The 57671-nt window shown below is 62.5% G+C and carries 49 protein-coding genes and 1 pseudogene; 31 read left to right on the forward strand and 19 right to left on the reverse strand.

Annotated features, from left to right (window positions below; translation table 11 throughout):
- Nucleotides 1–181: 181 nt before the first annotated feature.
- Nucleotides 182–1381, reverse strand: coding sequence for a cytochrome-c peroxidase (locus NKI58_RS19340; protein WP_352786961.1), 1200 nt, complete (start codon nt 1379–1381; stop codon nt 182–184).
- A gap of 7 nt (nt 1382–1388) precedes the next feature.
- Nucleotides 1389–1835, reverse strand: a complete 447-nt coding sequence (locus tag NKI58_RS19345; RefSeq protein WP_352786992.1) for a FixH family protein — start codon at nt 1833–1835, stop codon at nt 1389–1391.
- Nucleotides 1836–1993: 158 nt separating this feature from the next.
- Here NKI58_RS19345 and NKI58_RS19350 point away from each other — a divergent pair, with 158 nt between their 5' ends.
- Complete coding sequence (locus NKI58_RS19350; RefSeq protein WP_352786962.1) at nt 1994–2923, forward strand: sugar kinase; 930 nt, start codon at nt 1994–1996, stop codon at nt 2921–2923.
- Here the strand turns inward: NKI58_RS19350 and NKI58_RS19355 are convergent.
- From NKI58_RS19355 to NKI58_RS19365, 3 genes and pseudogenes are all read right to left on the reverse strand, one after another.
- Nucleotides 2916–3917 (reverse strand): NADP-dependent oxidoreductase, encoded by a 1002-nt coding sequence (locus NKI58_RS19355; protein WP_352824979.1) that lies wholly within the window; start codon nt 3915–3917, stop codon nt 2916–2918. The two genes, NKI58_RS19350 and NKI58_RS19355, sit on opposite strands and share 8 nt — an antisense overlap.
- 90 nt (nt 3918–4007) lie before the next feature.
- Nucleotides 4008–4124, reverse strand: a pseudogene (locus NKI58_RS19360) (alpha/beta fold hydrolase); the annotation flags it as partial.
- A gap of 17 nt (nt 4125–4141) precedes the next feature.
- Nucleotides 4142–4957: an oxidoreductase gene (locus tag NKI58_RS19365; RefSeq protein ID WP_352587764.1), complete on the reverse strand. Its 816-nt coding sequence runs from the start codon at nt 4955–4957 to the stop codon at nt 4142–4144.
- A gap of 107 nt (nt 4958–5064) precedes the next feature.
- On the opposite strand from NKI58_RS19365, the gene NKI58_RS19370 reads away from it, so the two are divergent.
- Nucleotides 5065–5649 (forward strand): TetR/AcrR family transcriptional regulator, encoded by a 585-nt coding sequence (locus NKI58_RS19370; protein ID WP_352587761.1) that lies wholly within the window; start codon nt 5065–5067, stop codon nt 5647–5649.
- 12 nt (nt 5650–5661) lie between these two features.
- On the opposite strand, the gene NKI58_RS19375 is transcribed toward NKI58_RS19370, so the two are convergent.
- Complete coding sequence (locus tag NKI58_RS19375; RefSeq protein WP_352587758.1) at nt 5662–6711, reverse strand: LacI family DNA-binding transcriptional regulator; 1050 nt, start codon at nt 6709–6711, stop codon at nt 5662–5664.
- A 146-nt stretch (nt 6712–6857) separates the two neighbouring features.
- Here NKI58_RS19375 and NKI58_RS19380 point away from each other — a divergent pair, with 146 nt between their 5' ends.
- The 5 genes from NKI58_RS19380 (at nt 6858) to NKI58_RS19400 (ending at nt 11666) form a co-directional block, all read left to right on the forward strand.
- Nucleotides 6858–7898 carry an ABC transporter substrate-binding protein gene (locus NKI58_RS19380; protein WP_023676450.1) on the forward strand — a complete coding sequence of 347 codons (1041 nt, stop codon included), beginning with the start codon at nt 6858–6860 and terminating at the stop codon, nt 7896–7898.
- Nucleotides 7899–8025: 127 nt separating this feature from the next.
- On the forward strand, nt 8026–9063 hold the full coding sequence (locus NKI58_RS19385; RefSeq protein ID WP_352568997.1) for an ABC transporter ATP-binding protein: 1038 nt from the start codon (nt 8026–8028) through the stop codon (nt 9061–9063).
- Nucleotides 9060–9947: an ABC transporter permease gene (locus NKI58_RS19390; protein ID WP_352644745.1), complete on the forward strand. Its 888-nt coding sequence runs from the start codon at nt 9060–9062 to the stop codon at nt 9945–9947. The genes NKI58_RS19385 and NKI58_RS19390 overlap by 4 nt, the downstream gene beginning before the upstream one ends.
- Complete coding sequence (locus NKI58_RS19395) at nt 9940–10731, forward strand: ABC transporter permease (protein WP_352624600.1); 792 nt, start codon at nt 9940–9942, stop codon at nt 10729–10731. The genes NKI58_RS19390 and NKI58_RS19395 overlap by 8 nt, the downstream gene beginning before the upstream one ends.
- 14 nt (nt 10732–10745) lie before the next feature.
- Entirely contained in the window at nt 10746–11666 is a 921-nt protein-coding gene (locus tag NKI58_RS19400; RefSeq protein WP_023676454.1) for a phosphorylase family protein, read from the forward strand.
- Between the two features lie 493 nt (nt 11667–12159).
- On the opposite strand, the gene NKI58_RS19405 is transcribed toward NKI58_RS19400, so the two are convergent.
- The 5 genes from NKI58_RS19405 to NKI58_RS19425 all read right to left on the reverse strand — a co-directional run bounded on the left by NKI58_RS19405 (nt 12160) and on the right by NKI58_RS19425 (nt 18722).
- Nucleotides 12160–12642, reverse strand: a complete 483-nt coding sequence (locus tag NKI58_RS19405; protein ID WP_352454573.1) for a GNAT family N-acetyltransferase — start codon at nt 12640–12642, stop codon at nt 12160–12162.
- Between the two features lie 187 nt (nt 12643–12829).
- On the reverse strand, nt 12830–14566 hold the full coding sequence (locus NKI58_RS19410) for an adenylate/guanylate cyclase domain-containing protein (protein ID WP_352786964.1): 1737 nt from the start codon (nt 14564–14566) through the stop codon (nt 12830–12832).
- A 449-nt stretch (nt 14567–15015) separates the two neighbouring features.
- A complete protein-coding gene (locus NKI58_RS19415) occupies nt 15016–16041 on the reverse strand; it encodes an aldose epimerase family protein (protein WP_352470329.1) in 1026 nt (341 codons plus the stop codon).
- Between the two features lie 82 nt (nt 16042–16123).
- Complete coding sequence (locus tag NKI58_RS19420; protein WP_352644749.1) at nt 16124–17581, reverse strand: NAD-dependent succinate-semialdehyde dehydrogenase; 1458 nt, start codon at nt 17579–17581, stop codon at nt 16124–16126.
- A 190-nt stretch (nt 17582–17771) separates the two neighbouring features.
- Nucleotides 17772–18722, reverse strand: coding sequence for an AEC family transporter (locus tag NKI58_RS19425; protein WP_352624606.1), 951 nt, complete (start codon nt 18720–18722; stop codon nt 17772–17774).
- 149 nt (nt 18723–18871) lie between these two features.
- Here NKI58_RS19425 and NKI58_RS19430 point away from each other — a divergent pair, with 149 nt between their 5' ends.
- From NKI58_RS19430 to NKI58_RS19465, 8 genes are all read left to right on the forward strand, one after another.
- Complete coding sequence (locus NKI58_RS19430; RefSeq protein WP_352853603.1) at nt 18872–20794, forward strand: caspase family protein; 1923 nt, start codon at nt 18872–18874, stop codon at nt 20792–20794.
- 51 nt (nt 20795–20845) lie between these two features.
- On the forward strand, nt 20846–21883 hold the full coding sequence (locus tag NKI58_RS19435; RefSeq protein WP_352786966.1) for a tetratricopeptide repeat protein: 1038 nt from the start codon (nt 20846–20848) through the stop codon (nt 21881–21883).
- Nucleotides 21884–21989: 106 nt separating this feature from the next.
- Nucleotides 21990–22538 (forward strand): histidine phosphatase family protein, encoded by a 549-nt coding sequence (locus NKI58_RS19440; RefSeq protein WP_352454578.1) that lies wholly within the window; start codon nt 21990–21992, stop codon nt 22536–22538.
- Between the two features lie 213 nt (nt 22539–22751).
- A complete protein-coding gene (locus NKI58_RS19445; RefSeq protein WP_023676462.1) occupies nt 22752–23036 on the forward strand; it encodes an acyl carrier protein in 285 nt (94 codons plus the stop codon).
- 39 nt (nt 23037–23075) lie between these two features.
- Entirely contained in the window at nt 23076–24263 is a 1188-nt protein-coding gene (locus tag NKI58_RS19450; protein WP_352568922.1) for a beta-ketoacyl-ACP synthase, read from the forward strand.
- Between the two features lie 75 nt (nt 24264–24338).
- Nucleotides 24339–25628 carry a beta-ketoacyl-ACP synthase gene (locus NKI58_RS19455; protein WP_352635593.1) on the forward strand — a complete coding sequence of 430 codons (1290 nt, stop codon included), beginning with the start codon at nt 24339–24341 and terminating at the stop codon, nt 25626–25628.
- A gap of 36 nt (nt 25629–25664) precedes the next feature.
- A complete protein-coding gene (locus NKI58_RS19460) occupies nt 25665–26693 on the forward strand; it encodes a zinc-binding dehydrogenase (RefSeq protein WP_352635595.1) in 1029 nt (342 codons plus the stop codon).
- A gap of 1 nt (nt 26694) precedes the next feature.
- The gene (locus tag NKI58_RS19465; protein ID WP_352587722.1) at nt 26695–27687 is read left to right on the forward strand and encodes a lipid A biosynthesis lauroyl acyltransferase; all 993 of its coding nucleotides are present in this window, start codon (nt 26695–26697) and stop codon (nt 27685–27687) included.
- A gap of 143 nt (nt 27688–27830) precedes the next feature.
- On the opposite strand, the gene NKI58_RS19470 is transcribed toward NKI58_RS19465, so the two are convergent.
- Nucleotides 27831–28259 carry a L,D-transpeptidase gene (locus NKI58_RS19470; protein ID WP_254818202.1) on the reverse strand — a complete coding sequence of 143 codons (429 nt, stop codon included), beginning with the start codon at nt 28257–28259 and terminating at the stop codon, nt 27831–27833.
- A gap of 222 nt (nt 28260–28481) precedes the next feature.
- Here NKI58_RS19470 and NKI58_RS19475 point away from each other — a divergent pair, with 222 nt between their 5' ends.
- The 7 genes from NKI58_RS19475 (at nt 28482) to NKI58_RS19505 (ending at nt 37085) form a co-directional block, all read left to right on the forward strand.
- Nucleotides 28482–29771 (forward strand): acetylornithine deacetylase/succinyl-diaminopimelate desuccinylase family protein, encoded by a 1290-nt coding sequence (locus tag NKI58_RS19475; protein WP_352587720.1) that lies wholly within the window; start codon nt 28482–28484, stop codon nt 29769–29771.
- Nucleotides 29772–29901: 130 nt separating this feature from the next.
- Nucleotides 29902–31380, forward strand: a complete 1479-nt coding sequence (locus NKI58_RS19480) for an ABC transporter substrate-binding protein (RefSeq protein ID WP_352786967.1) — start codon at nt 29902–29904, stop codon at nt 31378–31380.
- Between the two features lie 255 nt (nt 31381–31635).
- Nucleotides 31636–32583: an ABC transporter permease gene (locus NKI58_RS19485; protein WP_352786968.1), complete on the forward strand. Its 948-nt coding sequence runs from the start codon at nt 31636–31638 to the stop codon at nt 32581–32583.
- Entirely contained in the window at nt 32580–33449 is an 870-nt protein-coding gene (locus tag NKI58_RS19490) for an ABC transporter permease (RefSeq protein ID WP_352786969.1), read from the forward strand. The genes NKI58_RS19485 and NKI58_RS19490 overlap by 4 nt, the downstream gene beginning before the upstream one ends.
- On the forward strand, nt 33446–35068 hold the full coding sequence (locus NKI58_RS19495) for an ABC transporter ATP-binding protein (RefSeq protein WP_352786970.1): 1623 nt from the start codon (nt 33446–33448) through the stop codon (nt 35066–35068). Before NKI58_RS19490 ends, NKI58_RS19495 begins: the two co-directional genes overlap by 4 nt.
- Before the next feature lie 635 nt (nt 35069–35703).
- Nucleotides 35704–35973: a CPBP family intramembrane glutamic endopeptidase gene (locus tag NKI58_RS19500; protein ID WP_352786993.1), complete on the forward strand. Its 270-nt coding sequence runs from the start codon at nt 35704–35706 to the stop codon at nt 35971–35973.
- A gap of 803 nt (nt 35974–36776) precedes the next feature.
- Nucleotides 36777–37085 (forward strand): immunity 53 family protein, encoded by a 309-nt coding sequence (locus NKI58_RS19505; RefSeq protein ID WP_352587702.1) that lies wholly within the window; start codon nt 36777–36779, stop codon nt 37083–37085.
- A 177-nt stretch (nt 37086–37262) separates the two neighbouring features.
- Here the strand turns inward: NKI58_RS19505 and NKI58_RS19510 are convergent, their stop codons facing one another.
- Complete coding sequence (locus tag NKI58_RS19510) at nt 37263–37694, reverse strand: TerB family tellurite resistance protein (protein WP_023676479.1); 432 nt, start codon at nt 37692–37694, stop codon at nt 37263–37265.
- A gap of 154 nt (nt 37695–37848) precedes the next feature.
- Here NKI58_RS19510 and NKI58_RS19515 point away from each other — a divergent pair, with 154 nt between their 5' ends.
- From NKI58_RS19515 to NKI58_RS19525, 3 genes are all read left to right on the forward strand, one after another.
- Nucleotides 37849–38019 carry a hypothetical protein gene (locus NKI58_RS19515; RefSeq protein ID WP_352451984.1) on the forward strand — a complete coding sequence of 57 codons (171 nt, stop codon included), beginning with the start codon at nt 37849–37851 and terminating at the stop codon, nt 38017–38019.
- Nucleotides 38020–38131: 112 nt separating this feature from the next.
- Nucleotides 38132–38962 carry a helix-turn-helix domain-containing protein gene (locus NKI58_RS19520; protein WP_352786971.1) on the forward strand — a complete coding sequence of 277 codons (831 nt, stop codon included), beginning with the start codon at nt 38132–38134 and terminating at the stop codon, nt 38960–38962.
- 72 nt (nt 38963–39034) lie between these two features.
- The gene (locus NKI58_RS19525) at nt 39035–39454 is read left to right on the forward strand and encodes a VOC family protein (RefSeq protein ID WP_352624616.1); all 420 of its coding nucleotides are present in this window, start codon (nt 39035–39037) and stop codon (nt 39452–39454) included.
- Between the two features lie 52 nt (nt 39455–39506).
- Here the strand turns inward: NKI58_RS19525 and NKI58_RS19530 are convergent, their stop codons facing one another.
- Together NKI58_RS19530 and NKI58_RS19535 are read right to left on the reverse strand one after the other, a co-directional pair.
- Nucleotides 39507–40976: a cobyric acid synthase gene (locus tag NKI58_RS19530; RefSeq protein ID WP_352786972.1), complete on the reverse strand. Its 1470-nt coding sequence runs from the start codon at nt 40974–40976 to the stop codon at nt 39507–39509.
- Between the two features lies 1 nt (nt 40977).
- Nucleotides 40978–41592, reverse strand: coding sequence for a dimethylsulfonioproprionate lyase family protein (locus tag NKI58_RS19535; protein ID WP_352786973.1), 615 nt, complete (start codon nt 41590–41592; stop codon nt 40978–40980).
- A gap of 152 nt (nt 41593–41744) precedes the next feature.
- Here NKI58_RS19535 and NKI58_RS19540 point away from each other — a divergent pair, with 152 nt between their 5' ends.
- Both NKI58_RS19540 and mmsB read left to right on the forward strand, forming a co-directional pair.
- Nucleotides 41745–42911 carry an isobutyryl-CoA dehydrogenase gene (locus tag NKI58_RS19540; RefSeq protein ID WP_352786974.1) on the forward strand — a complete coding sequence of 389 codons (1167 nt, stop codon included), beginning with the start codon at nt 41745–41747 and terminating at the stop codon, nt 42909–42911.
- Nucleotides 42912–43051: 140 nt separating this feature from the next.
- Nucleotides 43052–43936 (forward strand): 3-hydroxyisobutyrate dehydrogenase, encoded by an 885-nt coding sequence (gene mmsB, locus NKI58_RS19545; RefSeq protein WP_352786975.1) that lies wholly within the window; start codon nt 43052–43054, stop codon nt 43934–43936.
- 325 nt (nt 43937–44261) lie between these two features.
- Here the strand turns inward: mmsB and NKI58_RS19550 are convergent, their stop codons facing one another.
- From NKI58_RS19550 to NKI58_RS19560, 3 genes are all read right to left on the reverse strand, one after another.
- A complete protein-coding gene (locus NKI58_RS19550) occupies nt 44262–45641 on the reverse strand; it encodes an aspartate aminotransferase family protein (RefSeq protein WP_352452083.1) in 1380 nt (459 codons plus the stop codon).
- Nucleotides 45642–45881: 240 nt separating this feature from the next.
- Nucleotides 45882–47951 (reverse strand): prolyl oligopeptidase family serine peptidase, encoded by a 2070-nt coding sequence (locus NKI58_RS19555; RefSeq protein WP_352786976.1) that lies wholly within the window; start codon nt 47949–47951, stop codon nt 45882–45884.
- 95 nt (nt 47952–48046) lie between these two features.
- Complete coding sequence (locus NKI58_RS19560; RefSeq protein WP_352853605.1) at nt 48047–49207, reverse strand: MFS transporter; 1161 nt, start codon at nt 49205–49207, stop codon at nt 48047–48049.
- Nucleotides 49208–49416: 209 nt separating this feature from the next.
- On the opposite strand from NKI58_RS19560, the gene NKI58_RS19565 reads away from it, so the two are divergent.
- From NKI58_RS19565 to NKI58_RS19580, 4 genes are all read left to right on the forward strand, one after another.
- Nucleotides 49417–50994, forward strand: coding sequence for a trimethylamine methyltransferase family protein (locus tag NKI58_RS19565; RefSeq protein WP_023676493.1), 1578 nt, complete (start codon nt 49417–49419; stop codon nt 50992–50994).
- Nucleotides 50995–51126: 132 nt separating this feature from the next.
- The gene (locus NKI58_RS19570) at nt 51127–53712 is read left to right on the forward strand and encodes a GcvT family protein (protein ID WP_352786977.1); all 2586 of its coding nucleotides are present in this window, start codon (nt 51127–51129) and stop codon (nt 53710–53712) included.
- Between the two features lie 88 nt (nt 53713–53800).
- Nucleotides 53801–55378, forward strand: a complete 1578-nt coding sequence (locus tag NKI58_RS19575; RefSeq protein ID WP_352568939.1) for an ArnT family glycosyltransferase — start codon at nt 53801–53803, stop codon at nt 55376–55378.
- Nucleotides 55379–55403: 25 nt separating this feature from the next.
- The gene (locus NKI58_RS19580; protein ID WP_352568998.1) at nt 55404–56717 is read left to right on the forward strand and encodes a M24 family metallopeptidase; all 1314 of its coding nucleotides are present in this window, start codon (nt 55404–55406) and stop codon (nt 56715–56717) included.
- A gap of 109 nt (nt 56718–56826) precedes the next feature.
- Here the strand turns inward: NKI58_RS19580 and NKI58_RS19585 are convergent, their stop codons facing one another.
- Nucleotides 56827–57627: a phosphate/phosphite/phosphonate ABC transporter substrate-binding protein gene (locus NKI58_RS19585; RefSeq protein ID WP_352454603.1), complete on the reverse strand. Its 801-nt coding sequence runs from the start codon at nt 57625–57627 to the stop codon at nt 56827–56829.
- Nucleotides 57628–57671 lie beyond the last annotated feature (44 nt).

Genomic DNA, 57671 nt, shown 5'->3' on the forward strand with positions numbered 1-57671 from the left:
ATCCCCAGGGCCTGCCGGCCATCTCCCCCCTCCAGGGGGGAGATCGGTTGTCACTGCCGCTTTCGCCAATCTCTAAACGTCGCAGGAGTGAACGGCGCGCCGAAGCTGCCAATCTCCCCACTAGAGGGGGAGATGTCCGGCAGGACAGAGGGGGGCGCGAAGGATCGCTACCCCGCCAACCTCACTCCGCCAGCGTCTTCAAAAACGCCACCAGCGCCGCGCGATCGCGATCCGAAAGCTGCAGCGGGTGGACCTCCGACACACCCTCGACAGTTGCCGGCGCCTTCGAATAATGCGCCACCACCTCGTCCAGCGAGGAAAACTGCCCGGCATGCATGTAGGGCGGACGGGTGGCGCCACCGCGCAGCGACGGCGTCTTGTAGGCGCGGACGAGTTCCGGCCCGGTCTTGACCATGAAGCGCAACTCGCGGCAGGCGCTGGCATCGCCGTCGCGAAAGGCGCCGAAACAGTTGAACGGATCGGCCTCGACCTGCGCCACCGCCTCGACGCGGCCGCGATCCGGCGGCAGGCCCGCGACCGGCGGCACGCCGGTGTTGTGGAAGCTGCCGTCGGTAAAACGCGGGCCGTTGTGGCAGGTCACGCAATTGGCCTTGCCGATGAACAATTTCAGGCCGAGGATTTCCTCCGACGAAAAGGCGGCGTCGCCTTTCGGCTCGGCGCCCGCAGCCAGGTCGAGGGCAAAGCGGTCGAAGCGTGTCTGCGGCGGCGCGATCGAGCGCTCGAAGGCGGCGATCGCCTTGCCGATATTGGCAAAGACGCGATTGACCTCCTCGGCTTGCGCCCCCGGCATGGCGTTCCAGGCCGCCCTCTCGGCATCGGTGCCGAGCGGGCTGGCATTGGCCGGCACGCCCGAAAGGTCCGGCAGCGGCCCGAAGATGCGCTCGTAGCGCTCGCCGAAGCGGGCCTTGATGTAATGCGTGAAGGCGGCGCGGTTGCCGGCCTGCTCCAGCGGATTTTCGAGCGGTGTCAGCGCTTGCGCCCACAGGCTGTCGCGCCGCCCGTCCCAGAAGAACCAGGGATCATGCGCGACGCCGGCCAGCGGCATGGTCCGCCGGTTGGTGCGGCCGACGCCGACCGCTTGCGGCAGGTCGTCCTGGAATTGGCGGTCGATCTTGTGGCAGGTCGAGCAGGATACCGTGCCGCCGCCGCTCATCCCGGTGTCGAAGAACAGCGTCGAGCCGAGTGCCGCGGCGGCCGGCACGTCGGCAAAGCGATTCGTCGTGTCGGGCTTCAGCGGCGGCAGCCTCGACAGCGCCAATGAGGCGATGGTCTGCTTCTCGGCGTCGGAAAACTCCGGTCTGCCGCAGCCGGCGAGCACCGCCACCATCACCAACGCGAGAAGACTGGAAAACCGGCTCATCTATGGCTCACAGCACCACGTTGAAGATGATAGTGTCCGAACCGGCCGCAGCGGAGATGGCAAAATGCAATTGCCACCACCCGCTCATCGTGAATTTGACGCCGTCGATGCGATAGCGCCCCGCGCCGAGGTAATCGGTCGCCTGCGGGCTGGTCGGCAGACCGTGCTTGTGCTGCGGCATGCCGCCGGAAATCGTTATCGCAGCACCTTCCACCGGCGCACCCTCGACGGTTTTGAGCGTGAGCAGCCAGGATTCCAGTTCGCCCTGCCGGATGACGCCTTTCTCGGGCTCGAAAGTCGCCGCGAACAGCTTGTTCGCCGTCGTCTTGGAACGGCCGACATCCGAGCTTGGTTGCGGCGCACGCGGCGCCGTCAGATAGACGATTGCCAGCACGCCGGCGAGCAAGGCAGCCAGGCCGAGGCCTCCAAGAAGATAACGCCATAACGATGCCAAACCCATTCCTGTTCTGCGGATAACGTTTCGCTGGGCAGATCGCGTCCCACGCCCCTGTGGGAAATCGCGCCCAGTGCAAGAATCCGCCGTCGCCAAGCATGGCGCTGCCGGCAGCAAAAAGCTACAGCACCGCAATTGCACGGATGGAGGAGTACTTCATGGCAGGAAACGGCATCGCCTCGATCGGCGAGTGCATGCTCGAGCTTTCGGGCCAGGCCGGGCCGAACTGGCGCATGGGCTTTGCCGGCGACACGTTCAACACTTTATGGGCGCTGCATGCCTTGAGCGGCGAGCGGCCGGCGACCTATGTGTCGGCCTTCGGCGACGACCCGTTCTCACGCGACCAGATCAAGTTCCTGGCCGAGAACGGCATCGGCATCGGCGCCAGCCCGGTGATAGCGGGCGCCCGCCCCGGCCTCTATGCGATCACGCTGACCGGCGCCGAACGTTCTTTCACCTATTGGCGGGCCGATGCGGCCGCAAGGCAGTTGGCTTCGGACCCAGCCGCTTTGCAGAAAAGCCTTGAAAACCAGGCGCTTGTTTATTTTTCCGGAATCACTTTGGCAATCCTCGACGACGACGCACGCACGGTGCTGCTGATGGCCGTGGCCAAGGCGCGCGCGGCCGGCTCGCTGATTGCCTTCGACCCCAATTACCGGCCGCGGCTATGGCGCCAAAGCGAGGAAGCGCAGGCCGCGATCCTCGAGGCGCTCGCCGTCGCCGACATCGCGCTCCCGACCTTTCCCGACGAGCAGATGCTGTTTGGTGATACGACACCGCAGAAAACAGCTGAACGGCTGCGAAAGCTGGTCGGCGAAGTCGTCGTCAAGAACGGCGAGGAACCGGCGCTGATCGCGCAAAACGGAACCTTGCAATCGGTGCCGGCGGTACACGTCGCCACCCCGGTCGACACCACCGGCGCCGGCGACTCCTTCAACGGCGCCTATCTCGCCGCTCGCCTTGCCAGCCATTCCCCGGCAGAGGCGGTGCTGCGCGCCCATCGCGTCGCCGCCGCCGTCGTGCAGGTGCGCGGCGCCCTGGCGCCGTTCGAGACGCTCAAGGCTGCGTTCGAGGCAACTGCTATCTGACCTTGATGACGACCTTGCCCTTGGCGCGTCCTGTTTCGACATAGGCCAGGGCGTCATTGGTCGCTTCGAATGGAAAGACCCGATCCACAACCGGGCGGATCGCGCCGGCGTCGATGAGAGCGGTGATTTTGCTCAGCTGATCGCCCTGCGCCCACATGAAAAGGAACGAAAACTGCACGCCACGGCGCCTGGCTTTGGCCCGAATTCCGCGACTCAGGAAGCGCAGCACCAGCCTCAGCATCAAGTTCAGTCCCTTTTCCCTGGCAAATTCGGGATCCGGTGGACCGGAGATGGAGATGAGCTTGCCACCCGGTTTCAGCACGCTCAGGGATTCTTCCAGTGTCTTGGCGTCCTGGCTGTTCAAGACGACATCGTAGCCCGACAGAACTTTCCCGAAGTCGTCTTTCCTGTAGTCGACGACGACATCGGCGCCGAGACTTTTGACCAGATCGGCACTCGCCGCGCTCGCGGTTGTCGCAACGGTCGCGCCGAGGTGCTTGGCTAACTGAATAGCAAATGTCCCGACGCCGCCGGAACCAGCCTGAATGAAGACCTTCTGTCCCTTCTTCAGGTTTGCCCGTTCGATGAGCGTCTGCCAGGCGGTGAGACCGACCAGGGGAATCGACGCCGCCTCTTCCATACTGAGATTCTCGGGCTTCAAGGCTACGTCGGCCTCATTCACGGCAATGAATTCGGCGAATGTCCCAATCCGGCCATCGCGCGGCCGCGCATAGACCTCGTCGCCGGCCTTGAACTTGCTGACTTTCGATCCCACGCGGATAACCTTCCCAGCCACGTCGTGGCCCAGGATGAAGGGCCGGCGGTAGGGCAAGATGAGCTTGAATTCTCCGGTTTTGACCTTGGAATCGAGCAAGTTCACCCCTGCGGCATGGACCTCGACCAAGACATCGCTTTCCTGGAGCTCCGGCTCCGGCATTTCGGCCAGCCGCAGGGTGCCCTTTTTATTATACTTATCGACAACGAATCCCTTCATGGCAGTTACTTTCTAAGAATGTCTGTTGCTGTTCGGGGACGAAACAAGCCGAACGTTTTCAGCTGCATGGCCGCCCTGCGGCAAGGCCTCAGCCTCGAGGAAGGACAGCGCCTTCGGAACAAAATCGGCGTAGTTCTGAAATATCCCGCCATGCCCGGCATCCGGATAGATGACCAGATGCGCCCCCGGGATACGCCCGGCGAGATCCTCTGCCTCGCCGTTATTCAGACCGGCAGTCGGAACTGCTTGCGCAGGCTCTTGTCGAAAATCCCCGCGGGGGCAAAGCGGCGCAGCAGGCTGACCTGGCGCGCTGCCTTGCCAGCGGTATAGCGCCGCCGCGGACGGGCATCGGTCGCTGCCTTGACAACCACATCCGCCACCACTTCCGGCCGATCGGCCTTGGGCATCACATCGCCCAGCAGCGCCTTGAGCCCGGCTCGAGCCCGATCGTATTCCTTCAACAGCGAATCCGGCTCGATGCCGTTCTGGTCGAAGACGGTGCGGACGAATGCCGGCTCGATGACGGAAACGCGGACGTTGAAGGCGCGCACCTCGTGGTCGAGCGATTCCGAATAGCCTTCGAGCGCGTGCTTGACCGCCGAGTAATGAGCTGAGTATGGCGCGGGTACCAGTCCCAGAATCGAGCCGATATTGATGATGCGCCCGTCGCCGCGCCGCCGCATCGACGGCAACACCGCATTGGTCATCCGCATGACGCCGAACAGATTGACGTCGAATAGGGCTTGTACCTGTGCGACCGAGGATTCCTCGGCGCCTCCTAGCAGACCGACACCGGCATTGTTGACCAGGAGATCGATCCGGCCGGTCTGCGCGAGCACGTTGGCAACGAGCGCATTGACGGCCGCATCATCGGTCACGTCGCATGCCAGCATGGTCACTCCGCCCGGACCATTACTGGTCTTGCGGCGACTTGTCCCGAAGACAGTGAAACCCGCCCGCGCCAAGGCCTCGGCGCTGGCGCGGCCGATGCCCGAGGAGGCTCCGGTCACGATTGCGGTCTTTTCAGAATTCCCATTCATTTTTGATGTTCCAGGTTCGAGAGGTCTAGCTTATTTCCACGAATTGAATTATGGTCGTAATATCAGGTTATGAGCATAATGCAATAGCAGGACAGGAAAGAAAGACCATGCGCTACGAAAAGGGCCGAAAAGACGCGTCACGCAGCCGGATCATGGAGGTCGCCGCCGAACGTTTTCGATCTGACGGCATCGCGGCGTCCGGGCTGGCAACCATCATGAGCGACGCCGGGCTGACGAACGGCGCCTTCTATCCGCACTTCCAGTCGAAGGCGGAGCTCGTCCGTGAAAGCGTGGCGGCGGCCTTGGACGCGCAGTCGCATCAAGTGCAGGAAGCGTTGGACGCCGGCGGCCCGGAAATGGCTATAGAGGCATATCTGTCGGCCGAGCACCGGGACAATCCTGGAAAGGGCTGTGCTTCGGCCGCGTTGTTGCCGGAAATCGCGCGGCAGCCGCCTGAAACGCGAGCCCTCTATGCCGAGCGCGCTCAATCCCTGGTGCGCCAGATAGCTGAAGCTCTGCCGCAGACGAACGATCCCGAGGGCGCTGCGTTGGGCATGTTTGCAACGCTCATCGGCGCGCTTCAACTCGCGCGCGCCGTGGAAGGGACGGAATTGTCGGATCGTATCCTTGCGGCGGGAGCAGTTGCCGCAAAGGCGCTGATCCGGCCGGTTCAAGACGAGGTGGCCCCCTGAGGGCAGCCCGGATTATTCGGCCGGCTCGAATCTACCTTGCACCAAGACTGTCTCCACCGGCCCAAGCGGATTGATGATCCGGCTCTCCAGGACTTCGATAAGTTTGCGTCCAACACCCGCCATATCCACGGAATGAACTCCGATCTTTGCCGGCAGGAAGCGTGCCAGCCGCGTGCTGTCACGGGTGACGATGTGGACGTCGCGGCCTGGTGTAAGACCCCGCTTGCCGAGAGCGTGCAACGCTCCCAGAAGGCCCAGTTCGTTGGCGCACGCCAAGCCCGTTGGCGGATCTGATGACGCCAGCAAGCGATCGAACCAGCCTGCGCTCGATTCCATGGTGAACATGCCATGACCGATCAACGATTGGTCGATCGGAATACCAGCCTCGGCCATTGCCCTTCCATACCCGGAAAGACGCATGGCACTCGCCTGGTCCTCCGGAACGAGAAGTTGCAGCGCAATGCGTCGACAGCCCTTATCCATGAGCCGCCGGGTCGCCTCGTAGGCAATCTGTTCATTGTCGACATCGACATAAGGATACGCGATATCCATGTCGGTTCTTCCAAACGCGACGAACGGCATGCGTTTATCCAGCAGCAGCTTGACGCGCGGATCAGCCGACACCAGGCGCGTGATGACCAGGCCGTCTGCGCTGCGCGCCTGAAGCTGCCGCTGCACACTCTCAACGGGATCGTCGTCGGGAGTGGTGGAATAGATGGACAGACTATAACCGGCTTGCCGCGCCGCCAGCGTCATGCCTTCGATTAAAGGAAGCTTCAACAGATCGGACAGATGGTCTCGTGTTTCCATCGGGAGTACGGCCGTCAGCGTCTGCGTTCGACCGGTTTTGAGCGCGCGACCATGATGATTTGGTAAGTAGCCGACCCGCTTAGCCGCCTCCTTGACGCGGGCTATGGTCGAGGGCTGCACTTCCGGTCCATCTTTCAGAGCGCGGGAAACCGTGGTCACCGACAGGGAAAGTTCCGCGGCGATCTGCTTTAGATTGGCCATTGTTCGCCCGACTTCATTTGCGAAAGCGCCGGCTGATTTGCTGACCGCCATAACGTTACCGAATTCGACATCCCGGTCAATCGAAACTCCCGTAGGAAGCAGCTTGACTCCAGCGCATTGAGATGCAATCGTAACGTTACGATTACAAAATAATGGCTCTTTTGAGCGATGTTTGATAAAGTTGGGGAGGAGAACCTATGTCCTGGCTACGCATTTCCTTAACAGCATTCGCAATCTCGGCTGCCCTGCCCGTTCATGCGCAAACAGTCACCATCACGACGGCAGGTGGGGATTATGGTAACGCCATGAAGGAAGCCATGTGGGGCCCTGCTGCAAAAGAGCTTGGCTATGATGTCCGCGAGGAGACCCTAAGCGACGGCCTGGCCGCCTTGAAGATGCAGGTCACCTCGGGTGCGGTCACGACCGACGTCATTCACCTGGGCTCACCGGAAGGTGCACAGGCCGCCGCACAATCGCTGCTGGAGCCACTCGACTACAAGATCATCGATCCGAAATCCGTCCCGGAGGGTGCGAAGTCCGACTACTGCTATCCGTTTGACTCCTATGGCACCGTCATGTCGTGGAACACCAAGACCTATGGCGAGAACCCGCCGAAGACATGGGCGGAATTCTGGGATGTTGCCAAATTTTCTGGCCGTCGCGCGTTGCGCGCCAATGCGCAAGACTCGATCGAGATCGCGCTGCTCTCCGATGGCGTGGCACCGGCGGACGTCTATTCCGTGCTCAGCACGCCGGAAGGGCTAGAGCGCGCCATCAAGCGGCTTGAAGCGATCAAACCAGATGTCGCCGTGTGGTGGACCTCGGGCGCTCAGTCCGCGCAGTTGCTGAAAGACGGTGAAGCGGATTTGGTCATTACCTGGAACGGACGCGCCCAGACCGTGAAAGCAGATGGCGGCGCGGCTGACTACACGTTCAAGGGTTCGGTCATCGGCACGGACTGCCTTGGGGTGCCGAAGGGAGCGCCGAACAAGGAAGCCGCGATGAAGCTCATCGCAGCGATGACGCAGCCCGCGCGGGTTGCGAAGCTGACCGATTTCATTGCCTACGGCCCAGTCAATCCTGCGGCATATGAGGGTGGCCTTATTCCCGAGGACCGTCTGAAGACCCTTGCGACCGCGCCTGAAAATGCTGGCACTTCGGTGTTTTCCAATTCAGAATGGTGGGTCAAGAATGGCGAGGCTGCCCAAAGAGCCTTCGATGAAATGATGGCCCGCTGACTCTCAGCTCTAACGCATGTCGCGCAAAAATGTGCAGCGCGCGACAACGACATGCATGAAAACAAGAACCTAAAGCGCGTCGCGTGAAGCCAGTCGAACGCGACGCGCTTCAAGGCTGGAGCACATGATGAAGTCGCTCGCGATCACCATCGAAAGCGTGCACAAGGCTTATGGGTCCTACGTCGCACTGGATGATGTTTCGCTCGACATCCAGGCTGGCGAATTCCTCACGCTGCTAGGGCCATCGGGATCGGGCAAGACCACGTTACTCATGGCTCTGGCCGGTTTTGTCCGGCCGGATTCCGGTAAACTTTTCTTGGGCGATCGAGACATCACCCGCCTGCCGCCCAACAAACGAGACATCGGCATAGTATTCCAGAATTACGCCTTGTTTCCCCACATGAATGTCATGGCGAACGTCGCGTATCCGCTGGTGCTGCGCAAGGTACCGAGAGCGGAGGCGCGTCAGCGGGCGCTTGATACCTTGGCCCGCGTGAAGCTGGATGGTCTGGCGGAGCGCAATATTGCCGCACTATCCGGCGGCCAACGTCAACGGGTGGCATTGGCGCGGGCTATCGTCTTCGAACCGCGCGTGATGTTGATGGACGAGCCGCTGTCGGCGCTCGACAAGAACCTGCGCGAGAGCATGCAGTATGAGATCCGGCGTCTGCATGATCATCTACGGATCACCACAATCTATGTAACCCACGACCAGCGCGAAGCGCTGATTATGTCTGACCGGATTGCGGTGATGAATTCTGGCCGCATCCAGCAGATAGATACGCCGCAGCGGATTTATGATCGTCCATCGACCCGCTTCGTCGCGGAGTTCATGGGCGAGGCCAACATTGTGGCCCCGGGCTCAGCGCGCAGAATCGACGGCGCCGAAGCATCACGCGAAACTCTGATGATCCGCGCCGAAAGCTTCCATCTTGATGCGAAGCTCGTCGGGGGAGACGGAGTGGCTCTCGAAGGAATACTGCGCGCCAAAGCGTTCCGCGGCGAGAACTGGCTTTTGACGCTGGCGCTTGACGGCGGGCAAGAGGTTCTTGTCTGCATTCCGGCAGCGCTGGCCGGCGGCTGCGCCGAGCTTGCCGCCGGTCAGCGGATGACCGCATATGCACCAGCAGCGAAGGTTCACGCGATACCGGGAGCGATGGCGTGATCGTCGTCCGGGACCCGGCGCTCGCGGCGGATGCGCGGCGCGAGCGGCGGTTTTTTCTTTCACTTTCGCTCCCGGCGCTGTTCATCGTTGGACTGGCGGCGATACTGCCCATCCTTTGGATCATCCGGCAATCCTTCCTGACCACCGGGGGTGAGTACACCGTCGGCAACTACGAGAAGGTCCTTTCGAGCGGACTGACGTGGTCGGCGCTCGTCACGACCCTCGAACTGTCCTTGGGTACGCTGGCGGGCTGCATTCTCCTCGGCACTCCTCTGGCGCTGGCGCTGGCCAGCGTCAGACCAAGGCTGGCCAACGTGCTCATGGCGTTCGTCATGCTGCCGCTGTGGACCTCTATTCTGGTGCGTACCTATGGTTGGCTCGTGCTCTTGCGGCGCGACGGCCTGATCAACGCGGCTTTGACCGGTTCAGGCCTGACGGCGGAGCCATTGCCGCTGGTCTACAACTTCACGGGAACGCTCATCGGCATGGTGCACTACATGCTGCCACTTTTTCTGCTGCCTGTTTATGCTGCGATGCGCGATATCGACCCAAATCTCATTCGCGCGGCTGCGAGCATGGGAGCCACTCTCAGGCAGGTCATCCGCACAGTCATTATGCCGCTTTCGGCGGGCGGCATCTTCTCGGGTTCGATCATCGTCCTCATCTACGCCATAGGTTTTTTCATCACGCCGGCGGTGCTTGGCGGCGGCAAGGTAAATCCGCTCTCTACCCGGATCGAGCGTACACTATCGACCTTTCAGGACTGGGGGTCGGCAAGCGTCCTGGGCATTCTGCTCCTCGTTCTTATGGCGCTGATCGGTGTGATGTTGCTGGCGGCACGCCGTCTGGTGGCCCAGAACACCGTGGAAGCCTCCCATGCTTGAAGCCTATCCGCAAAACAGGCTCGCCCGCATTTTGCTCTGGAGCTTTGCCGCTCTTGTCATGGCATTTCTGATGCTGCCGACGCTCGTGGTGGTGCCGCTTTCCTTTTCGGCGTCGAATCTCCTCGAGTTTCCGCCGCACGCCTACTCGTTGCGCTGGTACGAGAACTTCTTCGGCTCGGCAACGTGGATGGCCGCGCTCAGAACGAGTTTGATCCTCGGGACGTTGACGGCGTTGATCGCGGTGCCTTTCGCGCTGCTCGCCTGCATTTCAATGAATCGGCTGGGCGGAAAGACCGCTGCGGCCATCCAGAGCGTCCTGCTGACCCCCTCGATCACCCCAGGTATCCTGCTTGCGATCGGTCTCTTCTTTGTGTTGGCCGCACAACATCTGATCGGAACGCTATTCGGTGTGCTGGTCGGACATGTGGTGCTGGCCGTTCCGGTCGCCTGCATTGTGTTGCTACCCGCTCTCGCCCGCTTTGACTGGAACCAGGTTCAGGCGGCGCGCAGCCTCGGTGCAAACTGGGCCAGGTCCATTGGCGGAATCATCGTTCCGCAACTTCGGATCAGCTTGCTGTCAGCGACATTGATGGCGTTCCTGACTTCGCTCGACGAGTCTGTGATTTCGATCTTCATCGCAAGTGGTCGCAATAGCACGATGCCGAAGCTTATGTTCCTGTCGCTGCGCGATCAGATCGATCCGACCATTGCGGCGATCTCGACATTGTGGACCGTCATCGTCGTGGCCGTGGTCCTGATTGTGACCCTTCGCCAAAAATCCTGACCGAGACTGGAAACATGCCCACCAATTACCATGCAGCCGACGATCTGACGGATCATTCGACGGACATCCCTCAGGTAGGGTTGGCCATCATCACCGGGTCGGCAAACTGGGGGCTTGCCTTCCCGGAAGATGTCGAATTCGATGGTGTGCGCACCTTGCGGCGCGACATGAGTTTTGAAACACCTTTCGGTCGCACCGACAACTGGAAGCTGCTCGAGTTCGATGCGTCGATCACAGCCGAAGGGAGAGCAAAACGCGCGCTGTGCATGTATTCGCACGGCAATCCCCGCGACCGTATCGACCATTCCTGCCATCGCCGCGCGTTCTGGGTATTGATGCGGGCGGGTGTACGGCAAGTTCTCGCCTGCTCGACTGTAGGCGCCGTCAACAAGGCGATCCAGCCGGGCGACATGGTGGTGACCGCCGATATCATTGAACTGACGCAGACCCCGTTTTCACTGCTTCCTGACCGTCAGAGCTTTGACTGTTCGGGCAAGCAAATCGTGTGTCCAAGATGTGCGGCGGTTCTGGTCGAAACGGCCCGCCGTCATTGGCCAGCCGAATGCCGCGTTTATGGCATCGAACAGCAGTTGGTGGCTGCCCATTGTTATGGGCCCCGGCTGACAACACCTGCCGAAGCCTTGGCATATCGGGGCATGGGGGCGGATGTACTCAACCATTCCATCGCCCCTGAGGCGACCTTGTCGCGCGAGATCGGCGCGTGTTTCGTGCCTTGCGCGTTCGTGACGGCGGGCTTCAACGACTATATGGATCGTAATCGCCAGAAATTGCTGCAGGAGGACGTGCTGCCCAGTCTCTCCATGACAGCCTCGCGGGTCGCGCTGGAGACCGCCGCGCGACTTCCCGCTGATCCAGAATGCTCCTGTCACGGCTTGAAGTCGCCTCAGCCGAAAGAACGCTCCAGCCGGTTCTGAGATAACCCGCCAGATAGCTGAAGCTCTGCTGCCGACCAAGGATCCCGAGGGCGCTGCATTGGGCGTGTTTGCGACGTTCGAAACGCTGAGGGCGGCGTTTGAGGATTAGGGTCAAAACTCAATCAGACTGGCTGCCGCCAGTGGCCCAGATGGGCGGAACTTGCCGTTTGAATTAGTCGGCGGGAATGGGCACAGAGCGCCATTTGCTGACAATCATGGCGCTTCACCATTGCGGTCGTTCTCGCTACGACCTGATGCGGACCCGAAGCGGATGGTCGTTTGATCCGGTTAAACTCAACGCGCCACCCTACCACGTGCGCCATCTCGAGACGTTCGCGAAAACCTCCACGTCGGTCGCGACTCGACCATGGAGCGGAAGTACAGGCGAAGTACTGTTTCGTTCGAGATGGCCTGGTTCAATCTCCAGCATCCTCCTCCTGCCATACTGGCCGGAGCGAGTGCCGGCCGCGAGCGAGTGGCCTTTGAGCGTAGCTCAGAGCGTCTTGCTCATCATCAGGATCGGAACCGGAGCGCCGCCACGGTCATCGACGAATTTCTCGGCGGGTTGGTAGCCGCAGGCTCGATAGAGCGGCTCTCCTGCCATCGTGGCTGCCAGATCGGCACGGCGGAAGCCCTCAGCCTTAGCGGCACGTTCACACAGCGAAAGGATAAGGCGGCCGACGCCTCGCCGGACAAAGTCCGGATGCGTATACATGGCTCTGATACGCGCCGCGTCCGTGGCTGGATCAAGCAGTGCCGCGTTGCGTCCCGGTGACTGATCACCACCATACATGGTCGTGCGCCGGCTCCAGCCACCGCAGCCTGCCAGGACGCCGTCGTGCTCCACGACGAAATAGGTGCCATCATCGACAAGCTGGGTGTCCAGCCCCATGATTGCGCGGCTGGATCGGATCTGGTCATCGTCGAGAAACGGTTTCTGGAGTTCGGAGATCGCTGCATCCATGAGCGCAATCATGGAGGCGAGGTCCTCGCGTCGCGCTATCCGGTGCCGAAAGTCTTCACTGGCCATGTTCAAGCACACCATGAGGCGAAACAAACGCACGATATGGCGAATTTCGTTCCGTCAGAAGACCAAAATATTCGCTGCTGCGGCAGCCTTGGGACGCCTGTCGACAGCAGGCCGAAGGTATAACCAATGACAGTCATTCTGGCAGCCCCGCCATGCGATAACCTTCCACGATATGCCGGCGCACGTCTTCGGCTGGGAATGGCTGCGAATCCGACCAGTGCCGGATAGTGAAGTGCGGATTGCTTATCATGAACATTTTCGCCTCCCAGCGCGCTTCCTCCAAACGGCCAAGTTGCGCAAGGCTTGCTGCAAGAAGGCGTCGTGAAGTCGTGCGATAGGTTTCGGGCCTGCGCAGCGTTTGGATCGCGGATTCGTAGTCGCCCATGGCATATTGGGCCTGGCCCAACATCCAGTAATACCAACCGGGCGGGTGAGGATTTAGTCGCAGTGCCCTGCGGACCTGCTCTATGGCTTCGGCAGGTCGGCCCTTTTCCGTCGTCAACTCGGCCTGCATTGCCCAAGCGTCGGCGTGGTTGGGGTCCAACTCGTGGGCAGCATCGAATTCGGCATCCGATTCCACCCAGCGACTCTCATGTCCAAGTATGACGCCCAATACCCATCTGTTCCCGGCGTCGTTCGGGTCGAGTTCGACCGCCAGCTGTGCTTCGGCGAGCGCTCTTGCGCGGTTGGGGTCCATCGGTTCGTCCCAGAACTCCCAGCCCAGCCAGAGGTTGAGTGCCAGCCAACGGTGCGCCTCCGCGTATTCCGGGTCGAGCGCGATTGCCCGGTCTAGCAGCAAAATGGCCTCTTTCGCGGTGAGCGCCGTTTGCAGGCCAAGGACCCGGGCACGCACACAGAGATCATAGGCCTCCAGGTTGCTCGGTCTGTTGCGCGCCGGCGCGGCGATCAGGCGGCCAACCAGAGCCTCGACAATCTTGCCGGTCACCTCGTCCTGAACGGCGAAGATATCTTCTAGGCTCCGGTCGAATCTTTCGGCCCAAAGGTGGTCACCCGCGATCGCGTCGATCAGTTGGGCGTTGATACGCACCCGTCCAGCGGCCCGCCGTGCACTACCTTCAAGAAGATGGCGAACTCCCAGTTCTCGCGCGATGCGACGCACATCCACGTGCCTGCCTTTGTATGCAAATGCCGAGTTGCTGGCGATGACGAACAACTCGCTTGTCCTCGACAGATCCGTGATCAAGTCTTCGGTGAGGCCATCGACAAATGCCTCCTGCTCCGGATCATTGCTCATGTTCGTAAAGGGGAGGACGGCAATGGAGGGCTTGGCGGGGAGCTGCAGAGGCGCTTTCTCCGCGAGCCCGCCATCGTCCGATGCGGTCGACAGCCGGATCCGGTAGACAGACACCGGTTCGGTGACGTTCTTGATCGCTTGCGGACCAAGTTCGTCGAAGCCGCAATCGAGCTTCCGCTTGACTTGGTCGTAGACGCTGCCGGACACACAGACATCTCCTGCCCCGGCCATTGCCTGGAGCCGCACTGCGACAATAACGCCGTCGCCGAACAGATCGCCGTCCTCGACAACGACATCGCCCAGATTGATGCCGATATGCAGGTAGATTCTCCGGTCGGCGGTCACACCCTCGTTTGCGGCCGCCATCCGCTTCTGAAGGTCCACGGCGCATGACACGGCGTTCACCGCGCTTCCGAACTCGACCAGAACGCCATCACCCATCACTTTCACAATACGGCCATGACGGTCGCGGACGAGTGGTTCGAGGATTTCCTTCCTCCTCCTCCTTAAAGCGGCCAACGTTCCTTGCTCGTCCAGGTCCAGAAGTCGACTGTAGCCCACCACGTCGGCAGCCAATATGGCGGCAAGGCGGCGTTGGGCGCGTTCTTCGGCCATTTCGCGTTGCTTTCATTGAAAGCAGAAAAGCGAACTTTATGCCGCCCATTTCAAAAGTCTATCAGGTTGACTTCGAGGCTCGATCGCCAAGCAGCTACATAGGGTGATCGCGCCTGTCGATTGTCCCCACTGGGGTCACGACTTGCGCTTGGGGCTCGTCTTGGAGAAGGTCAGCAAGGGGCCAGTGCCGAGTGCCGCAAATGTCGGCTATCGGGCAGTGAAATGGGCTGACGAAGGGCAGCTCAGGGTCAACTTGCGTCGTCAGGGCTCTCGGCGTCAAAGGTCCGAGAGGGTTCGAAGTCGGTCGTTCAGAGTGATTGCGTTTTGACTCCAGAGCGCCGCGCGTCATTGGACGCGCAAAGGATGCTATAACACTTTGAATTTTGCATGATCCTTTCCGAACCGGAGGTCAGCGCAGCAAAACCATGCCGGTTTCCGGGGGTCATGCCCTAAGGCAGCCTGAACCGGTATTCCGTCACGTGATGATAGATCTGGCCCGGCCACAGCGTGGCTTGCGGGAAATAGGGCCGGTTGGGCGCATCCGGCCAGATTTGCGGTTCCAGGCAGAAGCCTGAAAACGCCTTGTACTGGCGTCCGCCCAGTCCAGGCGAGGACGGCGCCAGATACTGGCCGGTATAGAGCTGGACGCCCGGCTCGGTCGTCCAGAGCTCCATCTCGACGCCGGAATTCGCGCCTTGCGCCCACGACGCCTGCTTCAGCGGCCCGCGCGTCGAAGCGAGGCAGAAATTCTGGTCGTAGGGGAGTTGCTCGCCCTCGGTCTCCATGCGCAGCGGCCGCGCCTGGCGAAAGTCGAAAGGTGTGCCGTCGACCGGCTTTACCGTGCCTGTCGGAATGAGATCCGCGTCGACCGGCAGATAGGCGCCGGCATTCAGCATCAACCGGTGATCGAGAATGTCGCCGGCGCCGCCGTCGTCCAGGTTGAAATAGGAATGCTGGGTGAGATTGCAGAGCGTCGGCTCCTCGCAGGTGGCGGTCAGTTCGACGCTGAGCGTGCCGGGGATCTTGAGCCGGTAGGTGCAGGTCACGTCGAGCGCGCCGGGAAAGCCCATCATGCCGTCCGGGTCGTGCAATGTCAGCGTGACAAAATCCCTGCCATGCAGCGAAACCGCCCAGGCACGGCGCGAAAAACCTTGCGAACCGCCATGCAGCGTGTGCTTTTCGAGGAAATTGCGCTCGGTCTGGTAGCGTTTGCCGGCAAGCGTGAAGCGGCCGTCGCGGATACGGTTGGCATAGCGCCCGACGACAGTGCCGAAGAAGGCGGTATCCGTCTCATAGTGCTCGAAACGATCATAGCCGAGCACCAATGGCGCCTCGTGCCCGGCCAGGTGCAGATCCTGGATGATCGCACCCAGGCCGATAATATTGGCGGTAAGGCCGCCGCCACGAATGGTGAAACGGCGGACTTCCTCGCCCGCCTGCGTCGTGCCGAAAACCTCGCCGTCCTTCATCGCCATGCTCGCAAGTTCGTTGCTCGACGCCAGCCTGGCCTTTTCCGAAGCGGCTCAGGGTCTTTTTCGGTATTACCGCATGAGGCTTCTAGAGACCAAGTCCGCCGATGCAGACATATTTGGTGTCGAGATAGTCCTCGATGCCCTGATGGCCGCCTTCCTTGCCGAGGCCCGATTCCTTGACGCCGCCGAACGGCGCCTCAGGGGTGGTGATGAGCCCTTCATTGACGCCGACCATGCCGTATTTGAGCCCTTCCATGACCCGGAAGGCGCGGCCGAGATCGCCGGTGTAGAAGTAGCAGGCCAGGCCGAATTCGGTGTCGTTGGCGAGTGCCACGGCCTCTTCCTCGGTCTCGAACTTGAACACCGGCGCTACCGGGCCAAAGATCTCTTCCTTCATGAAGCGCATCCTCGGCGTCGCATTGGCGATCACCGTCGGCTGGAAGAACGAGCCGCCGAGCGCGTGGCGCTTGCCGCCGGCGACGACCTTGCCGCCCTTGGCGGTAGCGTCGGCAATCAGCTCCTCGACCTTCTCCACCGCCTTTTCGTCGATCAGCGGCCCCTGCTGGACGCCGTCTTCGAGGCCGGAACCGACCTTCAGGCCGTCGCTCGCGGCAGCCAACTTTTCGACGAACTGGTCATAGATGCCGGCCTGCACCAGGAAGCGGTTGGTGCAGACGCAGGTCTGGCCGGAATTGCGGTACTTGGCGGTGATGGCGCCAGCGACGGCCCGCTCGATGTCGGCGTCGTCGAAGACGATGAACGGCGCATTGCCACCGAGCTCCATCGACACTTTCTTGACGGTCACCGACGACTTCTGGATCAGGATCTTGCCGACCTCGGTCGAGCCGGTGAAGGTGATCTTCTTGACCAGCGGGTTGGCACAGATCTCGTCGCCGATCTCACCGGCGGCGCCGGTCAGGATATTGATCACGCCTTTGGGGAAGCCGACTTCCTCGGCAAGCGCGCCCCAGGCAAGGCCGGAGTAAGGCGTCTGCGACGCCGGCTTAACCACGGCGGTACAGCCGGCGGCAAGCGCCGGACCGAGCTTGCGGGCCAGCATCGAGGACGGGAAATTCCATGGCGTAATAGCGGCGATGACGCCGACCGGTTCCTTGGTCACCAGGATACGGCGGTCCGCCCAGGGCGACGGCACGACGTCGCCATAAGTGCGGCGGCCTTCTTCGGCGAACCACAATATGTAGGACGCGGCCGAGCCGATCTCGCCCTTCGATTCGAACAGCGACTTGCCCTGCTCGATGGTTAGTAGTTCGGCCAGCACGTCCTGATTGTCCATCATCGCGTCGTGCAGCTTGCGCAACAGCTTCGAGCGTTCGAGCGCGGTGGTCTTGCGCCATGTCTTGAAGGCAGCGTCGGCGGCCTCGATGGCGCGGCGGGTCTCGGCCTTGCCCGACTTCGGCACGGTGCCGATCTTGAGGCCGGTGGCAGGATTGTTGACGTCGACCGTCTGGCCTGAATCGGCCTGCACCCATTCGCCATTGATGAGATTGGCCTGCCGCATGAAATGGCTGGTTTTCTGAAGCATGATCTCGCCTCCGTTCGGCACCTGGCGGGCCGGTCGCTGATTTCGTGAATGGACGTGCGCGATAGCATCGCTAGAGCCACTGCTCTTAGCCCAGGGCAAGCCCCGCAAGCAATCACAAGATGGCATATAGGGTTTGGGCCAGCCAAAGCGAGAGCGATGCAGCCGGGTTCTTATCCAAAAACCCGGGCTCTTATCCAAAAACATGGACGACCACGGTCAGCCAAAACGCAGTGGTCACGACCGCACAGGCGGTGGCGATGGTCATCTGGTTCGACGCCAGCGCCTGGCCGGTGTTGAACTGCACCGCGATGAGATAGGAATTGATGCCGGACGGCAACGCCGCAACCATGACCGCCACCTTGGCCGTCAATGGCGGCAGGCCGATCAGCCAGACCAGGCCGAGAACCAGCGCCGGCATTAGGAACAGTTTCAGCGCCGACAGCGCCAGCGCCGGCCTTACATTGCCGGAAATGCCGAAACGGCGCAGGCTGAGCCCCATGGCGAACAGCGCCACCGGGGCGGCCGTGCCGGCCAGCGCGTCGCTCAGCCGCGTCGCAAGCACCGGCAGCGGCGCACCGGTGAAGCGCCACGCCAGCCCGGCCAGTATGCCGATGATCAGCGGATTGATGAATACCCTCCTGAGAAAGCTCCTGACGACGCGGAGCGGATGCACAGGCTCGCTGCCGCCGCGGCCGAACATCTCGAACAGGATGATCGAGGCCATCATCATCACCGGCAGGTGAATGGAGACGAGCAGTGACAGCACTTCGAACCCGGCCGGCCCGAACACGCCGATCATGAAGGGCGCGCCGAGCAGGACGACGTTGGAGTAGGACGACGATACGCCGCCGACGACGCCGGCGCGGGCGTCTCGTCCGAAAATGCGCGTAATGACCAGATGGCCGGCAGCCCAGGTAAGCGCGACCGCCGCGAAATAAGCCCCCCATAGCGACCACGGCGCCACGCCGTGGAAATCGGCCTTTACCATGGTCTGGAACAGCAAAAGCGGCATTGCCACGTTGATGGCGAATTCGGATACGCCCTCGCCGCTCGCCGGCTTCAAATAACCGGTCAACCCGGCAAGATAGCCGAGCCCGACAAGACTGAAAACGAAGAGGACGGTTTCGGTAAGCGGAGACATTTTTCCCGTGATAGGCGAGCCCCGGCGGCGGCGCAATCGCCCTTCCCTCGCGAATGTACCGGCCAACAATCCGGCCGCTCGGATCTTGCCCGAATTTGCTCATGGTTGGATGCCAGCGCTATACAGGGTTGTCGGGGGACACGCGGCGAATGGGCCTTGTCGGAAATCAGCACTTCTTCAAGCAGGCGTGGCTGACGGCTTTCGTCGGCGCCATGCTTTGCCTCGTGGTGACCTCGGCTCATGCCGCGGAGCCGGCGAGCCTCAAGGGTGTGGCGCTGATCGTCGGCCAGTCGAAATACCAGCACATAGCGGCTCTTCCCAACCCCGGCAACGACGCCCGCGACATCGCCAAGATGCTGACCGACCTCGGCTTCGACGCGCGCAGTGTAACCGACCGCGACACGGCAAAGCTGAAGCGCGACCTCGAGCGTTTCGCCGAGGATGCAGAGGACGCCGACGTCGCCTTGATCTACTATTCCGGCCACGGCATCGAGGCCGGCGGCGAAAACTATCTGGTGCCGGTAGACGCCGACGTTTCTTCATTGAAGGACGCCGATCAGGCCCTGGTGCCGATCTCCGCCGTCATGGACGAATTGAAGACGACCGTGCCGGTAACGATCATGTTGCTCGATGCCTGCCGCACCAACCCGTTTCCGGCGGATGCGGTGCTGCGCCGGGCGCCGACGGCCTCGGCCTCCCCGATCAGCGCCGGCGGATTGGAGCCGGTGCGCGGTGCCAGGGCACTGGCAAACGCGACCGCGACGGAAAATCTGGGAACGGTGATCGGCTTTGCCGCCGAGCCGGGGCGGCCGGCACTCGACGGCATCGTCGGCGAAAACAGCCCCTACGCAGCGGCACTTCTGCGCCACCTAGCGGCAATGAAGGGCACCGAGTTCGGCTCGGTCATGCGCATGGTGACCGAGGAGGTCTATCTCGACACCAAGGCAAGGCAGCGGCCATGGGTCAATGAAAGCCTGCGCCGGCTGCTCTATTTCGGCGTTGCACCGCAGGAGCCCACCGGCGACGACGACCTGATCACCGGCGAGCGGCGGCAATTGCTGCTGACGATCGCCGAGTTGCCGAACCCCAAGCGGGCACAGGTCGAACTGGCCTCGCTGCAGGACGGCGTGCCGCTCGACGCGCTTTATGGCGTGCTGAAGGCGCTCGGCACCGAAAAGATGCCGGAGGACCCCACCGACCTGCAAAAGCTGCTCGATGCGCAGGCCGAGCGCCTGAAGAAGATGATCTCCGAGCGCAACGCGCTGCGCACCGACGACCCCGAGATCAGCCGCCTCGTCGCCTCGGCCGACAAAGCGATCGGCCAGGGCGCCATCGTCACCGCGCGCAACTTCCTCGACCAGGCGGTGGGCCGGGTCGAGCAGGCCAGCGGCGTGGTCGATCGGGCAGAGGATCTGGTCAGGCAGAAGCGTCTTGCCGACGCGGCGATCTATGCCAGGCGCGCCGACGCTTCGGCGCTGGTCTTCGACTATCTGTCGGCCGCCAACGACTACGGCGAGGCCTTCTCGCTGGTCGAGAGATGGGACGACAGGCTGCGCTGGAACTACAAGAACCAGGAGGCGGAAGCGCTCAACGCGCATGGCAACGCCACCGGCGACAGGCAAGCGCTGCAGCACGCTATCGACGCCTACCGCGTCATCCTGAACTTCATCCCCAATGGCGAGCAGAACCGCGACTGGGCGATCACCCGCAACAACATGGCGGTGGTGCTGCAGACGATCGGCGAGCGCGAGCGCGAAACCGACCGGCTGGAAGAGGCAGCGAAAATCTTTCGCGATTCGCTTGCCGTGTTCGAGCGCGAGAAGGACGACATCAACTGGGCCGCGGCCCAGAACCACCTGGCCAATGTGCTGTTGAAGATCGGCGAACGCGAGAGCGACCCGAAACGCCTGAATGAGGCGGTGGTGGCGATGCGCGCCACGCTGGAGAAGCGGCCCCGCGACAAAGTCCCGCTGGACTGGGCCGCCTCGCAAAGCAACCTTGGCCTTGCGCTTTACGCGCTTTCGGAGCGCGAACCGGACGGCGAGCGCCTGACCGAGGCCGAGGCCGCCTAGCGGCTGGCGCTTGAAGAATACACGCGCGAAAAGGCGCCCGTTCAGTGGGCGATGGTCCAGAACAATCTCGGCAACACGCTGGTGTCTCTCGGCACGCAACGCAACGACAAGGCAAAAATCGACGAGGCAGCCGCGGCATTCCGCGCCGCGCTCGAAATCCGCACACGCGACACCTTCCCGCTCTCCTGGGCGAGCAGCCGTCTCAATCTGGGTAACGCGCTGAGCAGTGCTGCCCGTTTCGATCTCGGCACCGGCCTGCTCGAAGAGGCGGCTGCCGCCTATGGCGACGCGCTGACCATATTCACACGCCAACGTTTTCCGACGGATTGGGCTTCGGCGGAGAACAATCTCGGCTCGATCTACCAGACGCTCGGCCAGCGCACGCGCGATCCTGCCAGGCTTGAGCAATCGGCGGCCGCATACCGGGCGGCACGGCGCGTCTACACCAAGAAGGAGTTTCCGCTCGACTGGGCGATGACCCACTACAATCTCGGCAACACGCTGCAACTGCTCGGCGGCGTGACCGACAAGCCGGTGCATTACGAGGAGGCGATCGAGGCCTATCGCGATGCACTTCGCGAATACAAGCGCGAGACGACGCCGCGGCAATGGGCACTGGCGCAGGCCGGTCTAGGCTCGGCGCTGCAATGGCTGAGCATGAGCGAGGCCGATCCCCGCAAACTGGCCGCTTCGATCGCCGCGCGCCGGGCAGCGCTGGAGGTGCTGACCTTCGAGACCTCGCCCGTCGACTGGGCGAACGCGCAGAACGGCATCGGCATGAGCCTGATCAATCTAGGCAATCTCGAACGCACCGGCAAATATCTGGACGAAGCCGAAGCCGCCTTCGAGGCAACGCTCAAGGTCTTCACCCGCGAAAGCCAGCCGATGCAATGGGCCTTCGAGCAGAACAATCTCGGCGACGTCCACTGGAACCGCGGCAGCTATGGCGGTGGCAATGCCGAATACCAAAAGGCGATCGAATTCTTCGAGAACGCCAAGCAGGGCTTTACCGATGCTGGCTATACACTCCCCATCCCGCTGACCGACCGCAAGATCGATCTGGTGAAGAAGCAGATAGCGAAGAAATAGGCGTCTCGGCCGCAGGTTGCACTCGGCTTGTCTTTCAGCCGGCTTTGCCGTCCCTATATGCCGGTCACCGGGGACCTGCCTGCCGGTCACCCGAAAAGGATGTCTGATGCTTCGATTTGTGCTGGCGCTGCTGTTGCTTGCCGTTTCCGCCACAGCCCATGCGACGGAAGCCGGCTGGGCGCTGCTGCGCGACGGCGGGCATGTGGTGCTGCTTCGCCATGCCATGGTCACCGGCACCACCGATGCGGCCAATTTCGACCTCGGCAAATGCGCCACCCAGGTCAATCTCTCTGAGCGCGGCAAGCAACAGGCGCGCAAGATCGGCGCGCTGTTTGGCGCCCGCGCGGCACCGGTCGAGCGCGTGCTGTCCAGCCGCTATTGCCGCTGCCTCGAAACCGCGCGCATAGCTTTCGAAAGCGAACCGGAGCCGTTCGCACCGCTTGACCTGCTGAAGACCGACGAAAAGGAGAAGGCCGCTCAGATCGCTGCGATCCTGGCAGAGATCCGCGGCTATTCCGGCTCCGACAATCTGGTCATGGTCACGCATCTCGAAGACATCAAGGAATTGACCGGCATCTCGCCGCGCGAAGGCGAAGCCGTGGTCGTCGAGCCGCAAGGCGACGGATTGCGCGTGCTCGGCCGCGTTACCTTCTGACCGGGCCGGTCGCTCCTCGCGTCGAGCGAGATAGGTGTTGCCGAAATGCCACTGCCACGAGAAGCCGTGGTTGGATTCCGATCTCATCTTGCTCTGCCTGGGCAGCAATCCCATCTGCGCCCGGCGTATCAGGCCTTTTCCTGCCCGGAAAAACCGATTAGACAGCCCAAAACACATGCGGACAGATTCCGCCCGCAATCGAAGGAAAAGCCCTTGTCCACCACGTTCGACAAAGTCGCCAAGATCATCGCCGACACCAGCGAGATCGACATCGAGACGATCACGCCCGAAAGCCACACCATCGACGATCTCGGCATAGACAGCCTCGACTTCCTCGACATCGTCTTTGCCATCGACAAGGAATTCGGCATCAAGGTGCCGTTGGAAAAGTGGACGCAGGAGGTCAATGACGGCAAGGCCTCGACCGACGACTATTTCGTCATGAAGAACCTGTGCGCCAAGATCGACGCGCTCGTCGCCGCCAAGAACGCCATCTAAGCACAGCGCCTGACGCGCCCTCACCCACAACAGCCGCCCATGAACCCCCGCGACGTCGTCATATCAGGCATCGGCCTTGTCTCGTCGTTGGGCGAGGGTCCGGATGCGCATTGGCAAAAGCTCGTCCAGCCGCGCCTTGAACCGGTTCTGGAGGCCTCGCGCTTCTCGCCCTATACGGTCCACCCGCTGCCGGAGATCGACTGGAACCTGCAGATCGCCAAGCGTGGCGACCAGCGGCAGATGGAGACGTGGCAGAGGCTCGGCACCTATGCGGCCGGCCTTGCGCTCGACGATGCCGGCATCAAGGGCAATGACGAACTCTGCGCGACCATGGACATGGTGGTGGCCGCCGGCGGCGGCGAGCGCGACGAGGCGGTCGACGCGGCCATTCTCGCGGCATCGGAAAGCCGCAATGACCGCGACGTGCTGCTCAACGAGAAGCTGACCACGGAATTGCGCCCGACGCTGTTTCTGGCACAGCTCTCCAACCTGCTCGCCGGCAACATCTCGATCGTCCACAAGGTGACGGGATCGTCGCGCACCTTCATGGGCGAGGAAGGTGCCGGCGTTGCCGCTGTCGAGACGGCGGCCGCGCGCATCCGCTCCGGCCAGTCGACGCATATACTGGTCGGCGGCGCTTTCCAGACCGAACACTCCGACATGCTGCTCGGCTATGAACTGGCCGGCTACCTGCATCGCGGTCCGTGGACGCCGGTCTGGCAAAGGCAAGGTGCCGAGGGCGGCGGCGTGGTGACCGGATCCGGCGGCGCGTTTCTCGTCCTGGAGCAGCGCGAGCATGCGGAAAGCCGTGGCCGGAAGATCTATGCGGAACTCGGCCCGATCCTGTCCGGCCGCGCCAGGCGCCGGCGGGGCGAACTCGATGGCGAGATCGCCGCGCTGCTGAAGCAGGCCGCATTGCCGAATGGCGAACTGCTGGCGATCTCCGGCGCTTCGGGCGCCCATGCCGCGACCGCCGCCGAGAAATCGGCGCTCGACGCCAATCCGGCGATCGCCGCACGCGGCTTTTCGACGCTGACCGGTCACATGAAGGAAGCGCAGTTCCCCTTTGCCGTCGCGCTGGCGGCCCTGGCTGTCGACCGCAAGGCCGCCTACCCTGTCTTCGACGCCACAGTCGAAAAACCGTTTGCCGGTGTCCCGAAGACCATCCTTGCAACGGCGATCGGCTATCACCAATTCGAGGGCATGGCGCTGATCAAAGCCGCCTAGAGCATCGGACCGAAACGTGTGGCGCGGTTTTCGGGCGATCCGACGCTCCAAGAGAAACAGGTTTTTGGACAACAAATGGCCAATCTGAACGACCACATGGGCAGGCCCATCGTCGCCGTCACCGGCATCGGCGTGGTGACGTCGCTCGGTGTCGGCAAAGCCGACAATTGGGCGGCACTTACGTCAGGCAAATCCGGCATCCATCCGATCACCCGCTTCCCGGTCGATCATCTCAACACCCGCATCTCCGGCATGGTCGATTTCCTGCCGTCGAGCTCCAAGGGCGCCAGTCTCCTCACCTATGAGCTTGCCGAAACCGCCGCCCAGGAAGCGATGTCGGAGGCAGGCCTCGATGCCGGCGATTTCGGCGGACCGCTGTTCCTCGCTTCGCCGCCGGTCGAGCTCGACTGGAGCGAGCGCTTTTCGCTCTACAATTCCGACAAGCCCAATAATTCAGACAGGCACGATTCCGGCGCCGAAAGGCTGCTGCGGGTAGCGCGCGGCCTCAGGGAACTCGACATTTTCGAGACCACCCAGTTCGGCTCGATTGCCGACCGGCTTGCCGACCGTTTCGGAACGCGCGGCCTGCCGATCACGCTGTCGACAGCCTGCGCTTCGGGCGCCACGGCGATCCAGCTCGGCGTCGAGGCGATCCGCCGCGGCGAATGCGACAGGGCGCTGTCGATCGGCGCCGACGGCTCGGCGACCGCCGAGGCGCTGATCCGCTTCTCGCTTCTATCGGCGCTCTCGACCCATAACGACATCCCCGAAAAGGCCTCAAAACCCTTCTCCAAGGATCGCGACGGCTTCGTGCTCGCCGAAGGCTCGGGCGCCCTTGTGCTGGAATCGCTGGAGGCAGCTCTTGCCCGCGGTGCCACCGTTCTCGGCATATTGCGCGGCTGCGGCGAAAAGGCCGACGACTTCCATCGCACGCGCTCCAAGCCGGACGGTTCGCCGGCGATCGCGGCGGTGCGCGCCGCTCTTGCCGATGCCGGCTTGAGCGAGGACGGGATCGATTATGTCAACGCCCATGGCACCTCGACGCCCGAAAACGACAAGATGGAGCATTTGTCGCTGTCGACGGTGTTCGGCGAGCGAATCTCGTCAATGCCGGTCTCGTCGAACAAGTCGATGATCGGCCATACCCTATCGGCTGCCGGTGCTGTCGAGGCAGCATTTTCGCTGATGACGATGCGCGAAGGCGTCATTCCGCCGACCATCAACTACGACAATCCCGACCCGGCAATCGTCCTCGACGTGGTGCCGAACACCAAGCGCAATGCCGAGGTCGGTGCCGTCCTGTCGAACTCCTTCGGCTTCGGCGGCCAGAACACCTGCCTTGTCATGGCGCGGGAACCGGTCTAAGCGACCTTTTTCAGCCAGACTGAACCGACAGGCACCATGCGCGCATTGCAACTTATCGAGGACCGCCGCCTTGAAACGGTGGACCTGCCGCCCCCGCCGCAACCTGCGCTCGGCGAGGTGACGCTGCGCATCAAGGCCGTGGCGCTGAACCACATCGACGTCTGGGGCTGGCGCGGCATGGCTTTTGCCAAGCGCAAGCTGCCGCTGGTCGTCGGCGCCGAGGCTTCCGGCGAGGTCGAGGCGGTTGGCCCCGGCGTTTCCAGCCTTGTGCCCGGGCAATTGGTCTCGATCTATGGCGCCCGCACCTGCGGTCTTTGCCGCGCCTGCCGCGAAGGCCGCGACAATCTCTGCGAGCATGTTTCGGGCGTGCACGGCTTCCATCTCGACGGCTTTGCGCAGGAAAAGATCAACCTGCCGGCGCGCCTTCTGGTCCCAGCTCCGCCCGGCGTGAGCGAAATCGGCGCGGCGGTGGCGCCTGTCACCTTCGGCACAGTCGAGCACATGCTGTTCGACAATGCCCGGCTGCAGCCCGGCGAGACGATACTGGTCCATGCCGGCGGCTCCGGCATCGGCTCCGCCGCGATTCAGCTGGCCAAGAAGATGGGCTGCACGGTCATCACCACCGTCGGCTCGAACGACAAGATCGACAAGGCCAAGGCGCTCGGCGCCGACCACGTCATCAATTACCGCGACGACCGCTTCGAAGGCGTCGTGCGCAAGCTGACCAAGAAGAAGGGCGTCGACGTGGTGTTCGAGCATGTCGGCGCCGAAACATTTGCCGCCTCGATGCTGTGCCTCAAGCGCGGCGGTCGGCTGGTCACCTGCGGCTCGACCTCCGGCGTGTCGACGCAGATCAATTTGATGCAGTTGTTCCAGCAGCAGCTGAAGCTGCTAGGCTCGTTCGGCTGCCGCATGGAAAACATGGCCGACGCCATGCAGAAGATGGCGGCGGGCCTGGTCGCGCCGGTGATCGACACCGAGGTTGGCTTCGACGGAATCGATGCGGCGCTGAAGCGCATGGAAGGCCGCGACGTCTTCGGCAAGATCATCCTGCGCGTCGGCTGAAATGATCGGCAACGCCTTCAGGAAGATCCGCAGGGACGTGGGATTCCGCTATGGCAGGCGGCTTCGCCAGTTCAACTACTGGCTGGTCGCGCGCGTCGCGATGATCATCATCTCCGCGCTGCGCCTGCTGCCGCCCGACAGGGCGCTCAATTTCGCCGACCGCGCTGCCCGCCGCATCGGCCCTTGGGTAGCGCGCCATCAGGTTGCCGTCGACAATCTGCGCAAGGCCTATCCGGAAAAGAGCGATGCCGAGATCGAGACGATCGCTTCCGACATGTGGGGCAACATGGCCCGCCTGGCCACCGAATACATCTTTCTCGATGCTTTGTTCGACTACGATCCCACTGCGACGAAGCCGGGCCGTGTCGAGGTCAGGGGCGTGGAGCATTTCGTGCGCATTGCCGGCGAGGACAAGCCGCATATCGTCTTCACCGGGCATCTCGGCAATTTCGAGCTGCTGCCAGTGGCGGCGGCGACCTTCGGCATGAACATCACGGCGCTGTTTCGCCCGCCCAACAACCCTTACCTCGCCGACTACATCCTCTCGACCCGCCGCTCGAGCATGGGATCGCTGCTGCCGTCTTCGACCGGTGCCTCGTTCGCACTTGCGGCCATCCTCGAGAAAGGCGGCAATATCGGCGTGCTGGTCGACCAGAAATTCACCGGCGGGCTCGAGACGACATTCTTCGGCCGCCCCTGCGAGAGCAACCGGGTTCTCGGTACCCTGGCGCGGCACTACGATTGCGATGTCTACCCGGCGCGCTGCGTGCGCCTGCCGAACAACCGTTTCCGGCTCGAGATCGAGGACAAGCTCACCTTGCCACGCACCGCCGGCGGCAGTGTCGACGTCCGCGCCACCACCCAGCTTCTCAACGACGTGGTCGAGCGCTGGGTGCGCGAAGACCCCGGCCAGTGGATGTGGTTCCACAAGCGCTGGGAGATCAGCGGCCGCAAAAAGCGTCGGCCGGCGACAGTGCGCGACAAAGCCGCCTGAGCGGAACGATCTTTTTGGGCACCGGCCCTATTTTGTTCTTGCTTTGTGCCGGCAGCTATGCTACTAATTTCAGTATGGTACTATTTGGCCCCGACGAACCCGCCGCTCCGGCGGGTTTTTTATTGCGGGCCGAGGAGCAGGCCCTAATTCGTCACGAGGATCCGCGTATTGCCGAAGCCGGCTTTGCGCACCATCGAATAGAACGCGGCGGCATTGCTGGGGTGGAGGCGCACACAGCCATGCGATGCCGGGCGCCCCAATTGCCGGATCGCGCCGGTGCCGTGGATAGCATAGCCGCCGCGGAAGAACACCGAATAGGGCATCGGCGACATGTCGTATTTGCGCGAATACCACATCCGGGCCGTCCGCTGTGGCCGGTAACTGCCGCGCGGCGTGATGTAGCCTTTGCGGGCGGTGGAAACGCTCCACCGGTAATACGAAAGCCCGTATCTTACCGTCATTGTCTGTGAGGAAATATCGATGTTCGCGACCAGGCTGGCCGCACGGCTCTCGAACGACGAACCGAACAGCATCGCTACTAATGCTGCTGCCATGAGAACAGTGTTTTTCATGCAATCAAACCCCTTTGATGCCCCTTGCCTGCCTGCCCTCGCGCTGTTCTCCAGCGTTTTGATGGCAAGCCAGCGAGCTAACACCTACTCCCTGACGATTTCACCAATCCAAAGCAGCGAATTTGAACGATTTCCCGCAATAGTTGCCGTAACGACACGCAATCGCCTCGCAATTCGCCATCGGGCTTGCAAAACCGCCTCATCCGCTGCTCAATTCGCCGAATGAACGAACCGAACGAACGGCTCCTCAAGGCGATCGATGACCGGGCCGATGATCTGGTTGCGCTGACCGCGGATCTGATCCGCTTTCCGACCATCAATCCGCCCGGCGAAGCCTATCGGCCGTGTGCCGAATTTATCGGCGCGCGGCTGAAGAAGCGCGGTTTTGAGATCGAATTCATCCGTGCCGAAGGCACGACTGGCGACACTGACCATTATCCGCGCGTCAACCTCGTCGCCCGCTTCGATGGCCGGGCGCCGGGTGCTTGCGTGCACTTCAATTCGCATATCGACGTCGTCGAGCCCGGCGACGGCTGGAGCCTCGATCCGTTCGCCGGCATCGTCAGGGATGGCAAGGTCTATGGCCGCGGTGCTTGCGACATGAAAGGCGGGCTTGCCGCCTCGATCATCGCCGTCGAAGCCTTCATCGAGGTCTTTCCCGATTTTCCCGGCGCCATAGAGATTTCGGGGACGGTCGACGAGGAGTCCGGCGGCTTTGGCGGCGTCGCGCATCTGGCCAAGCTCGGCTATTTCTCCAGGCCGAAGGTCGACCACGTCATCATTCCCGAGCCGCTCAACAAGGACCGCATCTGCCTCGGCCATCGCGGCGTCTGGTGGGCGGAGATCGAGACCAAGGGCGAGATCGCGCACGGCTCGATGCCGTTCCTCGGCGACAACGCAGTGCGCCATATGGGCGCCGTGCTGCGGGCCTTCGAAGACGAATTGTTTCCGGCGCTCGACCGCAAGATGACGCGCATGCCGGTCGTGCCCGAAGGCGCAAAACGCTCGACCATGAACATCAACTCGATCCATGGCGGCCAGACGGAGGATTTCCGGCCCGGCCTGCCCTCGCCCAACGTGCCCGATTCCTGCCGGCTGACCATCGACCGCCGCTTCCTGCTCGAAGAGGATCTCGCTGCGGTCAAGAGCGAGGTGACCGATATCCTCGAACGGCTGAAGCGCGAGCGCAAAAAGTTCGATTACGAAATCCGCGATCTGATGGAGGTGCTGCCGCTGATGACCGAGCGCGACGCGCCGGTGGTTAAGGCGGTCGCGCAAGGCATCATGGAGATATTCGACCGCGAACCGGATTACGTGATTTCGCCCGGCACCTACGACCAGAAGCACATCGCCCGGATCGGCCACATCTATGACTGCATCGCCTATGGCCCGGGCATTCTCGATCTCGCCCACCGGCCCGACGAATGGGTCGGCATTGCCGACATGCTGGACTCGGCAAAGGTGATGGCGATCGGCCTCGGCGTTCTGCTGAGGGGCGCCGGCCCGCGATGATCCGGCCATGGGCGGAAAAACATTCCTCCCGGCGTCGGCGGACGGTACGAAACGCAATTTACTCGGCGGCGAATTCACGCTTCTATCCGCCCGGGTTTGAGCACGTGTTTTAGACATGGGGAGTTGCACGATGAAATTGTGGAAAACCATTCTGGCCGCCGCGGCGCTGGCGTTGGCCGCCGGAACCTCGGCGATGGCCGCGCGCACCGACCTGGTCATCGGCATTACGCTCGAACCCCCGCATCTCGACCCGACCGCGGGTGCCGCCGCGGCAATCGACGAGGTACTCTATGCCAATGTCTTCGAGGGCCTGACCCGCATCGGCCCGAACGGCGAGGTGCTGCCCGATCTCGCCGAAAGCTGGAGCATTTCCGACGACGGCAAGGTCTACACTTTCAAGCTGCATACAGGCGTGAAATTCCATGACGGCAGCGACTTCAACGCCGACGACGTGAAATTCTCGCTCGATCGTGCCCGCGCCGACAATTCCGTCAACGCGCAAAAGAGCCTGTTCGCCGCCATCGACAAGGTCGAGGTCGTCGATCCTGCGACGGTGAATGTCACGCTGAAGAACCCGCAAGGCTCGTTCCTCTACAATATGGGCTGGGGCGATGCGGTGATCGTGGCGCCTGAGACCGCCGACACCAACAAGGAAAAGCCTGTTGGCACCGGCCCGTTCAAGTTCCAGAACTGGGCCAAGGGCTCGTCGATCACGCTGGTCAAGTCGGACAATTACTGGGGCGCCCCGGTGTTCCTCGACAAGGCCGAGTTCCGCATCATTCCAGATGCCGCCGCCGCCGTTCCGGCGCTGCTTTCCGGCGACGTCCAGGCCTTTCCGTTCTTCGATCCTGACAGTGTCGCCCAGGTCAAGGACGACCCGCGCTTCAAGGTGGTAATCGGCTCGACCGAGGGTGAAACCATCCTGTCGATCAACAACAAGAAGCCGCCCTTCGACAAGCTGCAGGTCAGGCAGGCGATTTCCTTTGCGCTCGATCGCAAGGCGATCATCGACGGCGCCTCGGCCGGCCTCGGCGTGCCGATCGGCTCGCACATGTCGCCCGCCAGCAAGGCCTATGTCGACCTCACCGGCCTCTATCCGCACAATGTGGAGAAGGCCAAGGAATTGCTGAAGGAAGCCGGCCTGGAGAATGGCTTCAAGGCGACGCTCAAGCTGCCACCGCCCTCTTACGCGCGGCTTGGTGGCGAGATCATCGCCTCCGAGCTACGCGAAATCGGCATCGATCTCGAGATCATCCCGGTCGAATGGGCACAGTGGCTCGACCAGGTCTTCACCAAGAAGGACTACGACCTGACCATCGTTTCCCATACCGAGCCTAACGACATCGATATCTATTCTCGCAAGGACTATTACTTCAACTACGACAACCCGGCCTTCGACAAGATCATCGACGAGCTGAACCTTACCTCGGATGAGGCCAAGCGTATGACGCTGCTCGGCGAGGCGCAGAAGGTCCTGGCCGACGACGCCGTGGTCGGCTTCCTCTACGAACTGCCGAAGGTCGGCGTCTGGGACGCCAAACTGCAGGGCCTGTGGGAAAACGCCCCGATCCAGGCCAACGACCTGACCAAGGTGAAGTGGACGGATTGAGCCGCTGACAGAAGGGCGAAAGTTGCACTCCGTCACACCCCCCTCTGTCCTGCCGGACATCTCCTCCTCAAGGGGGGAGATTGAGCCCTCACCGCCGCTTTCACTAACCACTAGCGTTGCAAGGACAGTGCCGGCGTGGAAACTGCCAATCTCCCCCCTTGAGGGGGAGATGTCCGGCAGGACAGGGGGGGGTGGGCGGGAACGCAAGCTTCGCCCGGTTTTTGCGTCCGGCAACACAGCGGTTCCTCAACGTCCATGATCGCCTACCTCCTCAAGCGCCTCATCATCGCCGTCGTCACGCTGGTTCTGGCCTCGATGGTGGTCTTTGCCGTGCTGGAGATCATTCCCGGCGACCCGGCGCGGCTGATGCTTGGCCTGAACGCCAGCGCCGACCAGATCGAATTGCTGCGCAACCAGATGGGCCTCAACGCTCCCGTCGTGCTGCGCTATCTGCATTGGGCCGGCGGCTTGCTGAGCCTCGATTTCGGCCGTTCCTACACCTATTCGGTGCCGGTCATCGATCTGGTCCGTGAGCGTCTCGTCGTTTCGCTGCCGCTGGCGCTGATGGCGCTGGCGCTGTCCACAGTCATTGCCATCCCGGTCGGGCTGTTTTCCGCCAGCAGACGCGGCCGGGTCGGCGACACGATTGCGATGGGCGCCGCTCAGCTTGGCGTCGCCGTGCCCAATTTCTGGTTTGCGCTGATGCTGATCTATCTGTTCGCCGTCTGGCTGCGGCTGGTGCCGGGCGGCGGGTTTCCCGGCTGGGGCGCCGGCGTCTGGCCGGCACTGAAATCGCTGCTCCTGCCGGCGGTCGCCCTCGCTCTGCCGCAGGCGGCGATCCTCGCCCGGGTCACCCGCTCGGCGCTGATTGAAGTGCTGAACGAGGACTACATCCGCACCGCCCGCGCCAAGGGCCTGCCCTATCGTCTTGTCTTGTGGCGGCATGCGCTGCGCAACGCCTTGATCCCGGTGGTCACCATTCTAGGCCTGCAATTCGCCTTCCTGCTTGCCGGCACCATCATCATCGAGAACGTCTTCTATTTGCCCGGCCTCGGCCGGCTGGTGTTCCAGGCAATCAACCAGCGTGACCTGATCGTGGTCGAGAGCGTCGTCATGCTGCTGGTTGCCGCCGTCATCATCGTCAATTTCGTTGTCGATCTCTCCTATGCGGTGGTCGATCCGCGCCTGAGAGGCAGGCAATGACGCTGCACATCGACATCCCCGACGAGAACCTTGCCGGCATCCTGGCCAAGGCGTTTCGAAACCGTTCGTTCCTCGCCGGCTTCGTCGTCACCGCACTGGTGGCTGCGGTCGCGATCCTCTCCTTCGTGTGGACGCCTTACGACGTCACTAGGCTGGTCATTTCCGACAAGACCCAGGCGCCGTCGCTGGCGCACTGGTTCGGCACCGACCATTTCGGTCGCGACATCCTGTCGATGATCATGGTCGGCGCCCGCAACTCGATCGCCGTGGCGCTGGTGGCGGTCGGCATCGGCATGGGCGTCGGCGTGCCGCTCGGCGCCTTTGCCGCGGCGCGCGGCGGCATCGCCGACGACGTGCTGATGCGGCTGAACGACCTGGTCTTCGCCTTTCCGGCGCTGCTTTCGGCAATCATGATCACCGCCATCTTCGGGCCGGGCGCGTTCAACGCCATCATTGCCATCGGCATCTTCAACATCCCGGTGTTCGCGCGCGTCGCCCGCGCCGGCGCCCTGGCGATCTGGCCGCGCGAATTCATCCTCGCCGCCCGCGCCGCCGGCAAAAGCAGGACGCTGATCAGCATCGAACATGTGCTGCCCAACATCGCCACGCTGCTGCTGGTGCAAGGCACCATCCAGTTCGCGCTGGGCATACTGGCCGAAGCCGGGCTTTCCTACGTCGGGCTGGGCACCCAGCCGCCGATGCCGAGCTGGGGCCGCATGCTGTTCGACGCCCAGACCCGCATGGTGGTGGCGCCGTGGATGGCGATCTTTCCGGGCATGGCGATCGTCATCACCGTGCTTGGCCTGAACCTGCTTGGCGACGGCATTGCCGACATTCTCGATCCGAAGTCGCGGCGGCAGCGATGAGCCTGCTCGAAATCGAGAAGCTGTCGCTGACCATCGGCGGCACGCCCATCCTCAGGGACGTCGAGCTATCCGTCGCGCCCGGCGAAGTCATGGGGCTGGTCGGCGAATCCGGCTCCGGCAAGTCGATGACGGCGCTCACCGTGATGCAGCTCTTGCCCTGGGCGGCACGCGCCACGGGACGCGTTACCTTCGATGGCATCGATATTCTGGCGGCGAGCGAGGACCAGATGTGCGCGCTGCGCGGCGACGACATCGGCATGGTGTTCCAGGAGCCGATGACGGCGCTCAACCCGGTCAAGACCATTGGCGAGCAGGTCGCCGAAGGTATTCGCTGGCACACCAGGGCGAGCCGCGCGGACGCCGAGCAACGGGCGCGAAAAATGCTCGACCGGGTCGGCTTGCCGGCGGCGCAGTTCCCGCTGTCGCGTTATCCGCATGAGCTGTCCGGAGGCCAGCGCCAGCGCGTCGTCATCGCCATCGCCTGTGCGCTGAAGCCCAAGCTGCTGATCGCCGACGAGCCGACGACCGCGCTCGACGTGGTGCTGCAGGCGCAGATCCTCGACCTTTTGCGCGACCTTGTTGCGGAAAACCGCATGGGGCTGCTGCTTATCTCGCATGACCTCGCCGTGGTGACCGAGATGGCGGATCGCATCACCATCCTGCGCCATGGCGAGGTGATGGAGGCCGGCGACACGGCGCGCATTCTGTCCGGACAGCTTCATCCCTATACGCGCCAGCTGGCGCAGGCCTCGATGCATGTGCCGGCGCGAGCCCGCACACACGACAGCGGATCGGCCAAACCGCTGCTTCAGGTAGAGAGCGTAACGCGGGATTATCCGGGACGGCGCATATCCCTGTTTAAACGCGCGGCTGCCATCCGCGCCGTCGACGATGTCTCCTTCTCGATGGCGCCCGGCCGGTCGGTGGCGCTCGTCGGCCGTTCCGGCTGCGGCAAGTCGACGCTTGCCCGCATGGTCCTGGCACTCGACAAGCCGACATCGGGAACCATCCGCTTCCGCGGCGATATCCTCACCGGCAAGAGCGAGGCGGAGCTGAAGCCGGCACGGCGCGACATGCAGGTCGTGTTCCAGGACCCGTACGGCTCGTTCGACCCACGCCAGAAGGTCGAGAGATTGGTGGCCGAGCCGCTGCATGTGCTGGAGAAGAAGCCGGCGCCCGCCGCGCGGCGCGAGATGGTGGCGTATGCGCTGCACGAGGTCGGCCTCTCACCAGGCGACATGGACAAATACCCGCATGAGTTTTCGGGCGGCCAGCGCCAGCGCCTTTCGATCGCCCGCGCCATCATCACGCGGCCGAAACTGGTCGTCGCCGACGAGCCGGTCTCGGCGCTCGACGTCTCGATCCGCGCGCAGATCCTCGATTTGTTCGCCGAGCTCAACCAAAAACTCGGCATCGCCTACCTCTTCATCACCCATGATCTGACCGTCGCCCGCGCCATCACCGACGAGGTGATGGTCATGCATGACGGCAAGATCGTCGAGCGCGGCAGGACGAACGAAGTGCTCGACCACCCGCAGTCCGAGGCGGCCAAGGCGCTGGTCACTGCTGCTCCAGACCTGCACCGGGCGATTGCAAAACGGCTGCACGAACAGGGCTGAGCAGCCGGTTCGCAAAGCGAGTTCATCGTGCCGGTGGCACGATGAAAGGCCAGCGAACGCCGGGACGCTGCGGAGCAGTGAGGACCCGGCTGTGTCGCTTCGTGGCACGGCTTAACCTTATTCGTTCGGCACACGGGCGGGAGAATGGCCATTGACAGCAAACGGTTATGAAAGGCGCGACGGGCCGGAGCCTGATCGGGTTCCTCCGCTGGGCCTGGGCGGCTCCGCTGCTCTGTTCGGCGCGGGTGCTCTGCTGCTGTTCCTGACAACGCGGGTAGCCGTCCCGGCGTTCGTCTCCGCCACCGGGGCAGAGCCTGTGGTGATGTGGTTCCTGGCCGCAAGCATCGTCCTTTTTGGCCCCCTGCTTCTCACGGCTGCCCTGCTGTTGTATCGGGAACGGCGTTCAGGAAGGCCGGGGTCGTTGGGCGCGCGGCTATGGCTTCGCCCGATGAATGGCGGCGACTGGCTCTGGGCAATTGGAGGGCTGGCGGCTGTCGGCGTGCTGACCGGCGGCATCGGCGCCGCGCTCCTGATGCTGCAAGACGGGAAGACTCTTCATCCCTCGTTCATGGCTTTCGAGCCGCTCGGTCCTGGGCGGTACTGGATTCTCGGCGCGTGGCTGCCGTTTTTTTGTACTGAACGTCATTGGGGAAGAGTTTGTCTGGCGGGGTGTCGCACTGCCGCGGCAAGAGGTTGCCTTCGGGGAGCGGGCTTGGCTGGTCAATGGGATACTGTGGTTGCTGTTCCACGCTGCCTTCCCCTGGCAAGTCCTGTTGACGCTCGTGCCGATCACGTTGCTGCTGCCCTATGTCGTCCAGCGGCGTCGCAGCACATGGGCCGGGATCGTTATCCACGCCGGGTTCGGAGCGATGGGCTTCCTGGTCCTGGCGTTCGGGCTTGCATGAATGCCGCACGAAGTGAAGGGCTTGACGCGGAGCGGAGCAAAGCTGCCTGACCAAGGAAACGACGAATCTGAGAATGATGAACGCGACAAACCCGAGTGGGGCAGTCCTGCCAGACAATCTCTGAACCCTTACACGGGCCCCACTTTTGGTACCTTCCGGGGGGCGAGTTCAAGGGAACGTCAATTCGCACATATTCCAAACTGAACGCGAGAGGGTAAACGTCATATGGACTACCTAAAAGAAAATCTCATTGGAAAAGAATTTCGATCAATTAAGTACGAAAACGGCAGTATCATGATCGTACTTGAGAGAGGTTCTATCGCAGTAAATACCAAAATTTCATGCTCTATCCTGGCATACATGCAGTCTATCAATATTATTGACGTTGTCACCGACTCCGGATGGGTTTCCATTATATTCTCTGACAGATCTGAGATTCGCATATCGCGAGTAATTGAGCGCGGGATTTCTCCGGAGAGCTTTGTCTATCACGGCGAGGATAACATAATAATAGTGGATAATTCAATAAGTAAATGAAGTCAGATCATGAAGATTGTAGCGGCTTCGACTGTGAGAAACGTGACTACTTCGAGGGCATTGTCCTTCTCCCAAGGCTACAGGACGCCAGCTTTCGGCCTGAACGACATCTGATTGCGCGACGGGACTTTGCCGGCGAACTTTTCTAAATTGCGGTGACGAATTAGGGGATGGGGTGACGGGTGCACTTTGTCGCCTTCGCCTAGTCCCCCAACAAAGGAGGCGATAAACCTCCCTCTGTTCCAAACGACTAACAGGAGGGGCTAATGGTCGACCTATCAATGCTCGAGTGGTTAGAGGAGTGGTACCAAGGGCAGTGCAACGGCGATTGGGAACACCAATACGGCATAAAAATTGATACGATCGACAACCCTGGATGGGAAGTTTCAATAGATTTGCACGGGACGCAGCTCTATGGAAGAAAGTTTACAGACGTAAGCTTTCAGTATGGCGACGAAATAGATTGGTTTTTTGTAACAGTAAAGGACGGTACTTTCAAGGGATTTGGAGGGGCAAGGAACTTGTCGAAGATTATCGAAGAGTTTAAAAAGTTTGCGATGGATACGCAAAGGTAAATAGAGCAATTAGATGCCTAAAGATTTTTTTCGCCAGATGTAGAAAACGGGAACTATGGTGACAGTGCTGGACTGCACCCCTTAAGTGAGACACGGTAATTTCTGTGACAGGCTATCCTTGGAGGATGGCCTATGACAGACAAATGACGTTCAGAACGTCAACAGTCAGCCGATGCCTCAGCCTTGCGGCTTCACCACATCGGCCGGGCTGATGTCGAGCAGGTCGAGAGTGCGGCGCAACAGCTGCATTTCGCTCCCGGCGAGTTGCGAATCGGCCTTGGCGATTTCGGCCATGTGGCGGGCGAGCAGCTTGCGCCGTTCGACGTCGAGGTCGCGGAACTGCGCGACGGCCTGCGAGCCGTTGGTCTCGTAGCCGAATTCGTTGAGATATTCGATGACGCTGTCGATGCTGGTTTCGGGAATGCCGAAGGCGTCCCGGCAGATACGCCTGAAGGCGGTCATTTCGCTTTCGCTGACCGAACCGTCGGCCAATATCATACGGAACAGCATCAGCAGCTCCGCCGACAGCACCGGATCGTCCGCGACCTTGCGCACGCCGGGGTCGCCGTCGAAGATCGAGCGTATCTGGTCCAGCAATCCCATCGCCATCAGCCCCTTCCGATTCGTCGGCAAGGTAGCGCGGAATCGGCCTGGCGCAAACGGTGGTGCGATGGTGGAAAAGCCGCCTGCGTGCGCTCATTGGTGTGTGACCGCGCGCCTGATACTATGCCGTTGTACGAATCATGTTGAGGAGGGACCGAACATGAATCTCAGTGCGCCTACCCAGCTTATTTTCATTATATCCCTTGTTATCGCCATTATCGGCGTTCTCGCCGCGCTTGGCGTCCTTGCGTTCATCCCTTTGGCTGCTGTGTGGATTGTCGTCATCGCTTACATCGTGCTGGCCGCCGGCTGCCTGATGCGCGGCGCCTAAACACGTCCAGACAATTCAGAATCTCAGGCAACTCGGAGCGCCCGGCCAAAAGCCGGGCGCTTTTGATTCCGACGGATGGTCTGTTAAAGTCGCTTGGCGGAAGGAAAGCTTGATGCCCGCCGACAGCAAAGACGGCAGCCGCCACGAAAGCCCAGGCCTCGATCGGTTCGAGATGGTGCGGCGCGCGCCGAGCCATCGGCTTCAGGGCGCCGTCACCGACATATGCGGCTTTCGCGAAACCATGCCAGGCCATTTCCGCGCCATCGAATATGCCTCGCTGACCGTGCCGCTGGTCATCAGCTTTGCCGAACCCTTTGCCATCGGGCTCGGCCATGACCCGGGCGACAATGACCGCTTCGCCAGTTTTGCCGCCGGCCTTTATGCCGGGCCGGTAGTGATCGAATCCTTCGGCGGCGCCTGCTGTGTGCAGATCAATTTCAGCCCGCTCGGCGCTCGTCGCTTCTTCGGACGGCCGATGAGCGAACTGACCGACCGCATGGTCGGCCTGGATGACGTGCTCGGCGTTGACGGCATTGCACTTCGCGAAAGGCTCGGCAATTTGCCGGATTGGAGCACACGCTTCGCCATCGTTGAGGCCTTCGTCGCGGATCGGTTGGCAACCGCAGACCGCACTCAAGTCGAAATGGTCTGGGCCTATGAGACGATCGTCTCGACGAGTGGCCGGACCCGCATCTCGACGCTTGCCGAAAAACTTGGCTGGAGCCGCAAGCATCTTGCCGCAAAATTTACGGATGCGGTCGGAACCGGCCCAAAAACGCTGTCGCGCATCGTCCGCTTCAACCATGCGCTTGGCCTGTCGAGACAGGCGAACAGCGCTTGGGCCGACATCGCCGCCGACTGCGGCTATGCCGACCAGGCGCATCTGGTACGCGAGTTTCGCGATCTGGCAGGCGTCGCGCCGACGGCGCTTGCCGCTAGGTAACATTCTTCAAGACGCGCAACCGGCCTTCGCCCAGACTGGGTTGATCGATCAACCCGTTGAAGGAGATCTGCCATGCCGAACATCACCGAACCACCGCGGGTTTACCCGGCGCTGCGCTACAGAAATGCCGGCAACATGATCGACTGGCTGTGCGAGGCCTTCGGCTTCAGCATCCGCGCCCGCCATGGCGAAGGCGACGTGGTGCACCACGCCGAACTCGCATTCGGCTCTTCGATCATCATGCTCGGCACGGCGCGCGATGACGCCTACGGCAAAATGGTCGGCGCGCCCGGTTCGGGCGGCGGCAAGTCGATCTATGTTGCGGTCGCTGACGCAGACGCGGCATACGCGCGGGCAAAGACCGCCGGCGCCGAGATTCTGGAAGAACTCACCGACCGCGACTATGGCAGCCGCGAATTCATCTGCCGCGATCCGGAAGGCAATGTCTGGTCGTTCGGCACCTACTGGCCGAAGGCTGACGAGAAAGCATGATCCCGAAAAGTGGAGACCGGTTTTCGGACAAGATCATGCTCAAGCAAAGTATCTAACGCGCCAGCCCAAAAATCGCGTCGCAGTCGAGGTGGGTTTCCAGTTCGGCTGCGATCTCGTCCAGTGCCCGTTCGACCTCGGCGCGGTAGTCGATGCCGCCGCCTTTGACGCCGAGGCTTTCGAGGAATTTCGCCCGGAAGGCATCGGCGGAAAACAGCCCGTGCATATAGGTGCCCAGCACCTTGCCATCGGCCGAGATGGCGCCGTCATCGATGCCGTTGATAACGGCGGACGGCCGCAGCGTATCCGGACCGGTGGTGCGGCCGAGATGGATCTCGTAGCCGTCGAGCGGCAGATCGAACGGCACCGAGCGCGCGCTGACGTTGCGCACCGTCTTTTCCGGCTCCATCACCGTTTCGACGTCGAGCAGGCCGAGGCCTTGCGTTTCGGTAACGCTGCCCTCGATGCCGTCGGGATCGCGCACGATATGACCAAGCATCTGGAAGCCGCCGCAAATGCCGACGATATGACCACCGCGTTTCCTATGCGCGGCAAGGTCGCGGTCCCAGCCGTTCTCGCGAAATTTCAGGAGATCGCCGATCGTCGACTTCGAGCCGGGAATGACCACCAGACCCGCACCTTCGGGCAAGCGCTCACCAGGCGGCACGAACACCACCTCGACCTGCGGTTCGGCCTTGAGCGGGTCGAGATCGTCGAAATTGGCGATGCGCGAGAGCACCGGCACGGCGATCTTCAGCGCGCGCTTCTCGCCGGACGCCAGTCGCTCGAGCACGACGGAATCTTCCGATGGCAGCCGCGCCGCCGCCTTCAGCCACGGCACGACGCCAAAACAGCGCCAACCGGTGAATTTTTCGATCGCCTCGATGCCATCGTCGAACAGCGAGACATCGCCGCGGAACTTGTTGATGAGATAGCCGACGATCATGCGCCGGTCGTCGTCCGGCAGGATCAGATGGGTGCCCGCGACCGAGGCGATGACGCCGCCGCGATCGATATCGCCGACCAGGATCACCGGCACGCCGGCGCGCGTCGCAAAGCCCATATTGGCAATGTCACGGCTCCTGAGATTGATCTCGGCCGGAGAGCCGGCGCCCTCGACGATGACCAGATCGGCGCCCTCGCCGACCTTTGCCCAAGAGTCCAGCACCGCATCCATCAGCCGGGCCTTCAGCGCCTGGTAGTCGCGTGCCCGCGCTTCGCCGAACACCTTGCCCTGCACGACGACTTGAGCGCCGACATCGGTCTGCGGCTTGAGCAGCACCGGATTCATGTGGACGGTCGGCGCCACGCCGCAGGCGATCGCCTGCAGCCATTGGGCGCGGCCGATCTCGCCGCCGCCTGAATCGCCCGGAATATCGGCGACGGCCGCGTTGTTCGACATGTTCTGCGGCTTGAACGGCCGCACTTTCAAGCCGCGCTTCTTCGCCGCGCGGCAGAGGCCGGCAACCAGCACCGTCTTGCCGACATCCGAACCCGTGCCCTGCAGCATGATCGCTTTGGCCATGTCAGTCCCTGCCCTGCGCAACGGTTGCGGTGATCGTCGACTTGGCCGCCAGCGGCCCACCACGCCAGAGATAGAGCGCCAGCAGCGGCTCCTTGCCGGTGCGCATGGCGTGGCTGACGTCAGAGGCATGATGGATCACCTCGCCCGCCGATCGAAGGTGAAAACCGCCATCGCCCATGCGCCATTCGGTGCCGCCGGTCAGCGGGATGTAGATCTCCTCCGCCACATGGTGATGATCGGGGTAGACGATGTCGGGTCCAAGGATCAGCAGGCCGGCCGCAACCTCTTCATTGACGAAATGGCCGCGTGTACCGAACACCTCCAGCCAGCCGTAATTGTCGATGAAAACCTTGCCGAAATCCGCCTCGCCATAGGTTTGCCCCCAGCGCAGATCGCCGCGACGCTCCGCAACCAGCCGCGCCAGCGGCTTGGCCGCAGCGGGAGCGAGTTCGACGATACGGTCGAGCTGAAGGAGACAAGGCAGTGCATGCGGTTCGAGCGGCCGGCCTGGCATGTCCCAGCCGATTCGGGCCACGGCGTCGCGCACCAGCGCATTATCGAACGTCTGGAGATAGGCATGGAAGCATCCAAGCAGTTCGTCGAAATTTGTCGTCACACTTTGCTCCAAAGCGCATTCGCGCACAGCGGCTGCGCAGATAGTTGGATCTAGACGGATCGGGTTGCGCGGCGGCATCATTGGTCTAGATTGGACGGCGCGCAAAGCCAAAAACGACAGGCCAGCAGGCCGGAAACATCAGGGAGCACGCCATGGACGCCGCTGTCGATGCGGGCACCAGCCAGTTCGAACTCAACGAAGACCAGCGCGCCATCCAGGAGATGGCGCAAGCCTTCGCCGCCGACCGTGTGGCGCCGAACGCACTCGACTGGGATCGCAACAAGCATTTCCCCGCCGATGTGATCCGCGAGACAGGTCCGCTCGGCCTTGGCGGCATCTATGTCCGCGACGACGTCGGCGGCTCGGGGCTCGGCCGGCTCGACGCCGTGCTGATCTTCGAGGCGCTTTCGCGGGCCGATCCGGCGTTTTCCGCCTTCATCTCGATCCACAACATGGCGGCATCGATGATCGACCGCTTCGGCAGCGACGAGCAGCGCTGGCGCTTCCTGCCGAAGCTGACCTCGATGGAATGGCTCGCCAGCTACTGCCTGACAGAGCCGGGTTCGGGATCCGATGCCGCGGCGCTGAAGACGCGTGCGGTCAAAAGCGGCGGCGACTATGTGCTGAACGGCGCCAAGCAGTTTATCTCCGGTGCCGGCGACAGCGACCTCTATGTCGTCATGGCGCGCACCGGCGCCGACGGGCCGAAAGGCATTTCCACCTTCGTCGTGCCGAACGACGCGCCGGGCCTTTCCTTCGGCGCCAACGAGCACAAGATGGGCTGGCACATGCAGTCGACGCGCCAGGTCGTCTTCGAGGACTGCAGGGTGCCGGCCGAAAATCTTTTGTCGGCTGAAGGCGCCGGTTTCGGCATCGCCATGGCAGGGTTGGACGGCGGCCGGTTGAACATCGCTGCCTGCTCGCTCGGCGGCGCGCAATCGGCGCTCGATAAGGCACTCGCCTACACCGCCGAACGCAAGGCTTTCGGCTCGAAGATCAACCAGTTCCAGGCGCTGCAGTTCAAGCTCGCCGACATGGAGACCGAACTGCAGGCGGCGCGCGTCTTCCTCTACACCGCCGCTTCGAAGCTCGACCGCAACGCGCCGGATGCCTCGAAATGGTTGGCGATGGCCAAGCGCTTCGTCACCGACACCGGCTTCAATGTCGCCAACGACGCCCTGCAGCTGCACGGCGGCTATGGTTATCTGCACGATTACGGCATCGAGAAGCTGGTGCGCGACCTGCGCGTCCACCAGATACTCGAAGGCACCAACGAGATTATGCGCGTCATCATCGCTCGCGCCCTGATCGGACGATAGAGAATTTAGTGAATAGTGAATGGTGAATGGTGAGTCTATCATATAGACCATGAGTAATACATGATCCATACTGACTACTGACTACTGACTACTGACTACTGACTATTCACTATTCACTATTCCACTCACGGAGCGCCATTATGACCACCATCGCCTTCATCGGCCTCGGCAATATGGGCAATCCGATGGCCGCCAACCTGGTCAAGGCCGGATATGCCGTGCACGGCTTCGACCTGGTGCCGGAGAACCTCGTCATTGCCAGGGAGCACGGCGTCGTCGTCATGGCCAATGCCGTTGCGGCGGTGAAGGATGCCGATGCGGTCATCACCATGCTGCCGGCCGGCAAGCATGTTCTGTCGGTTTACGCAGACATCGCGGCCAAGGCGAAAAAAGGCGCGCTGTTCATCGATTCCTCGACCATCGATGTCGAGTCGGCTCGAAAGGCCCATGCCATCGCCGCCAAGCACGGGTTGCTGTCGATCGACGCGCCGGTCTCCGGCGGCACGGGCGGTGCGGCGGCCGGCACGCTGACCTTCATGGCCGGCGGTTCGAAGGATGCCTTCGCCAAGGCCGAACCAATCCTCAAGCCGATGGCCGGCCGCATCGTTCATTGCGGCGACGACGGCGCCGGACAGGCGGCGAAGATCTGCAACAACATGATTTTGGGCATTTCGATGATCGGCGTTGCCGAGGCCTTCGTGCTGGCGGAAAAGCTCGGCCTGTCGCACCAGGCGCTGTTCGACGTCGCCTCGACCTCGTCCGGCCAGTGCTGGTCGCTGACCACCTATTGCCCGGTGCCCGGCCCGGTGCCGACATCGCCCGCCAACAATGGCTATAAGCCTGGCTTCGCGGCGGCACTGATGCTGAAGGACCTGAAACTGTCGCAGGAGGCCGCACAGAGCGTCGGTGCGGCAACGCCGCTCGGCGCCGAGGCAGCCCAGCTTTATGCGCTGTTCAACGCACAAGGGAATGCCGGCGCGGATTTTTCCGGCATAATTAATTTCCTCCGTGGTAACCCGGCGTAAGCTCCAGGTTCACAGGTTTCGATCTGCCCAAAGCGGAAAGCCGGCAAATTTAGGTTTGCTTAAGCTCTTGCTAACCCTGCAGTAACGATATGCGTTTAAAACGGATTGCGAGGCGGACATCCGCCCGGCGCTCCGGATCAGGTCTCGCGTACCGGAGCCCGTAAGTTTCGCCGTTAGTTTCGCAAGTGTATTGTTGGCGAAGCGCCATGCGTATCTGGCAAAGCCGCGTTCCGATGGAGCGCGGTTTTTGCGTTTCGCATCCTCGCCTGGCGAGCGCCCATTCAAACGCCGGGCGCCCGACATGGAGCGCCCGGCGATCGCCTCCCTAATGCTTGCGCAAATCTGCTTGCGCCAGGTCGAGCGCCGTGGCGATGCGGTCGCAGGCCATGTCGATCGTCTCGCGCGTCCAGATCAGCGGCGGCGACAGGATCATCGTGTCGCCGGTAGCGCGCAGCATCATGCCCTGGACAATCGCGTGGTCGCGAACCATCACCGCCGCGCTGCCGGCCGGCAGGAAGCGCTCCTTGGTCACCTTGTCCTTGACGATCTCGATCGCCCCCATCAGCCCGAACGAGCGCACCTCGCCGACCAGATCGTGCCCACCGAGACGTTCCTGCAGCGCCCTGGCGAAGTAAGGCCCGGTGTCGTTCCTCACGCGCTCGACCAGGCCTTCGCGCTCGATGATCTCGAGGTTCTTCAGCGCCACCGCGCAGGCCACCGGATGCCCGGCATAGGTGTAGCCGTGATAGAATTCGCCGCCCTTTTCGACCAGCGTCGCCGCGATGCGGTCGCCGACCAGCAGCGCCGACAGCGGCTGATAGCCAGAGGTCAGCGCCTTGGCCGTGGTGATGGTGTCGGGCTCGACATCGAAGGCTTGTGCGGCGAACCACTCGCCTGTGCGGCCATATCCGGTGATGACCTCGTCCAGCATCAGCAGGACATCGTATTTGCGGCAGATGCGCTGCACCTCCGGCCAATAGCTCATCGGCGGGATCTTCACCCCGCCTGCCCCCATCACCGGCTCGCCGATGAAGGCGGCCACCTTGTCGGCGCCGGCTTCGAGGATCGCGTCCTCGACCGCTTTTGCCGCGCGCAGGCCGAAATCATGGTCGCTTTCGCCGGGCAGTGCGAGCTCATAGGCATAGGGCATCATCACATGGACGATGTTGGGCACGGCGCCGCCGAGCTGCTTGTGCATCAAATCCATGCCGCCGAGCGAGGCGCCGGCGATGGTCGAGCCGTGGTAGCCCATCTTGCGTGAGATGATGCGGTTCTTCTCGGGCCTGCCTTCCAGCACCCAATAGTGACGGACCAGGCGCAGCGCCGTGTCGTTGGCCTCCGAACCGGACGAGCCGTAGAACACCTGGTTGATGTGCCTTGGCGCGATCTCCGCCAGCTTTTTCGACAGCAGAACCGGCGTCGGCGTCGAGCATTTGAAGAAAGAGTTGTAGTAGGGCAATTCCTTCATCTGGGCGTAGGCGGCGTCGGCAAGCTCGTCGCGGCCATAGCCGACATTGACGCACCACAGCCCAGCCATGCCGTCGAGGATTTCCGTCCCTTCGGCATCATAGATGAACGGCCCGTTGGCGTGGGTGATGATGCGCGAGCCGGTCTCGCGCATCTCTTTATGGTCGGTGAACGGATGAAGGTGATGCGCGGCATCGATCTGCTGAAGCTGCTTCAGCGAATAATTCTGGTAGGTCATGTCTGATCTTTCCTCTTGAACCAATCCGGCAGCTTTCGCGCCGGGGCGGATTCGTCAGAGGACAGCGGGCGGCGAATAGCCGATGCGGGCGCAGAGCCGCAACAGCTCGGCGCGTAGCGTGCGCGACGACGGCGTCACCGCCACCCCAAATGCGCAACCCGATTTCGCCAGCCGAGCCATGCATGTACCTTAGGCTGCCTCAAGCCCTCAGTTCAAGCCGTCCCGGTCAAGCGACGCCAGTCAATTGGTGCCAGTCAGGGCCCGCTGCAGGAAAACGTACTTCATCGCCACCTGTGCGGCCTGCGGCCGCCGGTCGCCGCGTCCACCATGGCCGCCCTCGGTCTCCTCGAAGAACAGCGTCTTGCCATGGCCGGCCGCCTGCAGCCGTGCCGCCATTTTGCGCGCATGCCCGGGATGGACGCGATCGTCGGCGGTCGAGGTCGTCAGCAACACCGGCGGATAGGCTGCATCCGTGTCTACATGCTGGTAGGGCGAATAGGCGGCGAGCCAGGCTGCCTCTTCCGGCTTCGCCGGATCGCCATACTCGGCCATCCATGACGCGCCGGGCGGCAGCTCGGTGTAACGCAGCATATCGAGCAGCGGCACGTCGATGATCACTGCACCGAACAATTCCGGGTGCTGGGTCAGCGAGACGCCGGTCAGCAAGCCACCATTCGATCCGCCCTGGATGCCCAGCGTGGCGGGCGTGGCGATGCCGCGTTTGACCAGATCTTGCGCGACCGCGGCGAAATCGTCGAAGGCATTCTGGCGATTGGCCTTGAGCGCCGCCTGATGCCAGTTCGGGCCGAACTCGCCGCCGCCGCGGATGTTGGCCTGCGCATAGGCATTGCCCTTCTCCAGCCACAGCCTGCCGCGCACGCCGGCATAGCCGGGCAGCAGCGGCACTTCGAAGCCGCCATAGCCGTAAAGCAATGTCGGCACGGGTCCCTGCAAGTCGCGCCTCCTGACGACGAAGTACGGGATCATCGTGCCATCCTTCGAGCGCGCCTCGAACTGTTCGGAGACCAGGGACGACGCATCGAAACGCGCCGGCTGCGACTTCACCGTTGCCAGCCCCGCGGCGTTGTCGTCCGACCAGATGATCGAGCTCGGCGTCAGGAAATCGGTGAAGGAGAAGGAGACGCTGGAACCGAAATGCTCGGCATGGCTGATGCCGACATTGCCGTTTTCGGGCAACGCCACGGGCTTGAACTCCCAGCCGCTGTCGCTGCGCTTGCCGGCGACGACCTTGCCGCGCACATTGTCCATCAAATTGATGAACAGCCGGTCCTGCGTGCGGGCAATGCCGGCGATCGAGACACGGTGCGCCGGCTCGAGCACGGTACCGAGGGATCCGAATAGCCCGGTTTCGATCCAGCGCTCGAAATCGAGTGAATAGAGTCCGTCGGGCTTACACAGCGTGCCGTCCGGCGCAGTCCACGGGGTACGCACGCCGAAGACGAGCTGGCCCTTGAACAGCGCTGTATCGGTGACGTCGTCCGGCAACGGGATGCGCCTGTTCTCGCCGGAAGGCAGCCGCAGGAAACTGTGCGAGGCGAAGAAGTCGATGGTCCGGGCGAGCAAGACATGACGCTTGTCGCCGTCGAATTCGACGGACCCGCCGGCGGCAAGATCCTGCTTCAGCGCATCGAAGATCGGCATCGCCGCTTCCAGTGGCGTGCCGCTCCGCCAAAGCTTGACCACGCGCGGATAACCGGACTGGGTCTTGTCGTCCTCCTCGAAGGCGGCGGAAACGATAACCGTGTCCTCGTCCAGCCAGCTAAACCTCGATTTCGAGGCAGGAGCGCGAAAGCCGCCATCGACGAACGATCTGCTTTCGATATCGAATTCGCGCATCTCGCTGGCATCGCCGCCATCCGGCGACAGGTTGAGCAGGCAGCGGCTGAAGTCCGGGTAGAGCCGGCTGGCGCCGCTGAACACCCATTTCACCCCCTCTTTCGCCGCCAGACTGTCGAAGTCGATGATCGTCTGCCATTCCGGCTTGTCGGTCTTGTAAGAGGCGACGGTGGTGCGCCGCCAAACGCCGAGTACGTTCGTCCGGTCCTGCCAGAAATTATAGACATGGCCGTTGATAGCGGCCCCGACGGCGATGTTATCCTCGGCTGTCATCAGGTCGAGCGCCGTCTCGAACGACGTCTGATAGGACGGATCACCCTGCAGCTCCCCGACCGCAACTGCATTTTGGTGATGCACCCAGTCGAGCGCCTGCTTGCCCCTCCTGTCCTCAAGCCAGAGAAACGGGTCTTCGGCGGCCGAACCCGGCTGGCCCTTGGTATTCGATTTGGTCATGAGGTCTCCGGTTGAGTCGGGTGGCGACATAGCCAAGATCGACATGGGGCCGCTTACATTCAAGTCATTCGTCAGAAACGGCGGCTTTCTGGCATTCACACCATCCGTCTTCGAATGACCGTTACAACTGCCAGCGCCAGGCAAATGGCACCGAGCGTCATTGGCAGGCCGCCGGCGCCAACAACATCCATGGCGCTGCCCGCCAGCGGCGGCACGGCGATGCCGCCGACGCCCCACATCAGCGAGAAGGCGGCGTTGCCGGCGACCCGTGCCGAGCCGGTGAACCGCTCGCCGAGTTCAATGATCGACATCGTGTAAATGCCGTAGGAAACCGCACCCCAGATGAAGACGCACGGCCAGATCAGCGGCGTCTCGATGAGAACCGGCAACAGAACGCATCCCAGCACCGTCATCGAAACACAGATGAACCGCACCAGCCGCGCCGTCAGTCGTTCCGCCAGCAGGCCGAGCGGCACCTGCATAGCGATATTGCCGGCGATCATCACCGACAGCAGCGCCGACATGCGCGCTTCGGCGATGCCGTAATGCGTTCCATAGACCGGCAGCAAGGCGAGCACCGCCTGTTCGAAACCGGCCGCCACGATCACCGCCGATAACAACAGCCAAGCCTGCGGCACGAACCCCAGCACCGAAACGCGGTGCCCGCTCTCGTCGACCTTGGGCAGCCGTGCCAGCACCGAGGCGAGGCAGGCGCCGCAAAACAGGAATGCGGCGATGCCGACGAGAAACGGCGGCCATCCCTCGGTGCCGACCGCAAGCAGGTACAGCGGCCCCGCCGCAAAGCCCGCCGAAATGATGGTCGAATAGATGCCCATGACGCGGCCGCGGCGTGCCGGCGGCGCCAGTGCGATCACCCAGACTTCGCTCAGCACGTAGAGCGGGTTGGTGACGGCGCCGATCAAAAAGCGCAGAGGAAACCACAGATAGACATTTTGCGTCCAGCCGATCAGCGCCAGCACCAGCGCGGAAAGTGCCGCGCAAGTAAGCGCGGTGCGCCCTGCCCCGAAACGCCGTGCCAGCGCCGGAACCAGCGGCGACGAGACGATGAAGCCGATCGGCGTCATTGCCGCCGACAGGCCGATCATGGCCGGCGAAACGCCCTGGCGCTGCAGGATGAAGCTCAACAGCGGATAGCTCAGCCCTTGCGCGATGGCGAACACCGAGACGGTGGCGATCACGCCGGTGATCGCCGCCCATTGCACTGTCTCGCCGCTGTCCTGTTCCGCCCGGTCCATGATGCAGGACTAGCGTTTCGCTGTCATCGCGGTAAGCACCGGCAACGAAAACCGCTTGCGCCAGCCGGAAGAGAATAAGAGCCTGACGATCCCTCCGGCTGCCCTTCAGGCATGTCGCTTCCCTCGTCCTAGTGGTCGCCGCCTCCGCAATGGCTGGCCGGCCGGCAGTCCATTATGCCGCCGCATTGCCGCAGCGTACGAGGACTATCATGACCGCCGCCCTTCAGCCCGCCGAACCTGCATTGGCAAACGACCGCGCCCGTCGCGGCGGCCGCGCGGGAAAGCGTGCCGGCGGATCGGCGGCGTTCGAGCAGCCGCCGTTTCGGCAGTTGAAGAACCCGCTGGCGCCGACCCGGCTGGTTTCCGACGACGAGCTGGAATCTATCCACCTCGCCTCTCTGCGCGTGTTGCGGGAAATCGGCGTCGACGTGCTGCATGACGAAGCCCGGCGCATCATGAAGGCGCATGGCGCCGATGTCCGCGAAGGCAGCGAGCGGGTGCGCTTCGACAGTGACATGATCCTGGAACTGGTTGCGCACTGCCCGCCGGAATTCACCATCCACGCCCGCAACCCGGCGCACAACGTGCGCTTCGGCGGCGATAATCTGATCATCTCGATGATGGCGTCGGCGCCCAATTGCTCCGACGTCGACCGCGGCCGCCGGCCGGGCAACCAGCAGGACTACCGCAACTTCCTCAAGCTTGCGCAGATGCACAACATATTGAACTGCACGGGCGGCTATCCGGTCGAGCCGATCGACATCCATCCGTCCGTGCGCCACCTCGAATGCATCCGTGACCTCGCCACGCTGACCGACAAGATGTTCCATATCTATTCGCTCGGCAAGGAGCGCAACGTCGACGGCATCGAGATCACCAGGATCGCACGTGGCATCAGCCATGAGCAGTTGCTTGCAGAGCCGTCGGTATTCACCATCATCAACACCAATTCGCCGCTCAAGCTCGACGTGCCGATGATGGAAGGCATCATCCAGATGTCGAGCAAGGGCCAGGTGGTCATCGTGACGCCGTTCACCCTGTCCGGCGCCATGGCGCCGGTGACGATTGCCGGCGCGCTGGTGCAACAGAATGCCGAGGCGCTGTCCGGCATCGCCTTCGCGCAGATGGTGCGCAAGGGCGCGCCTGTCGGCTACGGCGGCTTCACCTCGAATGTCGACATGAAGTCCGGCGCGCCGGCCTTCGGCACGCCGGAATATATGAAGGCGCAGCTGGTCGGCGGGCAGCTCGCCCGCCGCTACAACATCCCCTACCGCACCTCCAACACCTGCGCAGCCAACACGGTCGACGCGCAGGCCGCCTATGAAAGCGTGTTCTCGCTGTGGGGCGCCATCCAGGGCGGCGGCAATCTGATGATGCATGCCGCCGGCTGGCTCGAAGGCGGCCTGCGCTGCTCCTATGAGAAGACCATCCTCGATATAGACCTGTTGCAGATGGTCGCCGAGTTCCTGACGCCGCTCGATCTTTCCGAGGAAGCACTCGGTTTCGACGCCATACAGTCCGTCGGCCCCGGCGGCCATTTCTTCGGCACCCAGCACACGCAGGACCGCTACAAGACCGCGTTCTATGCGCCTATTATCTCGGACTGGCGCAATTTCGAGAGTTGGGCGGAGGCCGGGTCGCCGACGGCACTCGAAAAGGCCAATCGCGTCTGGAAGGAACGGCTGGCGTCCTATGAAGAGCCTTACATGGATCCGGCAATCCGGGAGGAGCTCAACGCTTTCGTCGACAAGCGCCGGGCCGAAGGCGGCGCGCCGACCGATTTCTGATCATCTGATGAGTAGTCGACCCCCACTCCGTCTTGATGGCAGGCTGGCCGAAAACATCGCTGTATTCGATCTCCGCTTTGTTTTCGCGCCCCGCCCACTCGATTCAATCTCTTCAAAAACGGATCTATCTTCATGAAATCTCATGCAAAAACGGTTGTTATCGGCGGCGGGGTCGTTGGCTGCTCGGTGCTCTATCATCTGGCCAAGGCTGGCTGGACCGACATCATGCTGATCGAGCGTTCGGAGCTCACTTCCGGCTCCTCCTGGCATGCGGCGGGCGGCTTCCATACGCTGAACGGCGATCCCAACGTCGCCAAGCTGCAGGCCTATACGGTGCAGCTCTACAAAGAGATCGAGGAGATTTCCGGCCAATCCTGCTCGCTGCACCTGACCGGCGGCGTGATGATGGCCGACACGCCCGAGCGCATGGACTTCTTGCGGCTCGCCCACGCCAAGGGCCGCTATCTCGGTATGGACACCGAACTGATCACGCCGTCCGAAGCCAAGGCGATGTTCCCGCTGATGGACGAGACGAATTTCGTTGGCGCCATGTGGGATCCAGTCGAGGGCCATCTCGACCCTTCCGGCACCACCCATGCGTATGCCAAGGCCGCTAGGAAGCTAGGCGCCGAGATCGTACTGCGCAACCGCGTCGTGGAACTGACGCAGGAGGTCGACGGCACCTGGAACGTCGTCACTGAGCAAGGCACAGTCAAAGCCGAGCATGTCGTCAACTGCGGCGGCCTGTGGGCGCGCGAGATCGGTCGCATGGTCGGCGTCGAGCTCCCGGTGCTGGCCATGGAGCACATGTATCTTCTGACCGAGCCGATGCCGGAGGTCGAGGAATTCAACAAATCGACCGGCCGCGAGATGATTGGCGTGCTCGATTTCAAGGGCGAGATCTATACCCGCCAGGAACGCAACGGCATCCTGCTCGGCACTTATGAAAAGGCCTGCAAGCCGTGGTCGCCGGTCAACACGCCGTGGGATTTCGGCCACGAGCTGCTGCAGCCCGACATCGACCGCATCGCGCCGTCGCTCGAGATCGGCTTCAAGCATTTCCCCGGCATCGAAAAGGCCGGCATCAAGCAGATCATCAACGGCCCCTTCACCTTCGCGCTGGACGGCAACCCGCTGGTCGGCCCGGTGCAGGGCCTGACCAATTTCTGGTGCGCCTGCGCCGTCATGGCCGGCTTCAGCCAGGGCGGCGGCGTCGGCCTGGCGCTGTCGAACTGGATGGTCCATGGCGACCCCGGCTTCGACGTCTGGGGCATGGACGTTGCGCGCTTCGGCGAATGGGCAACGCTGCGCTATACCAACGCAAAGGTCCGCGAAAATTATTCGCGCCGTTTCTCCATCCGCTTTCCCAACGAGGAATTACCGGCGGCAAGACCAGCGCAGACGACCCCGCTTTACGACACCATGCTCGCCAACAACGCCGTCATGGGCGACAGCTGGGGTCTCGAAACCCCGCTCTGGTTCGCGCCGAGAGGCTCGGAGCCGAAGGACGTCGTGTCCTTCCACCGCTCCAATGATTTCCGCCCGATCGGCGAGGAGGTGCGCGCCACCCGCGAGAGGGTCGGCGTCACCGAGATCGCCAACTTCGCCAAATACGAAGTCTCCGGACCGGGGGCCGAGGACTTTCTCAACCGGCTGATGACCAATCGCATGCCGAAGACCGGCCGCATCGTGCTGACGCCGATGCTGAACGAGTTCGGCAGACTGATCGGCGACTTCACCATCGCCAAGGCGGGCCCAAGGGGTGGGGAAGACCGCTTCATGATCTGGGGTTCTTCGGCAGCGCAAAAATACCACATGCGCTGGTTCGAGAAGCATCTGCCAAAGGATGGAAGCATCCGCATCCACCGCTTCGACCAGACGCTGGTCGGTCTCTCCATCGCCGGGCCGAAATCCCGCGACCTGCTGCAGAAACTGGTCGATGTCGACATCTCGACCAAGGCCTTCCGCTTTATGGATTTCCGCGAGATGGCGGTCGGCGGCGCGCCTTGCATGGTCAATCGGATCACCTACACCGGCGACCTCGGCTACGAGATATGGATGGCGCCTGCCTACCAGCGCCTGGTCTACAAGGCGATCAAGGAGGCTGGCGAAGAGTTTGGGCTTGTCGATTTCGGCATGCGGGCTTTGCTCTCTATGCGCCTTGAGAAGAACTTCCCGACCTGGTTCCGCGAGCTACGTCCGATCTACGGACCGTTCGAAGGCTCGATGGACCGCTTCATCAAGCTGGAGAAGAACGACTTCATCGGCCGGGAAGCAGCGGCCAAGGAACAGGCAGAAGGGCCGAAACTGCGCCGTGTCTCCTTCATCGTCGATGCCGCGGATGCAGACGTCATGGGCGACGAGCCGATCTGGGCCAAGGTCGGCGGCAAGGATTATGGCACCGTGGAAAAGCCGCATGGCTATGGCGCGCCGCGCTTCGACGCGGGCGGCAAGGAAGTGCGCGGCTCGAACGCCGCCGAAGGCGCGTCTGCCGTGCGCGGCATTGTCGACGGCGACTGGCGGGTGGTCGGCTGGGTCACCTCCGGCGGCTATGCGCATTATGTCGAGAAGTCGATGGCGCAAGGCTATGTACCGGCAGCGCTTGCCGAGAACGAGAGCGCCGGCCTGTTCGAGATCGAAATCCTCGGGCACCGGCGTCCCGCACGCATCAATGTCGAACCGCCCTTCGACCCGAGCGGCGAAAAGATGAGGACGTAGGCGCAGCCAGCCGGTCGCATTGTGCGGAGCATACTCTTCATGCTAGCGCAGCCGGCAACACTCTGCTGGCAAGGGCGATGAGATTTCATTGAAGTACAATCTGAGATGGGCCGAGTGGCTGGCCGAGGGACGGATCGGCCCCTTCCCGGCAACGATCGTCATGGTCGCGGCTTATTTTGCCTTGCAGACCATCATACTGTCCCTGTTGAGCTCTTGGGCGGGAACCGGCGTCGGCATCGATGATGCGGAGCAGCTGATCTATGTTCCGTATCTCTGGGCTGGATATGGCGGCTCGCAACCACCCCTGTACACCTGGATCAACTGGCTGGCCGCGCATGTTTTCGGCACCAGTATCTTCACGCTGAAGCTCGTCAAATACTCCGTGCTGTTCCTTGCCGCCTGCAGCGTGTTCGCCGCCATGCGGCGGTTCGGCTACACCAAAGCGACAGCGGCGGCGGCCATGTTCGGACTGTTTACGATCCCGCAGATCGTCTGGGAATCGCAGCGCGCCTTGTCGCATTCCGTCGCCGTCGTCGGCTTCTGCTCGCTGCTCCTGCTGGCCATGGCCTATCTTCTCGAGCGGCGAAGCATGATCGCCTATGCGGCGTTTGGCCTGGCCACCGCGGCGGCAATTCTTGCCAAATATAATGATGTCTTCCTCGTGGTGGCCCTTGTTGCGGCCGTGCTGTCGCTGCGCGAATGGCGCAGCGCGATCCTCGATCCGAAGTTCGCCATCAGCATAGCGGTCGCGATATTGGTGCTGGCGCCGACCACCTATTGGAGCCTCATGCATCCCGCCGATTTATTGTCGAGAGGCGAGAAGTTCGGAATAGACGCGCAACAAGGGCGCGTGGCGGCGGCCTTTGTCGGCGCCGGCAAGTTTATCATGGGCACCTTCAATTTCGCGGTCTTGCCGGTGCTCGTTTCCGCCCTGGCTTTCTGGCTGGCGAAGTTCCGTTTCTCGGAGCGGCTCCCGAAAGGTCCGGCAAGGGAAATTCTGTTGTGGCGTACCTTGGCGCTCGGCTTGGCCATGCTGGCAATACTTGTACTTGCCACCGGCGTGACGGTGGTCAAGGACCGCTGGCTGCTGCCGGTCCTGTTCATGTTGCCGCTGGCCATCGTCGCCACTATGGAACGGCTGGCGCCGCGGGGCAGGAATGCGCAGCTCCTGGTGATCGCGGCTGGAGCGATCATCGCCGTGCTGCTCGCGCCCGCCACCTGGTACGTCCAGATAAACGGGACCAGTGGCCTCTCGCGGATGATCCGCGTGGATTACCCCGCCCTCTATCGCCAACTGACTGCGGACGGACCGGTCAAAACCGCAATATCTGATGGTGCATGGGTCGGAAACCTGCGGTTGGTCGACGAAAAACTGCTCGCACTTGACCAGGAAGTGCCTAATTTCGAAACGCTGATGCAGGAGCCGGCCGTACTCGTCTGGCTTGACCGAGACGATCCGCGTCCGGTCATTTTGGAGCAGCTCAAAGCGGCCGGCTATGAGCCGGACGGCCAACCACGGCAAATGATGGTTCCGCTGTTGCGCGGCACCGGCAAGTCCGCCCGGGCCGGCGCCTATGTAAGATTGAAGAGAATGGCGGTGGGAGAAGCCACGGCGCCCAAGGGAGGCGTTAGCGGAGGAGCCGAGGGTGGACAGGAACCCGACTGACCGGCCCCGTCATCACCGCAAGATCATGCCGTTCGAGCCCGACGGCTCGAATGATGTGCTGCGCAAAAAATCGCAGCTGAAGGCCGCTGAACTCAACCAGCATGCGCTGGGCTATGGAGCGCTGGCGGAAGCCGAATGGCAGGCGGCGGGCATTGCTGCTCCTGACCTGCCCGCCATGCGCCGATACCGGCTCGAGCGCATCCGCGCCGAGCTGAAGCGCCGCGACTATGCGGGAGCCCTGCTCTACGATCCGGTCAATATCCGCTATGCCACCGACGCAACCAACATGCAGCTCTGGGTCGCACACAATCGGACCAGGCATTGTTTCGTTGCCACCGATGGCCCGGTGGTGCTGTTCGACTATTTCTCCTGCGAGCACCTTTCCGATCATTCCGGCGTCGTCGACGAGGTGCGGCCGGCGGTGTCGTGGGCTTATCTCTACAGCGGCGAGCTGACCGGTCAAAAAGTCCGCCGCTGGGCAGCCGGCATCGCCGACCTGGTATTGGAACATGGCGGCGGCAATCGCCGCATCGCAGTCGACCACATCAATCCCGAGGGCATCGAAGAGCTCGCCCGCCTCGGCATCTCGACCGGCAATGGCGAGGCGGTGATGGAAAATGCGCGGCTGATCAAATCGCCCGACGAAATCCTTGCCATGCGCCGGGCGATCGCCGCTTGCGAGGCGGCAATGGGCGAGATGGAGAAGGCGCTGAGGCCTGGCATCTCCGAGAACGAATTGTGGGCCGAACTCCATCGCGGCAACATCGCGCGCGGCGGCGAATGGATCGAAACCCGGCTCCTGTCGTCGGGTCCGCGCACCAATCCATGGTTCCAGGAGTGTTCGTCGCGGACGATCGAGGCCGGCGAGCTCGTCGCTTTCGACACCGACCTGATCGGTCCTTACGGCTTCTGCGCCGACCTTTCGCGCACCTGGCTTTGCGGTGACGCGCCGCCGTCGCAGGAGCAGCGCGACCTGTTCCGCATCGCCGCCGACCAGATCGCCCACAACACGGAGCTGATGCGGCCGGGCATATCGTTCCGCGACCTCGTCGAGCGCTCGTCAGTGCCACCGGGAGACTGCTTCCCGGCCCGTTACGGGGTGCTCTATCACGGCGTCGGCCTTGCCGACGAATACCCGACTTTGCCGCATGCTAGCGACTGGACCGACGACACACCGGACGGAGTGCTCGAACCTGGCATGGTGCTGTGCGTCGAGAGCTATATCGGTCGGCTTGGCGGCTACGAAGGCGTCAAGATCGAAGAACAGATCCTGATCACTGAAACCGGCAACGAGAAGCTTTCGACCTACCCGCTCGACAATCGGCTGCTTGGCGGCTGAGCGACGCTAATGCATGTCGCGCAAAAGTGTGCAGCGGCTTTGCGATAACGACATGCATAAAACAAGAATCTAAAGCGCGTCGCATGAGGCCGACCGAACGCGACGCGCTTTATGCGAGCGCGGCGATCGCCTCGCGCATCGCAGCGACGATCGTTTCCGGCGTTGTCCTGGCCGTGATGAACGGCAAGCCTTTGCGCCGCCTTGTCCAGCCGACGACCGTCACCTTCTGCGCCGCCGGCTCGAAACTCTGCGCCAGCGCCCAGCTCTCGCAATCGATCGCCGCGACGTCCGCCCTGCCCTCGGCAACGGCAACGATCGAAGCACGGTGCCCACAGCTTTCGCTCAGCGCGGAAAAGATATCCAAACTCTCGCCCAATGCTTGCAGGTCGCGGGCTGGCGCGATGATGCCCGACATGGAATCGAGGCTGTTGAAGGTGAAGCGCTTGCTGCGAAGCTGATCGAGCGGAATGACGGCACCGCCGTCGGCCGGCGCCCTTGCCGGCGGTGCCTCGCCCGCCCTCATGACGATGGCGCTCGAATAGAGTTCGCCCTGTCCACCCTCGAAGGCGTCGTAACGCGGCTGGCCGACGAGCTGGACACGCTGCGACAGGCCGAGTTCCATCGGTCCCCAGCAGGTTTGCGCAAAGAGCAGCGCCGGATGCAGCCAGAGCTGGTGAAAATCCAGTTCGTCCGGCGGCAATGTCGCCGGATCGGGCGCGATGGGTTTTCCCTGATCATCGCGAATACCGCCAGGCACGGGGGGCAAATCGCCGGTGCGGCGGATGATCGTCTCCGGCGCATCGATGCCTTTTTGTCTGAAAGCATCGCGCAGCCGCGCCCATTGCGCGTCGACATCGTCCCGCGCTTCCGGCCAGTCGTACATCGGCAAAGCCGCAATGAATTCACTCATGCCGGGATTTGACCGTTATGCGGGGAAATTGACAAGGTCAGGAA

It is taken from the genome of Mesorhizobium sp. M0522 (assembly GCF_040321085.1).
Classification (GTDB): domain Bacteria; phylum Pseudomonadota; class Alphaproteobacteria; order Rhizobiales; family Rhizobiaceae; genus Mesorhizobium.

Bases quoted from the DNA above. Each gene is read 5' to 3' on its own strand.
- NKI58_RS19340 (WP_352786961.1), bottom strand. From the start codon at position 1,381: ATGAGCCGGTTTTCCAGTCTTCTCGCGTTGGTGATGGTGGCGGTGCTC.
- NKI58_RS19350 (WP_352786962.1), top strand. From the start codon at position 1,994: ATGGCAGGAAACGGCATCGCCTCGATCGGCGAGTGCATGCTCGAGCTT.
- NKI58_RS19355 (WP_352824979.1), bottom strand. From the start codon at position 3,917: ATGAAGGGATTCGTTGTCGATAAGTATAATAAAAAGGGCACCCTGCGG.
- NKI58_RS19365 (WP_352587764.1), bottom strand. From the start codon at position 4,957: ATGAATGGGAATTCTGAAAAGACCGCAATCGTGACCGGAGCCTCCTCG.
- NKI58_RS19370 (WP_352587761.1), top strand. From the start codon at position 5,065: ATGCGCTACGAAAAGGGCCGAAAAGACGCGTCACGCAGCCGGATCATG.
- NKI58_RS19375 (WP_352587758.1), bottom strand. From the start codon at position 6,711: ATGGCGGTCAGCAAATCAGCCGGCGCTTTCGCAAATGAAGTCGGGCGA.
- NKI58_RS19380 (WP_023676450.1), top strand. From the start codon at position 6,858: ATGTCCTGGCTACGCATTTCCTTAACAGCATTCGCAATCTCGGCTGCC.
- NKI58_RS19385 (WP_352568997.1), top strand. From the start codon at position 8,026: ATGAAGTCGCTCGCGATCACCATCGAAAGCGTGCACAAGGCTTATGGG.
- NKI58_RS19395 (WP_352624600.1), top strand. From the start codon at position 9,940: ATGCTTGAAGCCTATCCGCAAAACAGGCTCGCCCGCATTTTGCTCTGG.
- NKI58_RS19400 (WP_023676454.1), top strand. From the start codon at position 10,746: ATGCCCACCAATTACCATGCAGCCGACGATCTGACGGATCATTCGACG.
- NKI58_RS19405 (WP_352454573.1), bottom strand. From the start codon at position 12,642: ATGATTGCGCTCATGGATGCAGCGATCTCCGAACTCCAGAAACCGTTT.
- NKI58_RS19410 (WP_352786964.1), bottom strand. From the start codon at position 14,566: ATGGCCGAAGAACGCGCCCAACGCCGCCTTGCCGCCATATTGGCTGCC.
- NKI58_RS19415 (WP_352470329.1), bottom strand. From the start codon at position 16,041: ATGGCGATGAAGGACGGCGAGGTTTTCGGCACGACGCAGGCGGGCGAG.
- NKI58_RS19420 (WP_352644749.1), bottom strand. From the start codon at position 17,581: ATGCTTCAGAAAACCAGCCATTTCATGCGGCAGGCCAATCTCATCAAT.
- NKI58_RS19425 (WP_352624606.1), bottom strand. From the start codon at position 18,722: ATGTCTCCGCTTACCGAAACCGTCCTCTTCGTTTTCAGTCTTGTCGGG.
- NKI58_RS19430 (WP_352853603.1), top strand. From the start codon at position 18,872: ATGGGCCTTGTCGGAAATCAGCACTTCTTCAAGCAGGCGTGGCTGACG.
- NKI58_RS19435 (WP_352786966.1), top strand. From the start codon at position 20,846: ATGGTCCAGAACAATCTCGGCAACACGCTGGTGTCTCTCGGCACGCAA.
- NKI58_RS19440 (WP_352454578.1), top strand. From the start codon at position 21,990: ATGCTTCGATTTGTGCTGGCGCTGCTGTTGCTTGCCGTTTCCGCCACA.
- NKI58_RS19450 (WP_352568922.1), top strand. From the start codon at position 23,076: ATGAACCCCCGCGACGTCGTCATATCAGGCATCGGCCTTGTCTCGTCG.
- NKI58_RS19455 (WP_352635593.1), top strand. From the start codon at position 24,339: ATGGCCAATCTGAACGACCACATGGGCAGGCCCATCGTCGCCGTCACC.
- NKI58_RS19460 (WP_352635595.1), top strand. From the start codon at position 25,665: ATGCGCGCATTGCAACTTATCGAGGACCGCCGCCTTGAAACGGTGGAC.
- NKI58_RS19465 (WP_352587722.1), top strand. From the start codon at position 26,695: ATGATCGGCAACGCCTTCAGGAAGATCCGCAGGGACGTGGGATTCCGC.
- NKI58_RS19470 (WP_254818202.1), bottom strand. From the start codon at position 28,259: ATGAAAAACACTGTTCTCATGGCAGCAGCATTAGTAGCGATGCTGTTC.
- NKI58_RS19475 (WP_352587720.1), top strand. From the start codon at position 28,482: ATGAACGAACCGAACGAACGGCTCCTCAAGGCGATCGATGACCGGGCC.
- NKI58_RS19480 (WP_352786967.1), top strand. From the start codon at position 29,902: ATGAAATTGTGGAAAACCATTCTGGCCGCCGCGGCGCTGGCGTTGGCC.
- NKI58_RS19485 (WP_352786968.1), top strand. From the start codon at position 31,636: ATGATCGCCTACCTCCTCAAGCGCCTCATCATCGCCGTCGTCACGCTG.
- NKI58_RS19490 (WP_352786969.1), top strand. From the start codon at position 32,580: ATGACGCTGCACATCGACATCCCCGACGAGAACCTTGCCGGCATCCTG.
- NKI58_RS19495 (WP_352786970.1), top strand. From the start codon at position 33,446: ATGAGCCTGCTCGAAATCGAGAAGCTGTCGCTGACCATCGGCGGCACG.
- NKI58_RS19505 (WP_352587702.1), top strand. From the start codon at position 36,777: ATGGTCGACCTATCAATGCTCGAGTGGTTAGAGGAGTGGTACCAAGGG.
- NKI58_RS19510 (WP_023676479.1), bottom strand. From the start codon at position 37,694: ATGGCGATGGGATTGCTGGACCAGATACGCTCGATCTTCGACGGCGAC.
- NKI58_RS19515 (WP_352451984.1), top strand. From the start codon at position 37,849: ATGAATCTCAGTGCGCCTACCCAGCTTATTTTCATTATATCCCTTGTT.
- NKI58_RS19520 (WP_352786971.1), top strand. From the start codon at position 38,132: ATGCCCGCCGACAGCAAAGACGGCAGCCGCCACGAAAGCCCAGGCCTC.
- NKI58_RS19525 (WP_352624616.1), top strand. From the start codon at position 39,035: ATGCCGAACATCACCGAACCACCGCGGGTTTACCCGGCGCTGCGCTAC.
- NKI58_RS19530 (WP_352786972.1), bottom strand. From the start codon at position 40,976: ATGGCCAAAGCGATCATGCTGCAGGGCACGGGTTCGGATGTCGGCAAG.
- NKI58_RS19540 (WP_352786974.1), top strand. From the start codon at position 41,745: ATGGACGCCGCTGTCGATGCGGGCACCAGCCAGTTCGAACTCAACGAA.
- mmsB (WP_352786975.1), top strand. From the start codon at position 43,052: ATGACCACCATCGCCTTCATCGGCCTCGGCAATATGGGCAATCCGATG.
- NKI58_RS19550 (WP_352452083.1), bottom strand. From the start codon at position 45,641: ATGACCTACCAGAATTATTCGCTGAAGCAGCTTCAGCAGATCGATGCC.
- NKI58_RS19555 (WP_352786976.1), bottom strand. From the start codon at position 47,951: ATGACCAAATCGAATACCAAGGGCCAGCCGGGTTCGGCCGCCGAAGAC.
- NKI58_RS19560 (WP_352853605.1), bottom strand. From the start codon at position 49,207: ATGGACCGGGCGGAACAGGACAGCGGCGAGACAGTGCAATGGGCGGCG.
- NKI58_RS19565 (WP_023676493.1), top strand. From the start codon at position 49,417: ATGACCGCCGCCCTTCAGCCCGCCGAACCTGCATTGGCAAACGACCGC.
- NKI58_RS19570 (WP_352786977.1), top strand. From the start codon at position 51,127: ATGAAATCTCATGCAAAAACGGTTGTTATCGGCGGCGGGGTCGTTGGC.
- NKI58_RS19580 (WP_352568998.1), top strand. From the start codon at position 55,404: ATGCCGTTCGAGCCCGACGGCTCGAATGATGTGCTGCGCAAAAAATCG.
- NKI58_RS19585 (WP_352454603.1), bottom strand. From the start codon at position 57,627: ATGAGTGAATTCATTGCGGCTTTGCCGATGTACGACTGGCCGGAAGCG.